This window comes from Azospirillum sp. BE72, from assembly GCF_031455875.1.
In the GTDB taxonomy this organism is placed as follows: domain Bacteria; phylum Pseudomonadota; class Alphaproteobacteria; order Azospirillales; family Azospirillaceae; genus Azospirillum.
The window spans coordinates 956,325-1,010,910 of record NZ_JAVDTO010000002.1 but is presented as its reverse complement, the minus strand read 5'-3'; the positions used below and the strand labels follow the sequence as shown (position 1 = coordinate 1,010,910).

Sequence of the window (54,586 nt, the reverse complement as noted above, 5' to 3'; positions counted from 1 at the left end):
CGTCAGGTCGCAGCCGAACTTGCGCGACAGCGGCCATTCGGCGCCCTCGCCCGAAGTCAGGATGCGGCAGAAGACGCGGGCGCCGGGGGCGGCACGCTCGATCTTCTCCAGTTCCGGCTCGCTGTCGAAGGCGAACAGGCGCACGCCCAGCTCATAGGCGCGGCGGATGTCGCTTTCCTTCTTGATGGTGTTGCCGAAGGAGATGCGCTCCGGGGTGGCGCCGGCGGCCAGCGCCATCTGGATTTCCGGGACCGAGGCGCAGTCGAAGGCGGAGCCGAGACGGGCCAGCAGGCTGAGGATTTCCGCGGCCGGGTTCGCCTTCACCGCATAGAAGATGCGGGCGTCGGGCAGGGCATCGTGCAGATCGTTGTAGTTCTGCTCGACGACATCCAGATCGATGACGAGGCAAGGGGTCTGCGGGCGCTGCTCTTCGAAAAAGCGCGCAATCTTCTGGGTCATCTCAGTCTCCTGGGACGCAAGATGATGGAACGGAAAGGGTGAAGTCGGGGGGAGGGAGCGGCCGGGCGGGCCGATCAGCAACTGAAAAAGCTGATCAGGCGCTCAGGCCGCCAATACTGGATTGCCCCGTACAGAACCCTGTTCTGTCCGTATGGTCCAGGAGCGGCAGATTTCGGAGACGGGTGAGCACGCGCCCACCCACAACAACATCAACCATCGTAACCTCCAAGTCGCCGCCTTGTTTAAGGGACGGTCGGGGATCACGCGTTACGTCGTTGCATAACCACATCTCGGAGACGCCGAGGGGCGGGCCAGCGGCACGTGCGCTTGCGAGTTCGCGTTACATAGATCCAACGCGATCGATTGCAAAGTGAAAAATGCCGCGTGCCCCAAAAAAGTGGCAGACCGTTTGAGGGGCCAAAAAACCGGAGTGATTTCATGGGCTTGACTACGGTTCTGACGGTAGAGGAGATCGGGTTGCGGCTGCTGGCTGCAGCCTTTTGCGGGGCGCTGCTTGGACTTGACCGGGAAATGCGCGGCAAGGCGGCGGGTTTGCGCACGCATACGCTGATATCCATCAGCTGCGCCCTGACGACTCTGGTGGCGCTGGAGTTCTATGTCGGGCTGCACGCCAGCGGCGACGAGCGGCCAAGCGATCCGGTGCGCGTCATCCAGGGCGTGGCCCAGGCGGTCGGCTTCATCAGCGCCGGGGTCATGTTCCGCTCCGGCGACAGCGTGCGCGGGGCGACCACCGCTGCGGTGATCTGGGTGGCGGGCGGGCTGGGCATCGCCTGCGGTGCCGGATACTACCTGCTGGCGGGGATGGCGCTGGGCCTGTGCCTGATGGTGACGATCCTGTTTACCGTCCTGATGGACCGCTTCCCGCAGTTCGGCAAGGAGGACGAAGGCGGCGGCAGGGCCGACGACGACCGCAAGACGCGGGAGCGGCGCCGTGCCGCCCGCCCGCCGGGCCGGATCAGGCGGATCGCCCGCCCTGCGTCGCGGGGATGACCAGCAGCCGGTGCGCCAGCAGCGCGCCCAGCCCCACCAGCCCGATCGCCCCCATCATCGGCAGGGCGCTGCCGTCGCTCATATGGCCGACGACGATGCCGATGGCGGCGGCGATGGTCATCTGCGCGAAGCCCAGCAGGGAGGAGGCGAGCCCGGCCATTGTGGCGTATGGGCCGACCGCGTTCGCGGTGGCGTTGGGCAGGGTCAGCCCGGTGCCCAGGATGAACAGGAAGACCGGCACGACGATGGCCAGCAGGTGCAGGACCCCGGCCAGCGCCAGCAGACCGCCCACGACTCCGCCGCCGAGCGACAGCAGCGTGCCGATGCGGATCATGCGGGCGCCGCCCAGCCGCGGCGTCAGCCGGCCGGCCAGGAAGGTGCCAAGCATATAGCCCAGCACCACCGCGCCGAAGCTGGCGCCATACTGCGCCGGGGTCAGGTGCAGCCGGTCGATCAGCACGAAGGACGAGCCCGAGATGAAGGAGAAGATGCCGCTGTAGGAAAAGGCGACCACCAGCACATAGCCGACGAAGCCGCGGTTGCGCAGCAGAAGCAGGTAGTTGGCGGCCAACCTGCTGGGCCGCAGCGCCTCCTCGTCGCGGTGGGCGTTGGTCTCGCCCAGCATCGACCACACCGCCGCCAGGATGCCGCAGGCGAAGACGGTCAGCAGAGCAAAGTTGGCGCGCCAGCCGAACCACTCCGTCAGCACGCCGCCCAGCATCGGCCCCACCGCCGGTGCCAGCGCCATCGCCATCGACATGTAGGCCAGCACCGTCGCCGCCCGGTCGCGGCCGAAGACGTCGCGCACCACCGCCCTTGCCACCACCGGCCCGCAGCAGGCCCCCAGCGCCTGGAAGAAACGGGCGGCGATCAGCCCCTCGATGCTGGTGGTCATGGCGCAGACGGCGCTGGCCACCAGATAGATCGTTACCCCGACCAGCAGGGTGGGGCGCCGCCCGAACCGGTCGGACATCGGGCCATAGACCAGCTGCGACACCGCGAAGCCGATCAGAAAGATCGACAGCGTCATCTGCACCGTGACGACATCGGTGTCGAACACCCGGACCAGCGTCGGCAGCGACGGCAGGTAGAGGTCGGTGGACAGCGGGCCGAAGGCGACCAGTGCGGTCAGCAGGACGCGGATCGACAGAGAATCTGGACGGGGCATGGCAGGGGCGGGCACCGCGGCGGGAAAGCGAGGACGGGGCCGCACTGTATCAGACGAAACCATCCCCGCCAGCGCCGATCGCAGCCCTGCAGACCTGCTCCCTCACTTCGCCGGCAGCACCATGCGGATGCAGCGCGACAGCACCGTGTTGCCGGTCATCTCGCGGTAGTTCTGGATGACGACCGGCTCGGCCGCCTTGCATTGCTCCATGCTGGCGAATTCCAGCGTGGTCGGGCCGCCCTGGTTCAGGATGAACAGCAGCATCAGAACCCGTTCCATGGCTTGCCCCTCCCGTCAGCCGGCGGCCAGCACCGCGCGGGCGGCGGCGGCATCCTGAACGATCTGGTCCTTCAGCGCGTCGAAGCTGGGGAACTTCATCTCCGGCCGCAGGAAATCGACCATCTGCACCCGCAGATGCAGGTCGTACAGGTCCAGGTCGACGTCGAACAGATGGGCCTCCAGCCGGGCAACCGTGCCGTCCACGGTGGGGCGGGCACCGAGATTGGCGACGCCGGGCAGCCAGACGGTCTCGCCGCCGCGGTCGATGCCGGCGCGCACCGCATAGACGCCGAAGGCCGGGCGCAGATACTCGCCCAGTTCGATGTTGGCGGTGGGGAAGCCGATGGTGCGGCCGCGCTGGTCGCCGTGGACGACGCGTCCCTCGATCTCCCAGGGATGGCCCAGCACATGGGTGGCCTCGCGGGGGCGGCCTGCGACCAGCGCGTCGCGCACGCGGGTGGAGGAATAGACCCCGCCCTCCGTGTCGGACACCGGACCGACCTCGGTCACGCCGAAGCCCTGGGCGCGGCCGGCGCGCAGCAGGAAGGCCGGGTCGCCGGACCGTTTGTGCCCGAACAGGAAATCATAGCCGCAGACGACATGCCGGACGCCCAGCCCGCCGATCAGGATTTCATCGACGAAGGCCTGCGCGGTCTTGTGGCGGAAGCTGTCGTCGAAATGGCAGACGATCAGCTGGTCGACTCCCAGCGCCTCGATATGCCGGGTCTTGACGCGGAAGGGCGTCAGGCGGAAGGGCGGGTCGTCGGGACGGAAGACGCTGCGCGGGTGCGGTTCGAAAGTGACCACGGCCGATGGCGCGCCCATCTCCGCCGCAAGGCGCTGGGCGGTGCCGATGACCGTCTGATGTCCGCGGTGCACGCCGTCGAAATTGCCGAGCGCCACGACGGCGCCCCGCTCTTCGGCCGGCAGGTCGGCGGTGTGTCTGTACAGTCGCATGCGCGCCCCGGTGCTGTGGGCGGACCCCGGCGGGCCCGCTTGCTCGGGCGTCTATATAGACCGACGCCGGCGCGGGGTAAACGCGCCGGCGGTGTCCTGGCGCCGGAAGGCAGCGGTCGGGCGTCGAAAAATCAGCCGCGCGACGGCACCATCAGCAACGCTTCGCCTTCCACCACCACGGTCTCGCCGACGGTGCAGACCGTCTTGATGACGCAGCGGCGCTTTTCCGGGATCAGCTCGGTGATGGTGGCGCGGGCGGTGACGGTGTCGCCGGCGCGGACCGGCGCCTTGAACTTCAGCGTCTGGCTCATGTAGATGCAACCCGGCCCCGGCAGCTTGGTGCCCAGCACGGCCGAGATGAAGCCGACCGTCAGCATGCCGTGGGCGATGCGGCCCTGGAACATGGTGGTGGCGGCGTATTCCTGGTTGATGTGGACCGGGTTGGTGTCGCCGGAGATGCCTGCGAACAGGACGATGTCGGCTTCCGTCACCGTCTTGGCGAAGCTTGCCGTCATGCCGACGGACAGGTCTTCGATGCAGTAGCCTTCGGTATCCTTGCGGACCTGACGCACGTCGTCCATCGCAGCAATTCCTCTTTCTCTCGGTGCCTGTTCCGGCGTCTGACGCACTGGCGCCGCGCCGTTCGCTGCGATGCGTCATGTGCACCGCAGCGATGGGAATGGCACCACGTCTCCTCCAAAAATGCAAAAAAATCTCTAACGTTCCGCACAAGACCGCGGCCAAAACGGCCGCTTTCCGTGGCAGGCTTCCCGGTAATGGAAGAGCGCCTTGTGCAGCCGGATTACTTCACAATTGAGGTAGAGCGGCAGAAGCGGTGTTCAATCAACAGCTTAACGAAAAATCCTACCGCCCATGGCGCTTTGCCGCGAGCATTGTCGGGACTGTTGGGCACCACCCCGCGCCGCAGTGGCAAAGTCCGTTTCCTTTCAACCCATTGACTGTTCGGTGACTGTTGGCTTGGCAGCGCAATAAAAGTCAGGGGGCCGGCGCGGCGAATCGGGAAGCGTCTTCGCCGCGCCGCAACATTACTTGCCCGAACCGGACTGCGACACTGTGTCGCTGCCGGTGCCGCCACTATTGCCGCTGCCTTCGCCGCGGCGGTTCTCGCGGTCCGCCACCTGCCGGTCGGGGGTGAGCTGGTCGACCTTTTCCTCCACCTTGTCGCGGGCGGTGTCGGTCGGCTGCTCGGAAGGCTTGACCTCCACCGTCACCGGGGCGGTCCCGTCCTCGATCATGTCCAGCTTCTTGGCGGCGGAGCGTGACAGGTCGATCACCCGGCCATCGACATAGGGGCCGCGGTCGTTGACGATGACGTCGACGCTCTTGCCGTTCTCCTCGTTCGTGACCGTGGCCTTGGAGCCGAGCGGCAGCGTGCGCGACGCCGCGGTCGACTTGTTCTGGTTCATCGGCTCGCCGCTGGCAGTGGTGCGGCCGTGGAACTTCTGGCTGTAGAAGGATGCTTCCCCCTTGTGGACGAGGACTTCCTCGCCATCCTCATGCTCGACATGCACGGGCGGAACCTTGGCCTTCTCGTTCGCCAGAACCGGGACGGCGGTCCCGCTCAGGGTCGTGGCGGCAAGCGCCAGGATGATGTTTCGCATTGTCTTCATCGGTACACCTCCAACGGCGCACCAACGCCCTGCAAGGAAAAGAGTTCCCTCACGGACCGCATGCAAGACATCGCTACTATTTCCGGTTTCGAATATCTTGGCGAATTCGGAGTGGGTGGTCCGCATGGGCGCTCTTCCGATAATCATCACAACGCTCAGGGGAGAAAGCATGGCCGACGATTCCGCTTGGACTGTAACCGGAGGAATGCCGGACCTGAGCCATGTGGAGATGCGGTCTGTCGCGACGACCGACGGGGCGCGGCTGCGCGTCGCCGTCTGGCCGAAGCCGGTGGGGGGCCGCGGCACGGCGCTGGTGCTGACCGGCCGCGCCGAGTTCATCGAGAAATATGCGGAGACCGCAAACGCATTGACGGCCCGCGGCTTTCGCGTGGTGGCGGTCGACTGGCGCAACCAGGGCCTGTCGGACCGGCCGCTGGCCAACCGGCAAATCCACCACCTGACGGATTTCGCGCTGCTGGTCGACGACCTCGACTGCGTGTACCGGCAGGTGGCGGCGCCCGTCGCCGCGGAGACCGGCGGGCCGCTGATCCTGCTGGCGCATTCCATGGGTGGCCTCGTGGCGACGCTGGCGCTGGCCCGCCATGCCGGCGACGATCCCGGCCGCTATGCCGCCGTGCTGCTGGCAGCGCCGATGTACGCCATCCACACCGGACCGCTGCCGCGCCGGCTGGCGCGGGCGCTGGCCTCCCTGGGGCTCGCCTGCGGATGCGGCGCCCGCTATGCGCTGTGGCAGGGCGATTACGACCCGGCGGAGGGCATCTTCCGGCCGGACAACAAGATCACCGCCGATCCGCGGCGCTACGCCGCCTTCCACACCCCCTATGCCGACCGGCCGGAGCTGCGCGTCGGCGGCGTCAGCTTCGCCTGGGTGGCGGCGGCGCTGGACGCGGAGGATGCGCTGCGCCATGGCGGCCTGCCGCTGGAACGGGTGCGCACGCCGGTCCTGCTGCTGAGCGCGCCCGACGACCGGGTGGTCCGGGCCGAGCTTCACCGCGAGGTGGCCGCCCGGCTCGGCAACGCCCATGTTGTCGAGTATCCCGGGGCGAAGCACGAGCTGCTGATGGAATGCGACGCCATCCGCGACCGGGTGTGGGCGGACATCGACGACTTCCTCGACAGGACCCTCGATCCGGCGACCGGCCACAAGACACTTGCGTCGTCCGGTGGCTCTGTCGTCGGATAGGCGCCTTCAGGACCAGAGGTGCCCCTCAGCATGACCGATTTCTGGACGGCGTCCGGCTTCCACCTGTTGACCCGCGACGCCGACAACCATCTGGCGGTGACGCCCGATTTCCTGCGCGCCTATCTGCTCCGGCCCGAGATGCGCCCGCCGGAGGAGGCTTGCGACGCCGAGCGCACGCTGCACGCCGCCTTGCTGGACGATCCGGCGCGGACGGTGCCGGCCCCGCTGCTCGACGCCATCGCCGATCCGGATGCGCGGGAGAACTTCCAGGTCTGGCTGGCCTTCCGCGACCGGCTGCTGGCCGCCGGGACGCTGGAGGGCTGCTACATCCGCCTGTTCCGCGAGGGCGCCCGCGGCGTGCCCGGCCTGTTCATCGACCAGCTGGTGCATGCCATCCTGCGCGGCATCCTGGACGAGACCCCGTCGGGCCTGCGCGCCCGTGCCGGCGAGCTGTTCTTCCGCGAACAGACGGTGTCGGTCGACGACGGCCGCGTCCGCGTCGCCGATGCCGAGACGGTGGAGACCATGGCGGCGTCCGGTGGCTTCGGTTCGCTGGGCCGGCTGGTGGTGGAGGCCGGAACCGCCCCGCGCAGCGTCGATCTCGACATCCTGGACGAGACCAACCACCCGCTCTACTGGGGCCGCGACGCCCGGCACGACACCGTGCTGGACATCACCTTCGCCGCCGCCGGTCTGGACGCGCTGGCCCGTGTGCTGGAGGCCTGGGTTGGGCATTTCCTCGGCGTGACGGTCAGCATTCAGCCGGTGCAGAACATCCGCGACGACCGCTGGGTCTGGCATGTCGGGCTCGACAGCGCCGCCACGGCGATCCTCAACGACCTCTACAACGGGGTGGAGGTGGAAGAGGACCGGCTGGCCCGCATCCTCGCCCTGTTCCGCCTAGACTTCGCCGACCCCGCCGCCATGCGCCCCGACCTCGCCGGCCGGCCGGTCTATCTGGGACTGGCGATGACGGAAGGGCGGCGGCTGAAGCTGAAGCCGCAGAACCTGCTGGTGAATTTGCCGCTGGCTTCGGTGGCGTGAGAGGCGAAGTTAGACCCCCACCTATCCTCCCCCGCTCTCAGCGGACCTGCGGTCCGCCTGTCGCGTCAGCACAAAGCAGAGCTTTGTGCGAGAGCTGGGTGGGGGAGGGACTGCCGCCGCTATGCGAATCCGCCCTCTCCCGCGAAGCGGGGGAGGGAGGGACCACGCAAAGCGGGAGGGTGGGGGCAATCGAAGCCGACACCCTCACCCCCCCAGCAAAGCCCCCACCGGCTTCAGCGGCTCGTGCGCGTCGAACAGGATCTTCAGGATCGCCAGGATCGGCACGGCCAGCAGCGCGCCGGGTATGCCCCACAGCCAGCCCCAGAACAGGATCGACACGAACACCGCGATGGGGTTCAGCGACAGCCGCCGACCGACGATCATCGGCGTCAGGAAGTTGCCCTCGATCGTGGTAAGCGCCACGAAGGACAAGGGCGGCAGCAGGATGGTGCCGAGACCGTCGAAGGTCAGGACCGACACCAGAAACAGGACTCCGGTCATCACCGCCGGGCCGATGAAGGGGATGTAGTTGGCCACCGCCACCAGCACCCCCCACAGGGCCGGGTTGGGCAGACCCCACAGCCACATCATCAGGCCGGTGGCGACGCCCAGCACCACGTTGATCAGGGTGATGGTCAGCAGATAGGCGGCGATGTTCTGCTGCAGCGTCGCCGCGACCATGGCGTAATGCACGCGGTCGTCGACATTGCGCATGGTGCCGATCAGCGCCTCCAGCGAATGGCGGCCTCTCGCCAGGAAGAAATACAGCAGGACCTGCAGGATCACGACATTGACGATCACCGCTTCGACCTGGCTGACGGCCTGTTCCATCAGCGACGGACCGCGCAGCACCACCTCGCGCACCGGACCGCCCTCGTTGCCGGACTCCTTGGCGATCTCCTCGATCTGGCGCGAGGCCTCGCGGGCCCGTTCGATGCCGGCGCGGATGTCGCCCAGCTTGAACTCCAACTCGTGCAGGACGCGCGGCATGCGGTTCACCCATTCCGCCGCCGGGGCCGACAGGGTGTAGACCCCCAGCAGCACGCTGCCGAACAGCGTGATCACCATGATGGCGGCGCCGATTCCTTCCGGAATGCCGATCCGGTAGAGCGCGCGGACCAGCGGCCGCAGCAGGAAGCTGAGGATCAGCGCCAGCATGATCGGCAGCAGGACTTCGCGTCCGAAATACAGCGCGAACAGCACGGCGATCACGAACAGGCCGACGGCGGCGATGGTCAGCGGGTCGCGGCGGTGGCCGGGCGGGGGCAGGGGCTCGGTCACCGGCTCCGGCGTGCCGGGAAGCGGGGCCTCGGGCGCGGGGGGAAATGCGGGGGAAGCCGAGGCGAGCGGGCTGCGGTCTGTCATCGCGGTGGCCGGACCTCCGAAGGACGGCGCTTGACGGTGGCGCCGGACCCTCCGATCTAGGGGAGTGTTTTTCCGGGCCGCGCTTCCTGCGGTCCCGCCCGTCCTTGCCGGAGACCCAGTCGCGATGCGCAGCCCGTTTCCCCTGATGAACGTTTCCGCCGGCCTTTTGGTTCTGGGCCTGCTGACAGCCGGGCTCACGCTCCGTTCCGCGGCGGCGGACGAGGTGGTCGGCCGCTTCTCCAACGACTGGACCGGCAACGGGCTTCAGGTGCAGGCGATCGAGGATCCCGGCGTGAAGGGAGTCACCTGCCATCTGGTCGATTTCGACCGCAGCCTGATCGACCGGCTGAGCAAGGGCAACTGGTTCGAGGACCCGTCCAACGCCTCCATCGCCTGCCGCCAGACCGGGCCGGTCACCGTCGGCGACATCGAATTGTCGCAGAAGGGGGAGGAGGTCTTCTCCGAACGGAAAAGCCTGATTTTCAAGTCGATCGCCATCCGTCGCATCTACGACCGGCCGAACGACACGCTGGTTTATGTGGTGTACAGCCGGCAGGTGAAGGACGCATCCGCCAAGATGTCGATCTCGACCGTGCCCCTGTTCAGCGCCAACGCCACCTGGACGAAAGGCAAGCCGCCGGCGAAGTGAGCGGGTCGGCCAAGCCTCGAAAGTCCGGCCTCACCCCACGATCCGGCCCAGACGCACCGCCGTCTGGCCGGATTTCACCCGGCGGGCCGGCATGATCAGGACGCAGTCGTCATAGGGGGTCAGGATGGCGCGGCCGTCGTCCCAGCCGATGACGGTGCCGGCGCGGCCGATCAGCTCCATGCCGACGAAGGGGGCGGTGAAGCGGAAGCGCTCGCTGGTGGCGGTGACGGCGTCGGTGACCTCGACCACCCGCTGCGGATCGGTGCGCGGGCGCAGGCGCGGGCCGTTTGCCGCCCGGCCGATCATGTCGGGATCGATCATCTCCAGGCCGAGCAGCAGGCGCAGGCAACTTTCCAGCGCGACCGTCGCGGTCTCCGTCCGCCAATGCTGGCCGCATTCGACCAGGATCGCGGTGCGCGACCCCTCCGCCTCGGCGAAGCTGCCGTAGTCGATCAGCCGCTTCCCCCCGGCATGGCCGCCGTCCGCCACCACCCAGGCCGGATAGCCGAGGCCGAGCGCCAAATCGCGCCCGCGCGTGGTGCGGCCGCACAGGGTCAGCGGCGCCGTGTCGGCGGTCATGGAATGGAGGTCGAGCAGCAGGTCCGCCGATTCGTAGACCGGGCGCAGCACGCGGGCGCGCCGCAGCTCCACGCTGTCGCGCCGGCCGTCGAGATGGTCGGGGGACCACAGCCGGTTGAAGTCCTCGTCCAGATAGCGCGAGGCATAGGGGTTCTGGCGGTCGAAGGTGGCGTAGGCCGCGGTGTTGGCGAAAACGAAGGTCAGCCGTCCGCGCCGTGGCCGCAGTCCCATCCGCAACAGCGCATCCAGCGCGATGGCGCCGCCCAGTTCGTTGCCGTGGACGAGCGCGTTCAGCACCACATGCGGCCCGGGCTCCTCCGCCGACAGGCTGGTGACGTGGTCGATGCCGGTGTTGCCGCGCCGGTAGGGCGCGATGTCCGGTGGCGAGAGTTCGACGGGAGCGAAGAGGGGGTCGGTCAAGCGGCAGGCTCGCCAGCGGTGGGGCGCTTCGCTCAGTATGGCGAACCATGCGACTCCGCGCCAGTCCGGGGCGGGCCGGCAGCGTGGTTTTTTCGGCTGATGCGGGTGGCGCGATGTTGCTGCGGCATGGCAGGATCGTGACAGATTGCCGTCGACTGTGGCTTGACGCTTGGGTTATAGGATCCGCCGGATCCGTTTCATCGGATTCTCCGGATCAATGAAATCGGCGGTCGAGCTTGCGGGTATCACTGTCTTGGCGTCTGGGCGGAGCCGGTCGATGAGCTTCGTTATCGATGACGTTCTTGTCCGCAACGACCCGGTGGGCTATCGCCTGCCGGTTCTGTTCGATTCGCCGCACAGCGGCAGCGTCTACCCCGCCGATTTCCGGGTGGTCTGCCCGCATCCCCTGCTGCGCCAGGGCGAGGACACCCATGTGGAGGAGCTGTTCGCCACGGCCCCCGACCATGGCGCCACCCTGCTGTGCGCCTTGTTCCCCCGCACCTGCATCGACGTGAACCGTGCGGTGGACGACATCGACCCGGCGCTGATCGACGGCGACTGGCCGGAGCCGCTCCGCCCGACCCAGCGCAGCACGCTGGGGATGGGGCTGATCCGCAGCATGCTGCGGCCGGGGGTGCCGCTCTATGACGGTAAACTGCCGGCCGCGGCGGTGGCCGACCGCATCGACCGCTATTACCGTCCCTACCACGCGCAGATGCGGCTGGCGCTGGACGGGCTGGCGGAGCGGTTCGGCGCGGTCTGGCACGTCAACTGCCATTCGATGCCGTCGTCGCTGCGTCCGGACGGGCGCGACCCGCTGGCGGCGGATTTCGTGATCGGCGACCGCGACGGCACCACCAGCGAGGCGGGGTTCGTCCATCTGGTGGCGCAGACCCTGCGCGGCTTCGGCTACCGCGTGGCGATCAACGATCCATACAAGGGCGTGGAACTGCTGGCGCGCTACGGCGATCCGTCACGCGGCCGCCATTCGATCCAGTTGGAGATCAACCGGCGCCTCTACATGAACGAGGAGACGTTGGAGCGCCACGACGGGTTCGCCCGGCTGAAGGGCGACATCGACCTGCTGATCGGCCGGATCGCCGATTATGCCGGCCAGCGCATCCTGCGCCGGGCAGCGGAATAGGTACCCCGCCGCCGTCCTTGGTCGGGCGGCGGGTCCGTGGGACGGGACGGTCCTTCCGATCAGGCCTGCGTCACCTGCTGGCGCGCGAGGTCCAGGAACTGGGCCATCTGCTTTTCCACGCGGTGGTCGGAGATGTCGACTCCGCGGGCGTGCAGGTCGGCGCACAGCTTGTCCCGGATGTCGTGCGGTCCGAGCGTGGCGATGTCGGTATCCACGATCTCGCGGGCGTAGGCTTCCGCCTCCGCCCCGGCCAGCCCCATCAGGTCGGCGGCCCATTCGCCGGCCAGCCGGTCGCGCCGCGCGCGGATGCGGAAGAGCAGGTCCTCGTCGTGTTGGAACTTGGTCTCGAAGGCCTTTTCGCGATCGTCGAAGGTCGTCATGATGACCTGCGCTCCTTTATTGGTTTCACTCCCATTTGCGAGGATTATATAGCCGGGAAACGGTCGCCGTCACCGTTCCCCCGCGTCGCAGCCCCGGATATTCTGCAGAGTTTCCTACAGGCGGCGGGATACCCCCGGCCTCCCACGACAAGACGCAACAGCAGACAGGGCAAGGCATGTGCAGCGTGATTCTCCTGCGGCGACCCGACGCAACCTGGCCGTTGGTCGTCGCCGGGAACCGTGACGAGATGGCGGGGCGGCCCTGGCTGCCTCCGGCCCGCCATTGGCCCGACCGGCCCAACGTGGTTGCCGGGCTGGACGAACTGGCCGGCGGCTCCTGGATGGGGCTGAACGACGAAGGCGTGGTGGCGGTCATCCTGAACCGCTTCGGCACGCTGGGGCCGGAGGCCGGCAAGCGGTCGCGCGGCGAACTGGTGCTGGATGCGCTCGACCATGCCGACGCGGCCGATGCGGCGCGCAGCTTCGCCCATCTCGACATCCGCGCCTACCGCCCGTTCAACCTGGTGATCGCCGACAACCGCGACGCCTTTCTGGTGGTCCACCGCGGCGCCAACCCGCGCCACCGGCCGGAGGTGTCGTCGATCCCCGCCGGCGTCCACATGCTGACCGCCTTCGAGCTGGACGATCCGCAGGACCCGCGCACCGCCTTCTATCGCCCGCTGTTCGAGCATGCCACGCCGCCGGCCATCGACGCCCCCGATGCGGAGTCCTTCGCCTGGGGCGGCTGGCCGGAACTGATGGGCAGCCGCATCTGGGAGGGCACGCCGGATGAGCGCGGCGCCATGGACTTCCTGCTGCCCAGCGGCTTCGGCACCTCGTCCAGTTCGCTGCTGGCGGTGCCGCGGGTGGAGCGGCCGGACCTGAACCCCATCTGGCACTTCGCCCCCGGCCGGCCCCATGCCGTGCCCTATGCGCCGGTGGAGCTGTGAGAGAGTGTTGATTGCCGGGTCAATTGCGTATTGGGGGGCAAGATTGACACGGATGTCACGGATTTAGGCACGGATTACACGGTTTTTTTGATCTTGCGGACGCTCCGGCTTTTCAGGCAGTCCACAGCTTCGGAACGCCACATCCGTGAAATCCGTGTTCAAATCCGTGACATCCGTGGAGATCTTGCCTCCGACGCCGCGCCTTTCGGGATCGGCGACCGCACAATCCTGCCCTCCCGCCCCCGTCGTTGTGTTCGTGCACCCGGCTTGCTATATCACTGGGGCACATTCCTGGGCCGGCAAGCTCGCTTGACCGGTCCTTACGTATTTGGACGAACACGCGATGACACGACGCCGGCGCATCTACGAAGGCAAGGCCAAGGTACTCTTCGAAGGGCCGGAGCCGGGCACCCTGGTGCAGTACTTCAAGGACGACGCCACCGCCTTCAACAACCAGAAGAAGGGCGTCATCACCGGCAAGGGGGTGCTGAACAACCGCATCTCCGAGTATCTGATGAGCCGGCTGTCCGAGATCGGCGTGCCCACGCATTTCATGCGCCGCTTGAACATGCGCGAGCAGCTGGTGCGCGAGGTCGAGATCATCCCGATCGAGGTCGTCGTCCGCAACGTCGCCGCCGGCAGCCTGTCGCGCCGCTTCGGTATTCCCGAAGGCACGCCGCTGCCGCGCTCGATCATCGAGTATTACTACAAGTCGGACGAACTGAACGACCCGATGGTCTCCGAGGAGCACATCACCGCCTTCGGCTGGGCGGCTCCGCAGGATCTCGACGACATGGTCGCGCTGTCCTTGCGCGTGAACGACTATCTGTCCGGCCTCTTCCTCGGCATTGGGCTCAAGCTGGTGGACTTCAAGCTGGAGTTCGGCCGCCTGTGGGAGAACGAGGAGATGCGGATCGTCCTGGCGGACGAGATCAGCCCCGACAACTGCCGCCTGTGGGACGTCAAGACCAACGAGAAGCTGGACAAGGACCGGTTCCGCCAGGATCTGGGCCGTGTCGAGGAAGCCTATCAGGAGGTCGCGCGGCGCCTCGGCATCCTGCCGGAAGGCGGGCCGAGCGACGTCAAGGGCCCCAAGACCATTCAGTAGTCAGCAACCACCCCTCCACCAACACCGTAAAGCGAGCGGACATCCGATGAAGGCCAAGGTTCACGTCACCCTCAAGCGCGGCGTTCTCGACCCCCAGGGCAAGGCCATTGCGCACGCGCTGCACACGCTGGGCTTCGACGGCGTCGAGGACGTCCGCGCCGGCAAGGTGATCGAGCTGCAGCTCAAGAGCACCGACGAGGCGACCGCCCGCAAAGAGGTCGAGGCGATGTGCAGCAAGCTGCTCGCCAACACCGTGATCGAGGACTTCGCCATCGAGCTGGTGGCCTGAGCCACGGCTTGCGGGATGTGGAGCGCGGCCGATGAGCGTCGAGCATGAACGCTGAGCATCTGGCCGCGCTCGACCCCATTTTCGCCGAATGCCTGCGCGTCGGCGGCCCGGCGATCCGAGACTTCAGCCGGCCGACCGGCTTCGTCGGCCTGCTGCGCATGGTGATGGAGCAGCAACTCTCCACCAAGGTCGCGCTGGCGCTCTGGGCCAAGCTGCAGGATCGGCTGGGCGGCGAGGTCACTCCCGACGCCATCCTGGCGCTGGACGACGAGACGTTGCGCGCCTGCGGATTTTCCCGCCAGAAGATCGGCTACGCCCGCGGCCTCGCCGAGGCGGTTGTGAGCGGCCGGCTCGATTTCGATATCATCCATGACCTGCCGGACGAGGAAGCCATTGCCCAACTCGTCGCGCTGAAGGGCATCGGCCGCTGGAGTGCCGAGGTCTATCTGATGACCACGCTCGACCGGCCGGACATCTGGCCCATCGGCGACTTGGCGATCCAGCTCGGCGTCCAGCGGCTGAAGGGCTGGGCGGACAAGCCGACGGCGAAGCAGCTGATCGAGGTGGCCGAGCCCTGGCGGCCCTACCGCTCGCTGGCGGCGCGGTTGGTCTGGCACCATTACGTGGCGTTGCAGGAGCAGGCGAGGGCGGCCAAAGTTGTGAAGCTATCGAGGTGATTGCCCCCACCCCAACCCTCCCCCGCCCAGCTCTCGCACAAAGCTATGCTTTGTGCTGACGCGGCAGGCGGACCGTAGGTCCGCTGAGAGCGGGGGAGGCTAGGTGGGGGCATCGTCAGCCGACATCTCCACAACCTCACCCCACCAGCACCGGCAACCGCCAGCCCGCCAGCGCGATCTCCACCGGCAGCCGTGCCAGCACGTCGCCATCGCCCTGCACCGCGTCGGCAAACAGCCCGTCGCCCGCCGGTCCCTCGATCCGCACGCGCTTCGCCGTCACCACGCGATACTCCGGAAAGCGCGCCAGCCGCCCGGCGGTGACGCCCCAGACATAGCGCAGCGCGTTCAGCCGCCCGCCGCGCGGGAACAGGCAGACATGCAGCTCCGGCTCGGTCAGCCGCGCGTCGGGCGCGCAGATGAAGCGGCCGCCGTAGAAATGCCCCTTGGCGACGATGACCGACGCCACCTCCTGCGGCTCGCCCCAGTTTTCACCGTCATCCAGCGTCACCCGATAGCGGTGGTCCGGCCGGGTCGCCAGTTGCACCAGTGTCTCCGCCACATAGGCGCCCTTGCCGATCAGCCGCTTCACCCGAGGATCGACCCGCTCCACCACCCGCGCATCCAGCCCGACCCCGGCCATCAGCGAGAACACCCGCCCGTTCGCCAGCGCCGGCCAGATCATCGTCCGCTGCCCGCCGGCAATCGCCGCGGCGATCCGTTCCGCATCCATGCCCAGGCCCAGTTCGGCGGCCAGCACATTGGCGGTGCCCATCGGCACGATGCCGAGCGGCAGCGGCAGGCCCGCCGCGGCATGGACCGCCAGCCCGTTGATGACCTCGTTGATGGTGCCGTCGCCGCCGGCCGCGATGACGGCATCGACGGCGGCCGGATCGGCCTCGCGGGCGAAGGCCTCGGCATCGCCGCGCTTGCCCGTCGGCCTGACGGTGACCGACAGGCCGCGCGCCTCCAGCCGGGACACCACCGCGCGCAGCCGCCGTGCCCGCCGTCCGCCGGCCATCGGGTTGTGGATCACCAGCAGCCGCCGCACCTCGATCGCCGCATCGCCGCCGCCGCCCGGGCTAACCGCCGGGCTCTCGTCCATCAGCACCGTGTCGCGCACCGATTCGCTCTCCCTGACCGGCGCACGGGGCGCCTTCTGTTGCAGAACCATGAAGGGCAGGCGGCGGTTCCGTTGCAGTAAAACTGCAGCACCGTGACGAAAGCCCAAATCACTGTGACGAATAGGTGCGGGTGTTCCAAATCGTTGTCAAGGTGATCTGCTTTGATTTATACGGCAGTTGTCTTGATGGCCGCCGGCCATGGCAAAGACGGAGCGGAAGATGGACGCCGTCCCAGCGGTCAAGCGCTACCGCAGCATTTGGATATCCGACGTTCATCTGGGAACGCGCGGCTGTCAGGCGGAGCTGCTTCTCGATTTCCTGAAGCATACCGAATCGGATCACCTGTTCCTGGTCGGCGACATCGTCGACGGCTGGCGGCTGAAGAAAAGCTGGTACTGGCCCCAGGCGCACAATGACGTGGTGCAGAAGATCATGCGCCGCGCCCGCAAGGGGGTGCAGGTCTACTACATCCCCGGCAACCATGACGAGGCGGCGCGCGATTATGTCGGGCTGCAGTTCGGCGGCGTGCATGTGGTCGATGAATGGGTCCACACCACCGCCGACGGCCGGCGCCTGCTGATCACCCACGGCGACAAGTTCGACGCCGTGGTCCGCTACGCCAAGTGGCTGGCCCTGCTGGGCGACCACGCCTACGTCACACTGCTGCACGTCAACACCCTGTTCAACTGGGTGCGCCGCAGGCTGGGCTTCAATTACTGGTCGCTGTCGGCCTACCTGAAGCACAAGGCCAAGACCGCGGTCGAGTTCATCGGCAAGTACGAAGAGGCGCTGGGCGACGAAGCCCGCCGCCGCAAGGTCGACGGCGTCGTCTGCGGCCACATCCACACCGCCGAGATGCGCGATATCGAAGGAATCCTCTATTGCAACGACGGCGATTGGGTCGAGTCCTGCACCGCCTTGGTGGAGCACGACAGCGGCGTGCTGGAGATCATCCACTGGGCGGAGGTCATGGCGCGGCGACTTCCCGCCCCTGGTCCCAGTGCGGGCAAGATCCCGGCGAAGGAACGGGAAGCGGCGTGAACATCCTGATCGTCAGCGACGCTTGGCACCCGCAGGTGAACGGCGTCGTGCGCACCATCGGCACCGTGCGTGACGAGTTGGAGGCGATGGGACACAGCGTCGAGGTGATCGGACCGGACCGCTTCCGCACCCTGCCGATGCCGACATACCCGGAAATCCGGCTGGCGCTTGGGGCGAAACGGCGGCTGTGGGCGATGATCGACGGCATGCGGCCCGACTGCATCCACATCGCCACCGAAGGGCCGCTGGGCTTTGCCGCCCGGTCCTATTGCCTGAAGCACGGCAAGCCCTTCACCACCGCCTACCACACGCGCTTTCCCGAATATGTGCGCGACCGCGCGCCGATCCCGCTGGCGCTGTCCTATGCGGTTGTTCGCCGCTTCCACAAGCCGTCCTCGGCGGTGATGGTGGCGACCCAGACCATCGAGGATGCGCTGAAGGGCCGGGGCTTCACCAACATCCGGCGCTGGACCCGCGGAGTCGACACCGAGCTGTTCCATCCCCGCGACAAGGGCTTCCTCGATCTGCCGCGCCCGGTGTCGATGTATGTCGGCCGCGTGGCGGTGGAAAAGAATCTGGAGGATTTCCTGCGCCTCGACCTGCCCGGCACCAAGGTGGTGGTCGGCGACGGCCCGGCGCGGGAGGAGTTGCAGCGCAAATACCCCGGCGTTCATTGGGTCGGCGCCAAGCATGGCGAGGAACTGGCGAAGCATTACGCCGCCGCCGACGTCTTCGTCTTCCCGTCGCGCACTGACACCTTCGGGCTGGTTCTGCTGGAGGCGCTGGCGTCCGGCGTGCCGGTGGCGGCCTATCCGGTGCCGGGACCGCTGGACGTGGTCGACGGCTCCGGCGCCGGCTGCCTGGACGTGGATCTGAAGCGGGCGGTGGAAGGCGCGCTCACGATCCCGGCGCAGACCTGCCGGGACTATGCGCTGGGCTATTCCTGGCGCCGTTCGGCCGAACAGTTCCTGTCCAACCTGCGGCCCTTCACGTAACGGTGTCAGGTCAGCGGGGGCGGCGCTTCCCGGTGCCGTCCCCCGCCGTTGGTCCTGACCCGTTGGCGCAGCAGCAGACGCGTCCGCGTCCGCGCGTCGTCCACCATGGGCACGATCGCCAGCAGCACCAGGAATGCGGCCAGCGGCACCGTCGTGACGTAGCCCACATATTTGAACCCGGCGGCCCCGGCCACGCCGCCCAGGCAGAAGGCGCCGAGCAGGGCCACCAGCAGCCCCAGCCGAGGCCAGTTGGTGCGCACCGGCTGGTAGCGCGCCGACTCGGTGCCGAGGTTGATGTAGACCAGCTTGCCCAGTTCGATGCCGATGTCGGTGACGATGCCGGTCATGTGGGTGGTGCGGATCTCCGCATTGGAGATCTTGGTGACGATGGCGTTCTGCAGCCCCATGATGAAGCACAGCAGCAGAACCGTCACCGGCACGAACAGCGCCCGATGCTCGTCCAGGCTGTGGCCCAGCAGCCCGAATCCCAGCAGCAGCAGTGCCTCCCAGAACAGCGGATAGGCATAGGCGCTGTGCATCCGGTTGTGCCGCCCCCAATTGACGAGAATGGTCGAATAGGCCGCCCCCGACACGAAGGCCGCCACCGATGCCATCCCCGCCGCCACCGCCACGAGGTTTCCCAGCACCAGATTGTCGGCGATGGACGAGACGATGCCGGTCATGTGCGAGGTGTATTGCAGCACTGCCAGCAGCCCGCCCGCATTGATCGCTCCGGCGACGAAGGCCAGCGACACGCCGAGATGGACGTTGGCCCGCCTGGTTCGCTTGCTTTCCGAAAGCGTGCGCAGATATGAGACCGGCATGCATCACCGCGAGGCGGGGGATTTGGATCAGGATAGCGGAGGGATGGGGCAGGGGACAATGCGACGGGATGGACTTTCCCGTCTTGCGAAACCATCCCTTGGCGACGATCCCGCGCCATGGTTCCATTCGGCTCTCCCACATTGGCGCGAGGTGTCCGCCCATGAGCCCCGAATTCCTCATCACCTCCCTGATCGTCGTCGCCTCGCCCGGCACCGGGGTGCTGCTCACGCTGGCGGCGGGGTTGTCGCAGGGCGCGCGGGCCAGTGCGATCACGGCGTTCGGCTGCACGCTGGGGATCGTGCCGCACATGGCGGCGGCCGTGCTGGGGTTGGCGGCATTGCTGCACACCAGCGCCGTGGCGTTCCAGGGGCTGAAGATCCTGGGCGTGCTCTATCTGCTCTACATGGCATGGGCGACGTTGAAGGAGCAGGGTGCGTTGAGCGTCCAGACTGAGACGGAGACGGCGCGGCTTCCGGCCGGGCGGATGATCCTGCGGGCGGTGCTGGTCAATGTGCTGAACCCCAAGCTGTCGATCTTCTTCCTGGCATTCCTGCCGCAATTCGTCAGCGACGCCGATCCGCAGCCGCTCGCCCGCATGCTGGAACTCGGCGGCGTGTTCATGGCGCTGACCTTCGCGGTCTTCGTCGTCTACGGCCTGTTCGCCGCCGCGGTGCGCGATCAGGTGGTCTCCCGCCCGCAGGTGATGGCCTGGATGCGCCGCAGCTTCGCCGCCGCCTTCGCCGCGCTGGGGGCCAAGCTGGCGCTGGCGGAGCGGTGAGGGAGAGCTTCCGGGCGGCGGTTCCGGAGCAAGCGGCTGTCCGTCGCACCGGCCCCTGTTACGGAACGGTTGCCGCGTGCTAAGGTGCCGCCGGGCGCGCTGCCGGTGTTCCGTATCACGGGGACCGGCAACGCGCCCGTTGTCGTCCGTCTCCTGTTCCGGGCCTTGATGCTGCAATCTCTTTATCGTGGCCTGACGACCGTCGCCGGGCCGGCGGTGCGCCTCTATCTCGACCGCCGCCGCGCCGCGGGCAAGGAAGACCCCGTGCGTCAGGCGGAGCGGTTCGGCACGCCCTCGCGCCCGCGGCCGGCCGGACCGCTGGTGTGGATCCATGCGGCCAGCGTGGGCGAGGCGAATTCGGTCCTGGTCCTGATCGGCCGGCTTCTGGACGACGCACCCGACCTGTCCGTGCTGATGACCACCGGCACCGTCACCTCGGCCGAACTGATGGGACGGCGGCTGCCGGAGCGGGCGATCCACCAATATGTGCCGGTCGATCTGCCGGGTGCCGTCGACCGTTTTCTCGACCACTGGCGTCCCGACGCGGTGCTGTGGACGGAATCGGAGATCTGGCCGAACCTGCTGGCCGGCATCCGCGCCCGCGCCATCCCCGCCGCCCTGGTCAACGCCCGCATGTCGGAGCGCAGCTTCGCCCGCTGGCGCAACGCGCCGGGCTTCGTCGGCGGGCTGCTGTCGACCTTCCAGATCACGCTGGCCCAGACCGAAGGTGATGCGGAGCGGCTGCGCCGGCTGGGCGCCGCGGGAGTCGCCAGCGTCGGCAACCTGAAATTCTCCGCCGAGCCGCCGCCCGCCGCCGCCGATGCGATGGAGCCGCTGCGCGCCGCACTGGATGGCCGGCCGGTCTGGCTGCTCGCCAGTTCCCATCCGGGGGAGGAGGAAATCGCCGCGGCGGTCCACGCGGCGCTGGCTCCCGCTCTGCCCGGCCTGCTGACCGTCATCGTCCCCCGCCATGCCCATCGCGGCGAGGCCGTTGCCGAGCTGATGCGGGCGCGCGGCTTGCCGGTGCTGCGGCGGACGGACCGCCATCTGCTGCCGGGGCCGGAGCATGCCGTCTATGTCGCCGACACGATGGGCGAGCTGGGGCTGTTCTACCGCGCGGCCCCGGTGGTGTGCATGGGCGGCTCCTTCATCCCCCATGGCGGACAGAATCCGGTGGAGCCGGCGCAGCTGGGCTGTGCGGTGCTCTATGGCCCGCACATGTTCAATTTCGGCGAGATCACCCACATGCTGGAGGCCGCCGGCGGCGCCCTGGCGGTCGCGGATGGCGAGGCGCTGACCCGCGAGATCCGGCGGCTGCTGACCGATGGCCATGCGCGCGACCGCATCGTCGCGGGCGCGGCGCGGGTGACGGCGGACAACCGGCGGATCATCGACCGCGCGCTGGCCGCGCTGTCCCCGGTGCTGGGCACCGCCGGCATCCCGACCGCCGCCTGAGGGATGAGCGTGAGGGGATGAGTGTGAGGGGATGACTGGCCCGTGAAGACCCCCGCCTTCTGGTACAGGCCGCCCGGCCTGGCATCTTCGCTGCTGGCGCCACTGGGCGCGCTCTATGGGCTGGCCGGACGGCGGCGCATCGCCGGAGCCGTTCCGCAGCGGGTCACGGCGCCGGTGGTCTGCGTCGGCAATCTGGTGGCGGGCGGTGCCGGGAAGACGCCGGTCGGGCTGGCGCTGATCGCCGCATTGCGCGCCCACGGCATTTCCACCCATGCGCTGACCCGCGGCCATGGCGGACGGGAGGCCGGGCCTCTGCAGGTCGATCCCGCCCGCCACACCGCGGCCGATGTCGGCGACGAGGCGCTGCTGCTGGCTGGTGCCGCACCGTGCTGGGTGGCGCGCGACCGGCTGGCGGGGGCGCAGCGCGCGGTCGCCGCCGGGGCGGGGGCCATCGTCATGGATGACGGGTTTCAGAACCCGGCCCTTTACAAGGATCTGGCGCTGATCGTCGCCGATGGCGCGGTCGGCTTCGGCAATGGGCGGCTTGTCCCGGCGGGGCCGCTGCGCGAACGGGTGGCCGACGGCCTCGCCCGTGCCGACGCGCTGGTGATCCTGGGGGAGGACCGCCATGGCCTCGCGGCGCTGGCCGGCCGGCGTCCCGTGCTGAAGGCATGGCTGGCGCCCGATCCCGATGCCGCCGCCCGGCTCGCCGGCCGTGACGTCCTGGCCTTCGCCGGCATCGGCCGCCCGGAGAAGTTCTTCGCCACGCTGGAGGCGCTCGGCGCCCACGTGGTGGAGCGTGCGCCCTTCGCCGACCACCATCCCTACCGCCCGGACGAGGTTGCGGCCCTGATTGACCGCGCCGCGGCGACGGGTGCCTTGCCCGTCACCACCGCCAAGGACGCCGTCCGCCTGCCGCCGGAGCTTCGGGGCAGGGTGGACATGCTGCCCGTCTCCGTCCGCTGGGAGGATGAGGGGGCGCTCGCCGCGCTGCTGTCCCCTATGCTGTTGAAAGGAAGCCCCGATGGCCAAGCCGCGTAGCCCCCTGCAGCAATGGCTGACGCGCAATGTCGGCTACAAGCTGGAGGCGGTGCTCGTCCATGGCGTCTGCGCACTGTTCCGGGCGCTGCCGCTCGACCGCGCGTCGGCGCTCGGCGGCTGGATCGGACGGACGGTCGGGCCGTTGCTGCCCAACAGCGCCCGTGCCCGCCGCAACCTGACCCGCGCCTTCCCCGAGAAGAGCAAGGGGGAGATCGACGCGATCCTGCGCGGGATGTGGGACAATCTGGGCCGCACCATCGCCGAATACCCGCATCTGGAGCAGATCGGCCGCGAACGGGTGGAACTGGTCGGCATCGAGCATGTCGACGCGCTACGCGAGGACGGCAAGGCCGGCATCGTGGTCTCCGGCCATCTGGCGAACTGGGAGGTGCAGTCGGTCGTCGCCCGCTTGCACGGGCTGGAGGTGGGCGTGGTCTATCGCGCGCCCAACAACCCGATCGTCGGCGCGCTGTTGGTGAAGTTGCGCGGGGCGGCGACCGGCATGCAGATCCCCAAGGGGCCGGACGGTGCCAGGATCCTGCTGCGTCACCTGACCAGGGGCGGCCATGTCGGCATGCTGATCGACCAGAAGATGAATGACGGCATCCCCGTCCCCTTCTTCGGCCGTGACGCCATGACCGCGCCGGCCGCCGCCTTGCTCGGCATGAAGATGCAGCTGCCGCTGTGTCCCACGCGGACCGAACGGCTGGAGGGCGCGCGGTTCCGCGTCACCGTCCTGCCGCCGGAGGAATACCCGACCAGCGGCGACCGCAATGCGGATGCGCGAATTCTGATGGAACGGTTGAACCGTCTGTTGGAGGATTGGATCCGCGACAGGCCGGCGCAATGGCTGTGGATCCACCGCCGCTGGCCGGATTGACCGCTCCCCTACCGCCCGAAGGCCCGCCGCCATGACCCTGCCGCTCGACCCCCATCTGCTGCAACTCTATATGATCGCCGTCTGTGTCCTGGTCCTGGCGCCGGGGCCGGATTCCCTGCTGGTGCTGACCCGCAGCATCGCCGACGGCCGGCAGGCCGGGGTGGTGGCGACGTTGGGCATCTGCGTCGGCAACATGGTGCATGCGCTGCTGGCCGCCGCCGGCATCTCCGCCCTGATCGCGGCCTCGACCACGCTGTTCGACCTGCTGCGCTATGCCGGCGGCGCCTATCTGGCGTGGATCGGCCTGCGGTCGCTGTGGAGCGTCTGGGCAAGCCGGGGCGCCGAACCCGCGCCGGCCATCGAGGCGCCGGCCTCGGCCCGCGCCGGCCGGGTGTTCGTCCAGGCACTGCTGACCAACCTTCTGAACCCGAAGGTCATCCTGTTCCAGCTGGCCTTCGTCCCGCAATTCATCGCCCCCGCCCTGGGCCATGTGGCGCTGCAGACCTTCATCCTCGGCAGCATCATCTCGGTGCTGGGCGGCATCTATCTGGCCGGCATCGCCGCACTCAGCGCCGGCGCCGCCCGCCGCGTGCTGTCCAGCCCGCGGGTGCGCACGGCGCTGGACGGCATCGCCGGGGTGCTGTTCCTGGGCTTCGCGGTGCGCCTGCTGCTGACGGACCGGAAGTTTGCTTGAGGGGCGGGGGTCTAGCTTCGCACCGCAACATCCCCTCACCAAAGATCGTCCTCGTCCTCCGCCGCGGTGTCGACGTCGAAGGTCGCCGTCTGGCGGACGACCGGGTGGCTGTCCTTCCACTCCTCGAAATCCGACACCAGCGCCGGGCGGATGCCCAACGCCAGCACCGGGCAGCCGCCGCCGCGGCCGGCATCCAGCCGGTAGAGCAGCTTCTTCATCCAGGTGGTGCTGGCGCCGTACTTGTTCTGGAAGTTCTTCATCTCCACCCGCCGCGCCACCTCGGTGAACAGCGGGATCAGTTCGGCGCTGCGGGTCAGCAGGACGCCGGCGTTGATGATGCCGCATTCGTAGAAGGTGCGGGCGGCGTAGAGATCGCGGTCGAAGGTCTGGTCCTTGCTGTTCCATTCCAGGTCGAAGGACACCCGCCCCTTCACGAAGTCGATCTTGTGGCCGTCGATGAAGCCGTTGACCTTGTACAGCTCCTCGCGCTGGCGCTGCTCGGTCACGGTCTGGCCGCGGTTCTTGCCGGCGACGCGGCGTTTTTCCTCGTGCGTCACGATCATCTTGGTGATGAACAGGTCGCCGCGGATGCGCGTCTCGTTCCAGCCCAGCGGGTTCAGCATCCGCTCCATCGTCTTGGCGATCTGCGACTTGTTGCCGCCGGACGCCACGATGTCCTCGGTGCGGATGCGGAACTCCATCAGCCGCTCGGTGATCTCGCGGAACTCGGGCGTGCAGGCATAGGCCAGGATGCGGGCCGCGTTGCGGTAACTGTGCACCTCGTACAGGTCGAGGAAGCCCGGCGGGAACAGGTCGCCCAGGTCGGGATCCCGCGCCTCGATCAGCGGGGCCTTGTCGTGGATGCAGGCAAGCAGGTTCATGACGGCACATGCGCGATGGAAAACGGCGCCACCATGGCGGCTGCCGCCCGGCAAATCCACCCTTTCCGCCTGATGGTTGCCGCCTCATGGCGCCGATCGGGGGCCGAACTGGCGGCCTTTCCCGCACCTATGATAAGGTCGCCCGCGCGCCGGGGTGGAAAAAGCGCGGCAAGTTCGCCGGGGGACCGTGATGAGCGACGAATTCCTGTTCGCGGAGGAGGAACCCGCCGTCGAGGTGGCGGCCGAGGCTGCCGAACCGGTCGAACCCTGGCTGATCCTGATCGTCGACGACGACCCCGCCATCCATGCCACCACCAAGATGGTGCTGCGCGGCTTCACATTCGAAGGACGCCCGGCACAGTTCCTGTCGGCCGCCACCGCGGCGGAAGCCCGCGGGGTGCTGCGCGACAACCCGGCCATCGCGGTGATCCTGCTGGACGTCGTGATGGAATCGGACGATGCCGGCCTGCGGCTGGTCCGCTACATCCGCAGCGAGTTGAGCAACCGCCGGGTCCGCATCATCCTGCGCACCGGCCAGCCGGGGCAGGCGCCGGAACGCGACGTCATCCTCAGCTACGACATCAACGATTACAAGTCGAAGACGGAGTTGACGGCGCAGAAGCTGTTCACCTCCGTCGTCGCCGCGCTCCGCGGCTATCAGGACATCACCGCGATCGAGGACCACCGCGAGGGGCTGGAGCGCATCCTCGACGCGTCATCCACGCTGCTGGGCAAGCGGACGATGGCGGAGTTCGTGCGCCATGCCGTGGCGCAGATCGTCGGCGTCTTTCCGCCGGCCAATGGAATGACTTTGGGCGGGGTGGCGCTGGTCAACCGCCTGTCCGATGGCCTGTCCGATGGGCCGCGGCCGGCGGAGCCGCTGGTGCTGGGCGGTGCCGGCCGCCATGCCGGGATGGAAGGGACGCCGCTGTTCCTGGCCCTGCCGGACGAGGCGGTGCAGGCGGTGACGGCGGCGCTGGCCGATGGCCGCAACCGGTTCGAGCGCGGGCACAGCGTCCTGGTCTTCCGCTCCGCCACCCGGCGGCACGACACGGCGATCTATCTCGGCCATGGGCGTGCGATGACCGCGGACGAACGGCGGCTTCTGGAGGTGTTCTGCGCCAAGGTCGCCATCGGCTTCGACAACGTCCACCTCTATGAGGAACTAACCGAGTTGAACCGCAGCCTGGAAGGCCAGGTGGCGGAACGCACGCGCGACCTCGTGGCGGCGCGCGAAGCGGCGGAGGCGGCACGGTCGGAGGCGGAGGCGGCCAACCAGGCGAAGTCGCTGTTCCTGGCCACCATGAGCCATGAGATCCGCACGCCGATGAACGGCATCCAGGGCATGCTGGAACTGCTGGAGCACACCAGCCTGACCGGGGATCAGCGCGAACTGGTCACCGTGGTGCGGGAATCGGCCGGTGCCCTGCTGACCATCATTAACGACATCCTGGACTTTTCGAAGATCGAGGCCGGGCGGCTGGACCTGGAACGGGTGCCGGTCGCACTGGCCGGCGTGGTGGAGGGGGTGGCCGACACGCTGGCCCCCGGCGCGCGGGCCAAGGGCCTGTCGCTGGTCACCTATGTCGATCCCGACCTGCCGGCGGCGGTGCTGGGCGATCCGGTGCGCATCCGGCAGGTGCTGTTCAACATCGCCGGCAATGCGGTGAAGTTCACCCAGTCCGGTTCGGTCACGGTGCGGGTGGAGCTGGCGCATTTCGACGGCGACCGCGTCATCATCCGGGTGGCGGTGACCGACACCGGCATCGGCATCTCGCCGGAAAACCAAGTCCGCCTGTTCCGCCCCTTCACCCAGGCGGAGGTGTCGACCACCCGCCGGTTCGGCGGCACCGGGCTCGGTCTGTCGATCTGCCGGCGTCTGACCGAACTGATGGGCGGCGACATCGGCGTCACCAGCGAACTGAATGTCGGCTCCACCTTCTGGTTCACCTTCGCGGCCGATCTGGTCCCGGCGGAGGATGAGGCCTGCCTTCAGCGGGCGCCGCTGCAGGGTGTGACGGTGCTGCTGCTGGCGGCGGATGCGGAGGAGCGCGGCTTCCTTGCCCGCTACCTGAACGCCGACGGCGCCCAGGTGGTGGAGGCCGCCGATGCCGACGCGGCGTTGCGCTCCTTGCTGCCCACTGCCGCCTGCGACGTGCTGGTCTCCACCTTGGGTACCGACGGCGCGGCGCTGGACAGTGACCCGCGTGGCCGGGTGCGCGGCCGCGTGCTGATCGGCGGCGACGCGCTGACCGCCGGCGATACGGCCGCGCTCGGCTCATCAGCGGTTGGGGCCGGCGCCGGAACCGTCGTCCTCGGCCGGCCGGTGCGGCGGACCGGCCTGATCCGCGCCGTCCTGGCCGCCGCCGGACGCATGCCGGCAGGGGAGGGCGGACGGGCCGACCTGCAACCGAAACCGGAGCCCGCCGCTCCCGCCGCCGGCCGGCGCCGGCTGCCTTCGGTGGAGGAGGCGCGGGCGCAGGGCCGCCTGATCCTGGTGGCGGAGGATCATCCGACCAACCGGCAGGTGATCCAGCGCCAGCTCGCCTTGCTGGGCCATGTCATGGAAACGGCGGAGGACGGCGCCCAGGCGCTCGCCCTGTGGCGGGCCGGCGGCCATAGCCTGCTGCTGACCGACTGCCAGATGCCGGAGTTGGACGGCATGGAGTTGGCACGCAGCATCCGTGCGGCGGAAGCGGCCGGGGGAACTCCCCGCCTGCCCATCGTCGCCATCACCGCCAACGCGACGGAAAACGAAGCCCAGCTTTGCCTGCTCGCGGGCATGGACGACACGCTGGCCAAACCGGTCAGCCTTGCCGACCTGCGCCGCGTGCTCGACCGTTTCCTGCCGCCGGACGGTCACGCGGAAGGCTGGGCGGAGGAGGAGCCCGACGAGCAGGCCGCCCTGCCGCCGGAGGCCGTCGAGGCTTCGCCGGAGGCCGTCGGGGCTCCACCGCCGGTGCCGCAGGCGGCCGACCTGCCGCCGCTCGACATGGATGCGCTGACCGCGCTGTTCGATGGTGACGCCGATTTCGTCCGCCATCTGCTGGGCGAGTTCGTCACCTCCAACCGCACCTCCCACCGTTGGCTCATCGATGCGTTGGCGGGCGAGATCTGGGACGAGGTGCGGCAGGCGGCCCATAAGCTGGCGGGATCCTCGCGCACCGTCGGCGCCCGCGATCTCGCCGCCGCCGCGGACGCGGTGGAGATGGCGGTGATCGACCGCCGGCTGGACGGCATCGCCGCCATGGTCGCCCGCGTCGGCATCGAGCTGGACCGCGTCGTCGGCCATATCGAAGCGGTCTGATCTCCTACCCGCGCGGGCTGTAACGAACCCGACATGGCAGCCCCCTTGTCGCCTTTGCGACAAGGTCGCGGTGCATCGCGCCTTCGAAAAACTCTGAACCTTTCCCGTGGCTTGGCCGGTCTCCGCCGGCTGGCACGCCGCTTGCTGTCCTGGGTGTATCCCGGCCCGGTGCCGGCCCCAAACCCACATGCGCGTCACAGCGAGAGCGGAAGCCAAGGAGAACGGGATGCACATCGTCGTCTGTATCAAGCAGGTGCCCGACAGCGCCCAGATCCGCATCCATCCCGTCACCAACACCATCATGCGGCAGGGCGTGCCCGCCATCATCAACCCCTTCGACCTGTTCTCGCTGGAAGAGGCGCTGCGGCTGAAGGACAAGGTCGGCGCCCGCGTCACCGTGCTGACCATGGGGCCGCCGATGGCGGAGACCTCATTGCGCAAGGCGCTATCGCTGGGGGCCGACGACGCGGTACTGCTGACCGACCGCAAGTTCGCCGGGTCCGACACGCTGGCGACCTCCTACGCCCTGACCTCCGCCATCCAGAAGTTGGCGGAGGAGGAGCCGGTCGACATCGTCTTCTGCGGCAAGCAGACGGTCGACGGCGATACCGCGCAGGTCGGCCCCGGCATCGCCACCCGCCTTGGCTTCGAGCAGCTGACCTACATCACCAAGATCGAGGATCTGGACATCGCCTCCAAGGAGATCGTGGTGCAGCGCCGCTCCGAAGGCGGCGTGCAGGTGCTGAAGACGAAGCTCCCCTGCATGATCACCATGCTGGAAGGCACCAACACCATCCGCTTCGGCAAGATGGACGACCTGTTCCGCGCCGCCCGCTACGAGCTGAAGACCTGGAGCCGCGACTTCACCGGGGCCGAAGAGGGCCGCGTCGGGCTGAAGGGTTCGCCGACCGTGGTGTCGAAGGTCTTCGTGCCGAAGCCGCGCGCCGAGAAGGCGAAGATGATCGTCGCCGACGCCGACACCCCTGATGCGCAGGCCGCCGCTGCCATCGACGCCATCTTCGCCGCCCAGCCCAAGCTGGCCGGCGACCTGCTCGCCCGCGCCGCGGCCGGGCTTTGACGATCCATCCGCGGGAGACCCGACGATGAGCGAACCGAGCAAGCCCCAGGGCCGCAAGTTCCAGCTTCCCGAACACCTGAAGGTTTACAAGAACGTCTGGGTGATCGTGGAGCAGGAGCGCGGCATCGTCCATTCCGTGTCGCTGGAACTGCTGGGCGAAGCCCGCAAGCTGGCCGACAAGCTGGGGGTGGAGGTGGGTGCGGTGGTCCTGGGCGCCGAGAGCCCCGACCTGAACCGCATCTGCGGCGACGCCATCAGCTATGGCGCCGACATCGTCTACAAGGTGACCGACCCGGCGCTGGCCGACTACCGCACCGATCCCTATTGCCGCGTCATGACCGACGTGGTGAACACCCACAAGCCGGAGATCGTGCTGCTGGGCGCCACCACGCTGGGCCGCGATCTGGCCGGCGCCATCGCCACCACCCTGGCGACCGGCCTGACCGCCGACTGCACCGAACTGGACATCTACGCCGACAACCGCTCGCTGGCCGCGACCCGGCCGACCTTCGGCGGCACGCTGCTCTGCACCATCCAGACGCTGGCCTACCGGCCGCAGATGGCGACGGTGCGCCCGCGCGTCATGGCGATGCCGGAGCGTGACGACAAGCGCACCGGCCGAGTCATCGAAATCCAGCCGGACCTGCGGGAAGAGGACATCGTCACCAAGGTTCTGAACTTCATCGCCGACCGCGAGCAGAACGAGGCGCAACTGGCCTTCGCCGACATCATCGTGTCGGCCGGCAAGGGGCTGGGCAAGGTCGAGAACATGAAGCTGGTCTTCGACCTCGCCAAGGTGCTGGGCGCCGAAGTCGGCGTGACCCGTCCGTTGGTCCAGGCCGGCTGGGCCACCAACGACCGTCAGGTCGGGCAGACCGGCAAGACGGTGCGGCCGAAGCTCTACATCGCCGCCGGCATTTCCGGCGCCATCCAGCATCGGGTCGGCATGGAGAAGTCGGACCTGATCCTGGCGATCAACACCGATCCGAATGCGACGATCTTCGACTTCGCCCATCTCGGGCTGGTCGGCGACGCGCTGAAGATCCTGCCGGCGCTGACCGACGCCTTCGGCCGCCGCCTCTCCGTCAACCGCATGGCCGGCTGACCGCCGGACGAGAAAGGAGCCTGTCGACATGGTCGAAAAGTTCGACGCCATCGTCATCGGTGCCGGCCCGTCCGGCAACGCCGCGACCTACACGCTGGCCAAGCAGGGGCTGAAGGTTCTCCAGCTTGAGCGCGGCGAATATCCCGGCGCCAAGAACGTCCAGGGCGGCATCATGTATTCGCATGAGCTGGAGAAGATCATTCCGGACTTCCGGGACGATTGCCCGACGGAACGCCACATCATCGAACAGCGCGTCTGGCTGCTGGGCGACGACAGCTATGTCGGCACCAACTACCGCTCTGAGTCCTTCAACAGCGACAAGCCGAACCGCTACACCATCATCCGCGCCAACATCGACAAATGGTGGGGCGAGCAGATCCGCAAGGTCGGCGGCCTGCAGATCTGCGAGACCACGGTGACGGAGCTGATCCGCGATCCTTCCGGCAAGGTGATCGGCGTGCGCACCGACCGCGAGGGCGGGGAGATCCACGCCGACGTCGTCATCATGGCCGACGGCGTCAACGCCCTGCTGGCCAAGCGCGCCGGCCTTCAGGGCGAAGCGGCGCCGGAGAATGTGGCGCTGGCCGTCAAGGAAATCCTCTTCATCGATCCCGAGCTGATCCAGCAGCGCTTCGGCATCAAGGAGGATGAAGGCGTCGTCATCGAGATCATGGGCAAGGTGACCAAGGGGATGGTCGGCACCGCCTTCCTCTACACCAACAAGGAATCGCTGACGATCGGCATCGGCTGCCTGATCTCCGACTTCAAGAACGGCGATTGCCCGCCCTACAAGATGCTGGAGGATCTGAAGAACCACCCCGTCATCAAGCCGCTGATCGAAGGGGCGGAGATGAAGGAATACGCCGCCCACATGATCCCGGAAGGCGGCTACAAGGCGGTTCCGCAGCTTTACGGCGACGGCTGGATGGTGGTCGGCGACGCCGCCCACTTCAACAACGCCGCCCATCGCGAGGGCTCCAACCTCGCCATGGCCTCGGGCCGGATGGCGGCGGAGACGGTGATCGAGCTGAAGGCCGCCGGCAAGGGCTATACCGCGTCGAACCTGGCAGCCTACAAGAAGAAGCTGGACGACAGCTTCATCATGAAGGACCTGAAGAAGTATCGCGAGCTGCCGGGCATCATGCATGGCAACAAGCAGTTCTTCGGCGCCTATCCCGACGAGATCACCTCCGCGGTCCACAACTGGTTCACCGTGGACAGCGTCGACAAGAAGACCAAGGAAAAGCAGATCATGAAGTCCTTCATCAAGCGCCGCTCGGTGATGGGACTGGTCGGTGACGCAATCAAGCTGGTGAGGGCCGTGCGATGAGCATCATGGTGAAGGTCGAAGAGAAGCTCTATCAGAACCGCTATATCGTCGACGAGAGCCGGCCGCACATCCAGATCAAGAGTGCGGAGGCCTGCCAGAGCTGCGAGAAACAGGCCTGTACCTTCTGTTGCCCGGCCGCCTGCTACAGCAAGAACGAGACCGGCGGCGTAACGTTGGTGACCGATGGTTGCCTGGAATGTGGCACCTGCCGCGTCGTCTGCCAGGACAAGGGCAACATCGCCTGGGACTATCCGCGCGGCGGTTACGGCATCAGCTACAAGTTTGGCTGATCGGTTCGCGTCTGTTGTCTTGCTCCGGAACTGGATGGCCTCCGCGCGGCGACGCGCGGGGGCCGATTTGTTTGGTGGGGAGTGGTTGTCCGATGCCCCCACCCTAACCCTCCCCCGCTGGGCGGGGGAGGGGACAAGTGCTGAGAAGGGAGAGCAGCGGCAGTCCCTCCCCCGCCCAGCGGGGGAGGTTAGGTGGGGGCAATCAGTTCCCCTTCAACACTCTCGCCGCATGGTCCAGCGCCCGCTGCAGTTCCGCCGGGAAATAGGGCTTGCGGACGAAGCCGAAGGGCTCGCAGTCGGCGGCGCGGTGCCGGGTCTCGGCATCGGCGAAGGCGGAGGTGAAGATGCAGCGGATGCCGGTGCGGGCGCGAATGGCCGCGGCGGCTTCGATCCCGTCGCGGGGACCGAGCAGTCGGATGTCCATCATCACGATGTCGGGGCGCAGCCGCTCGGCCGCCCCGATCGCGGCGTCGGCATTGTCCTCGATGCCGATGACGGCGAAGCCCAGCATGCCCAGGACCTCTTCCAAAGCCATGGCGGCGAGACTTTCGTCCTCGACGATGAGGATGCGCAGGGGATGGTCGGAGGCAGGCGTTAGGTCTGTCATCGTACTCGCGCAGGTACTGTCACAAGAATTCTACAGGAGCCACGCAGTCGGCGAACCCAAAAAGCGCAGGATTATGACCAATGGAGCGGTCTGCGCCCGATGCATGGCGCAACGAGCCGGCATGGCCGCAGGTCGGCGCGGTTGCGTGAGGAGAGATCGCACGCCCTTGTTTTTCACCCCGTCGGCGTACCATCTCTATCGCATGGCTGTTTTCAGGACCAAACATCGCGGACCTGCGCGCGTCCCTTGCGGACCATTGGCGGGGCCGCGCCCCATTCCATGAGGAGGACGGCGATGGACCTGCGTGTCTGTTTCGAGAATATGGAGAACGTCAACGTCAACGACGCGGCGATGATGAAGCACTACGCCCGGAGCTATCTGGCGGATTTCGACCCCGAATGGGCCGGATTCATCATGCTGCCCCACGACGAGACCATGCGCGCGACGATGGAGCCCGCCTGGCAGGTTCTGATCCGCGATGCCACGCCGCGGACGGAGCAGGAGCTGCTGCGTTACATCGACGAGAATCCGATGGCCGCCTACCATGTCCATGTCTATCGGCGCGATGACGGCCCCAACGAGAGCAAGATCCACTGATGGCAAAGGGGGCGCGGCCGGCGCCCCCCTCCCGTCAATGTCAGGGGTGCGGGCGGCTCAGCCGACCGGCGACCCCAGCAGGCTATCCAGCGGGACGAAGCGGTCGGCCATCTTGCGCGCCTCTTCCTTGTGGACCTTGAAGGTCTTCTCCGCGATGGCGTTGGACACCATGAAATCCTGGTAGGCGCGTTCGAGATGGAAGCGGTAGCGCGCCGACATGCCTTCGTCGTCCAGCCCCTCCATCCCATGGTCCGCCGACAAATAGTCGTGAAAGCGCTGCAGGATGTGCAGGCGGTTCACATTGACCACACGCTGGTCGTAGGTGACGTGGAAGAAGCGCAGGAAGTCTTCCGCGGTTTCCAGATCGTCGAGGTCGTCGGTGAAATCGCTCATCGTCGAAGGCTCCTCACGCGTGCTGCTGGGTGGAAGGGGAGGGGCCGCACCCCTCCTGGTCGCAGATGTTGCCACAAGAGCTGCAGGCCACACCGTCCAAACGTATATCGCGGTGCATATCGTTCAGGCGAAATTCCGACAGGCGGATGTTCTTAGCAGGAAACTGTGACGGTTCGGTTGCGGTGTGGGCTTCCAGCCGGGCTTCGATGCGGTTGATGTGGTCGATCAGGCAGGCGATGGCCTTGCCGACCGGGTCGGGCATCAAATGATGTTCCAGATCGATACCGTGATCCGACAACTGGCGGCCGGACGGATGGCGTTGAGTCTCCGGCCGCACCACCCGGCCGGGGATGCCGACCACAGTCATGCCCGGCGGCACCGGCTTGGTCACCACCGAATTGGCGCCGACCCGCGCGTTGGTGCCGACGGTGATCGGCCCCAGGATCTTGGCGCCGGCACCAACCAGCACGCCGTCCATCAGCGTCGGGTGCCGCTTGCCCTTGGTCCAGGAGGTGCCGCCCAGCGTCACGCCATGATAGAGCGTCACGTCGTCGCCGATCTCCGCGGTCTCGCCGATCACCACGCCGGCGCCATGATCGATGAAGAAACGGCGGCCGATGCCGGCGCCGGGATGGATGTCGATGTTGGTCACCGCGCGTGCGACATAGGACACGAAGCGCGCCGGCCATCGCAGCCCCCGCCGCCAGGCCGCGTTGGCGAAGCGGTACATCACCAGCGCATGGATGCCGGGATAGCAGGTCAGCACGTCGAAGACGTTGCGCGCCGCCGGATCGCGGTCGAACACGCAGGCGACGTCCTCGCGCAGCAGGGCCAGAATGCCCGGAGAGCTTTTGGGCTTGGTCATGTCGCCGCCTCCAGGAAGGCGTGCAGCTCCTCGGGCGTCGGCGGCCGCTTGGCGCGGGTGGCCAGCGCGCGGACGCGCGGCAGCACCGCCTGCGCCGTGGCGTCGTCGCAGGCGATGCCGAGCCGCTCATAGGCCAGCTTCACCGCCGCGGTGCCGGAATGCTTGCCCAGCACGATGCGGTGTTCGCGCCCGACTTCGGCCGGGTCGAAATTCTGGTAGGTGGCGCGGTCGCGCAGCAGCCCGTCGACATGGATGCCGGCCTCATGCGTGAAGACGGCGGCGCCGACGATCGACTTGTTGACGGCGACCGGCCGGTTGGACGCCCGTTCCACCAGATCACTGATGGTGCCGAGCGACCGCGTCTCGACGCCGGTATCGATGTGGTAGAGGTGCTTCAGCGACACCACCACCTCCTCCAGCGGGGCGTTGCCGGCGCGCTCGCCCAGGCCGTTCACCGTGGTGTTGACGTGGGTGGCGCCGCCCAGCACCGCGGCCAGCGAGTTGGCGTTGGCTAGGCCCAGGTCGTCATGGGCGTGGATCTCGATCTCCAGGTCGGTGGCCCGGCGCAGCCGTTCGATGCAGGCGCGCGTCTGGAAAGGGTCGAGCACGCCCAGCGTGTCGGCGAAGCGGAAGCGTCGGGCGCCGGCCGCTTGCGCCACGGTGGCGGCGGCGATCAGGAAATCCATGTCGGCGCGCGACGAATCCTCGCCGCCGACGCTGACCTCCAGCCCATGGTCGCGCGCCTGTTTTACCCGGCGCTCGATCTCCGCCAGCGCCCAGGCGCGGCTGCGCTTCAGCTTCTTCGTGATGTGGATGTCCGACACCGGCATGGAGAGGTTGACGAAGCCGACGTTGCAAGACAGCGCAGCCTTCAAATCGGCGTCGTGCATGCGGCACCACACCATCAGCCGGCCCTTCAGCCCCAGCGCGGCCACGGCGCGGATGCCCTCGCGCTCCTCCTCGCCCATGGCGGGGATGCCGATCTCCTGTTCCGGCACGCCTGCCGCGTCGAGCGCGCGGGCGATGGCGATCTTCTCGTCGAGCGTGAAGGCGACGCCGGCGGTCTGCTCGCCATCGCGCAGCGTGGTGTCGTTGATGGTGGCGAAGGTGGTGGGCATGGGGGCACCTTCTGGGAGTTGTTGCCGCGGGTTGCCCCCACCCCGACCCTCCCCCGCTCTCGGCCGGCCGAAGGCCGGTCCGATCGCGGGGGAGGGGGATTGAGCGCCTGTTCAGGAGGGCGGCGGCAGTTGCCTCCCCCGCCCAGCGGGGGAGGGTTAGGGAGGGGGCATAGAACTTCGCCCCCATCAGAAGTGTCGCAGGCCGGGCCGGGGACCCGCCCCGACGGGGTGTCGTCGGGCGGGGTGCCGGGACGGGCCATCGACCCGGCCTGCGATTCCGGTGTTACGAATAAACGGGTGCGAATTCCTTGGGCTTGCCGGCTTCCTGCTGCCAGTAGGGCGACAGGCTGCGCAGCTTGGCGATGATGCCCGGCACCACGGCGATGACCCGGTCGATCTCCTCCTCCGTCGTTTCGCGCGACAGCGAGAAGCGGGTGGCGCCATGGGCGGCGGTGTAGGGCACGCCCATGGCGCGCATGACGTGGCTGGGCTCCAGCGACCCCGAGGTGCAGGCGGAGCCGGAGGACGCGGCGATGCCGGCCTCGTTCAGCAGCAGGAGGATCGCCTCGCCCTCGATATACTCGAAGGCGATGTTGCAGGTGTTGGGCAGGCGGTTGTCCGGATTGCCGGTGACGAAGCAGCTCGGCACCGCCGCCAGGATCGCCTGTTCCAGCTTGTCGCGCAGCGCCTTCACCCGCGTGTTCTCGTCGCCCATATGGACCAGCGCCAGTTGGGCGGCGGCGCCCAGCCCGACGATGCCGGGCGCGTTCTCGGTGCCGGCGCGGCGCGAGCGTTCCTGATGGCCGCCGCGCAGCATCGGGCGGTAGCGCAGGCCGCGCTTGACGTAGAGCGCGCCGATGCCCTTGGGGGCGTGCAGCTTGTGGCCGGACAGCGACAGCATGTCGATGGCGCTGTCGGCCAGCTTCACCGGGATCTTGCCGACCGACTGCACCGCGTCGGTGTGGAAGAGGGCGCCGACCTCCTTCGCCATGCGCGCCAGTTCCTCCACCGGGAAGATCGTCCCGGTTTCGTTGTTGGCCCACATGATGGAGACGATGGCGACCTGGTCGGACAGCGCCGCGCGGTAGGCCTCCATGTCGAGGTTGCCCTTGTTGTCCACGGGAATGCGGTGGACCTTGTAGCCGCGCTTCTTCTCCAGATACTCGCAGAGCGCCAGCACGCCGGGGTGTTCGACCACGCTGGTGACGATCTCGCGCTTCTTCGGATAGGCCTCCAGCGCCGACAGGATGGCGGTGTTGTCGCTCTCCGTCCCGCCGGAGGTGAAGACGATCTCGCTGTCATGGGCGGCACCCAGCAGGGCCTGGACTTGGCAGCGCGCCCATTCGATCTTGCCGCCCACCGCGGCGCCGAAGCCGTGCATGGAGGAGGCGTTGCCGAAATGCTCGGTGAAGAGCGGCAGCATCTCCTGCAGCACGTCCGGATCGACGCGGGTGGTGGCGTTGTTGTCGAGGTAAATTCCCTGGCTCATGGCTTGGCGCTCCCCTTAGCCCGCATGGGCCGGCATGAGGGACGCGGGCTTGACCCGCACGAACTCGCCGAGCTTCTCGACCAGCTTCATCTGCACGCCCATCATCGTGCCGGCCGACTGCGAACAGCCGGAACAGGCGCCGGTCAGCCGGACGTAGATGTCCTTGCCGTCGATGTCGACCAACTCCACGTCGCCGCCGTCGCGCTGAATCTGCGGGCGCATCTCCTCGATGGCGCTCATGATCACCTGCATGCGCTGGACATTGGTCAGCTTGGGCGCCGCGGCCGGTTCGGCCTTGGGTTCCAACGGCTTGATGGCGTCGAGGCCAACGGTGCCGGGGGCGTGCTTCTTGGCGGGCTTCAGGGCGCCGGTCTTCGCCAGCACCTCCTCCAGCACCTCCTCGATCTTCTCGTGGCAGGTCTGGCAGGAGCCGCCGGCCTTGGTGTAGTGGGTGACTTCCTCCAGCGTGGTCAGGCCGTTGACGCTCACCGCGCGCTCGATCATGGCGGCGTCGATGCCGAAGCATTTGCAAACCAGCTCGCCTTCCTCATGGTCGTCTTCCCACGCCTCGCCCTTGTAGTTGGCGATGGCGGCGCGCAGCGCCTCCGCACCCATGACGGAGCAGTGCATCTTCTCCGGCGGCAGGCCGCCCAGATACTCGGCGATGTCGCGGTTGGTCAGGGTCAGCGCCTCGTCCACCGTCTTGCCGATGATCATCTCGGTCAGCGCCGAGGAGGAGGCGATGGCTGAGCCGCAGCCGAAGGTCTGGAACTTCGCATCCAGGATGATCTGGGTGTCGGGATCGACCTTCAGCATCAGACGCAGCGCGTCGCCGCAGGTGATGGAGCCGACCTCGCCGACCGCGTTGGCGCTGTCCAGGACACCGGAGTTCTTCGGGTTGAAGAAGTGTTCCTTGACCTTGTCGGTGTAGTTCCACATGTCGCTGCTGCCTTTCCGTGGGGTGCGCGCCTAGGGGAAGAGTGTCCGGGAAGATCCGTCCGGGGGCGAATTCAGTGAGTCGAGTAGGGGGCCGACGACCCGCAGCCTGACGAGGTGGTGGAGCAGGAGCCGCCACCCTCACCGCCGGCCGAGAAGGACTTGCCGCAGCCGCAGCTGCTGGTCGCGTTCGGGTTGTCGAACTTGAAGCCGGAGCCCTCGATGCCCTCGACGAAATCGACCACCACGCCGCTGAGGAAGGGCTGGCTGTTGGCGTCGACGAAGATGGTGACGGGGCCGAAGCTGAGCACCGCGTCGTCGTCGCCGGCCGCCGCCTCCAGCCCCATCTGGTATTTCAGGCCGGCGCAGCCGCCGTCGGTCACGGCGATCCGCAAGCCGGCCGCCGCACCGCCCGACTTCGCCAGGACCTGTTCCAGGGTGGAAACCGCCGCATCCGTCAGAGTCACCATGTCCCGCCTCCTCAAGCCGCGTTGCCGGGGGTGCCGGCCGATCTGACGAGACGTAGAGCAAGGGGTGTGCCAAACGGGCAAAGCGTTGATTTTCAACGATTGTCTGGTCGGGACGGCATGGCAACAGTCCGACAAAGTTCCGCACACGAACCATTTTGTCGGGTTTGGCGCGTGTCGCCTTTGCGACAGCCGCGACACTTCGCCGCACAAAAATATTGTGGTCTTTTGCCGTGCCCGCGCGCGTACCATGGGACGTCGTCGGTGCGCCGGATGGTTGATTTTCTCAACAGAAAATCCAGGCAGCGGAAAGGCGAGGGAAGCGATGAGCGACGAACCGATCGAACTCAGGATGTCGAACGGCCGCATGGCCTTCGGCGACGTGCCCGAACAGATCGACGAACTGTTGCAGGAGGCGGTGAAGGCCCGCGACGTGCCGGAGATCTGCGAGTCGCTGCTGTGGGAGGCGCATCGCAAGGGGCCGCGGGTGCTGCCGGTCTTCTATGCGCTCTACAAATTCTACTTCAACCGCAAGAAGCTGGCGGAAGCGGAGCGGGTGGCCCGCATCGGGCTGGATGCGGCAGCCCTGCAGGGCGGCTTTCAGGCGGACTGGTCGCAGCTGACCGCGGGCTCCACCGACTGGACGGCGGCCGGGCCGGCGCGCTTCTTCCTGTTCACCATGAAGGCGCTGGCCTTCATCGAACTGCGCCGCCACAACCGCGACAAGGCGCTGGCGATCCTCGCCAAGATGGCGGAAATCGACCCGGCCGATCAGGTCGGTTACGGCACCATCGCCGCCTTGGCCCGCGGACTGGACGGAGAGGGCGGGGCGGCGTAGAGGCCGGCTCCACAAAAAAAGCCCCCCGGCCCAGGGGGGAGCCGGGCCGGGGGCAGCGGGGATTTGCGTCTCACGACGCTCTCACGACGCGCTCTCACGTCGAGAGCAATTGCGGCCCCGCCGGGGCAGGGAGGCCGCAATCCGGTCAGGCGGCGACGGATTCCAGGGCCGGATAGTCGGTATAGCCCTTGGCGTCGCCGCCGTAATAGGTGGTGCGGTCCGGCTCGGCCAGCGGCGCATCGGCACGGAAGCGCACGGGCAGGTCCGGGTTGGAAATGAAGGCCTCGCCGAAGCTGACCGCGTCGGCCTCACCCTTGGCAAGTGTGGCGTCGGCATCGCCGCGGCTGTAGCCGCCATTCAGGATGAACGGACCCTTGAAGGCGGCGCGCAGGGCGGACGCCACATGCGGCGCCCCTTCCGGCGGAGCCATGTGGTGGCCGGGCCGTCCCTCGATCACATGCAGATAGGCGAGGTTGAAGGGGTTCAGCGCCTTGGTGATTGCCAGGAAATGCGGCAGCGGGTCACTGTCCTTCATGTCGTTGAACACACCGGTCGGCGACAGGCGGACGCCGATGCGGTCAGCGCCGACGGCATGGGCCGTGGCCTCCAGGATCTCCAGCAGGAAGCGGCAGCGGTTCTCCACCGTCCCGCCATACTGGTCGTTGCGGGTGTTGGTGCTGTCGCGCAGGAACTGGTCGATCAGATAGCCGTTGGCCGCGTGGATCTCGACGCCGTCCAGGCCGGCATCGAACACCGCGCGCTTGGCGGCATCGGCGAAATGGCGGACCAGACCAGGGATCTCGGCGGTTTCCAGGGCGCGCGGCACGGGGAAGGGCTCCATGCCGGCACCGGTGTAGAGTTGGCCCTTCGCCGCGATGGCCGAGGGGGCGACCGGGGCGGCGCCGTTCGGCTGGAAGCGCGGGTGGGAAATGCGGCCGACATGCCAGAGCTGGGTGACGATCCGCCCACCGGCATCGTGCACGGCGTCGGCCACCGCGCGCCAGGCCAGCGTCTGGGCGTCGGTGTGGATGCCCGGCGTGTTGGGATAGCCCTGGGCGGTGTCGCAGACCTGCGTCGCCTCGGTGATGATCAGCCCGGCCGAGGCGCGCTGCGCATAATATTCGGCGGTGAGCGCGGTCGGGCAGTTGCCTTCACCGGCGCGGCTGCGGGTCATCGGCGCCATGACGACGCGGTTCGGCAGCTCGATCGCGCCGAGGCGCAGTGGGGTGAACAGATCCGGAGCGGCGGTGCTGTGCGTGTCGATGCTCTGCGGCATGGCGGGACTACCCCCTGTTGGGCAAATCGGCTTGTATGTATGTGAGTACATACTTGAACCGGAGCCTGCCGCTTGTCAAGTATGTATCTGCATACTTATTATCGAACCGGCGGCATCACGGGAGAGGAACGGGTTTTGGACGCAAGCAAGGATGCGGACGGCTGTTGCCCCGGCAACGGCGCCAGTGACGGAGCCTGCGAGGGCGGGGCGCGCAAGCGCGACCGGGCCGCGACCGAGGGCGCATTGCTCGACGCCGCCAAGCTGGTGTTCGCCGAGCGCGGCTTCGACGCGGCGACGACGCGCGAGATCGCCGGGCGGGCCGGGGTCAACGAACAGCTGATCCAGCGCTATTTTTCAGGGAAGAGCGGGCTGCTGCTGGCAGTGGTGGAGCGTTATTGGCGGGAGGAGTCGGGTGGCTGCCACCTGCCGCCGCCGGACGAGGATCTGGAGACCGACCTTGCCCGCTTCCTGCACGCGCAGTTGAAGCACAGCTGGGAATGCCGCGACTTCACCCGCGTGGTTCTGGCTCGGGCCCTGGTCGATCAGGCGGTTGCCGACGAGATGGCCCGCACCCTGTCGCAGAGCCGCATTCCCTGCCTGCTCAAGCGGCTGGAGGGGTTCCGCGACCGCGGTGCCATCGCCGCCGACGCCGACCTCGCCAATGTGGCGGCCGGCATCGCGACCCTCAGCTTCGGATTGGGATTCCTCGATCAGGTGGTGTTCGGCCGCGACGACGCCGGCATCTGCGCCATGGTCGGCACGCTGGCCCACACCATCGCCCATGGCCTGACGCCGCGGTAATGGTTACTCCGCGGCGGCGGCGCGGGCGGCGGCGCGGTGGCTGTGCACCGCGTCCGCGGTGAAGACGGCCAGCGCCACCCAGATGCAGGCGAAGGTGATGGCGTGGCTGCGGGTGAAGGCCTCGCCATAAACCAGCACGCCCAGCAGAAGCTGTCCGGTCGGCCCGACATATTGCAGCAGACCCAGCGTGGTCATGGTCAGCCGGGTCGCGCCGATCATGAACAGCACCAGCGGCACCGCGGTCATCGGCCCGGCCAGAACCAGCAGGATGCTCTCGCCCCATTCATGGCCGAAGGCCCCGCTGCCGCCCAGCCACAGCAGATAGCCCAGCGCCGCCGGCAGCAGCAGCGCGGTTTCCACCAGCAGACCGACCACCGGATCGACCGCCGCCTTCTTGCGCACAAGTGCGTAGAAACCGAAGGACAGCGCCAGCGACAGGGCAACCCAGGGCACGGCGCCATAGCTGACGACGAGGCTGCCGACGCCGGCCGCGGCGATGGCGACCGCGAGGATCCGCCCGCGGCTGAGCTTTTCGTTCAGGAACAGCACGCCCAGCAGCACATTGACCAGCGGGTTGATGAAGTATCCCAGGCTGGCCTCGACCAGCCGGCTGTTGACCACCGCCCAGATGAAGACGGTCCAGTTGGTGGTGACCAGCAGCGTGGTCACCAGGAACACGCCGAGCCGGCGCCAGCTTCCCACCGCCGCCACGATCGCCGCCGGCCCGCGGGTGGCCAGTACGCCGATGCCGACCAGCACCACCGTCCAGACCACGCGGTGCGCCACGATCTCCACCGCGCCGACGTCGCCCAGCGATTTGAAGAAGACCGGGTTGACCAACCCCCAGATCAGGTAGGAGGCCAGCGCCGCGACGAACGCCGCGGTTGTGGAGGTCGGGGCCTTGGCGGGCGGCGGAGTCTGAACCATACCGTCCGTTTAGCACATTGTTTGTGCAATCCGGCAGCGGGCGGCCGGACATGGCCGGGCTGCGCAACCGGCATCACTCCCGCCTCGCGCCCTGTTCACTCAACAAAAAACCCCGCCGAAGCGGGGCTTTTCGCACTGGTCCCTGAAGATACCGGCCGCGTCATGCGGTGGCGCCGGTGGCGACACCCTTGTCGGCCAGCAGGGTCTGCAGCTCGCCCGACTCATACATCTCGCGGACGATGTCGCAGCCGCCGACCAACTCGCCCTTGACGTAGAGCTGCGGGAAGGTCGGCCAGTTCGAGTATTCCTTCAGACCCTGGCGCAGGCCCGGATCCTCCAGGATGTTGACGCCCTTGAACTTGACGCCGGTGTGGCTCAGCACCTGGACGACGGCGGCGGAGAAGCCGCACTGCGGGAACACCGGGGTCCCCTTCATGTACAGCACGACATCGTTGCCCTCGATGTCCTGCTTGATGCGCTCGACGACGTTCTGATCGACCATGACTCGATAACCCTTCCGATTCGGCCCGGCCGTGCCGGGACCATGTCCGTTGCGACTTGTATTCAGGCGCCTTCCGGCATCCGTCTTCAGGCGCCCTCGGGCATCCGTACTCAGGCGCCTTCCGGCACCGCGGTGGTCAGCGCCAGGGCGTGCAGTTCGCCGCCCATCTTGCCCTGCAGGGACGCGTAGACCATCTGGTGCTGCTGCACCCGGCTCTTGCCCTTGAAGGCGGCGGAGGTGACGAGCGCGGCATAGTGGTCGCCATCGCCCCGCAGATCCGCGATCTCGACGACCGCGTCCGGGATGCCCTCCTTGATGAGCTTTTCGATCGTGGCGGCTTCCATCGCCATGGGTCCAATCCTCGTTCTGTTCAGGGCTCTGTTCAGGATTGCCCCGCCCGGGCACATGCTTCTCAGGATAGAGTAGGTGCGGGCGGGCCGTTTGTCATCCACCGGCAAATATTTGCCGATCTGCGGAAGACGCCATGACGGCCCGCGCCATCAGAAGGTCACTCGCCGAAAACGCGCTTGAACACGGTGTCGACATGCTTGGTGTGGTAGGTCATGTCGAACATCGGCTCCAGCTTGTCGCGGCCGATATGCTTGGCGATGTCGGGGTCGTTCGACAGCAGGTCCAGGTAGTTGCCGCCCTTTTCCCACACCTGCATGGCGTTGCGCTGCACCGCCTTGTAGCTGTCCTCGCGGCTCATGCCGGCCTGGGTCAGCGCCAGCAGCACGCGCTGCGAGAAGACCAGCCCGCCCAAATCGTCCAGGTTCTTCTGCATGCGCTCCGGATAGACCACCAGCTTTTCCATCATGCCGGTTAGGCGCACCAGGGCGAAGTCGAGCGTGACGGTGGCGTCGGGGCCGATCATGCGCTCGACCGAGCTGTGTGAGATGTCGCGCTCGTGCCAGAGCGCCACGTTCTCAAGCGCCGGGACGACGGCGGAACGCACGATGCGGGCCAGACCGGTCAGGTTCTCCGACAGGACCGGGTTGCGCTTGTGCGGCATCGCCGACGAGCCCTTCTGGCCGGGGTGGAAGTATTCCTCCGCCTCGCGCACTTCGGTGCGCTGCAGATGGCGGATTTCCGTCGCCAGATTCTCGATGCTCGACGCGATCACGCCCAGGACCGAGAAGTAGAAGGCATGGCGGTCGCGCGGGATGACCTGGGTCGACACCGGCTCCACCGACAGGCCCAGCTTGGCGGCGACATGCTCCTCGACCCGCGGGTCGATGTTGGCGAAGGTGCCGACGGCGCCGGAGATGGCGCAGGTGGCGATGTCGGCGCGCGCCTGGACCAGGCGCTCGCGCCCGCGGGCGAAGGCGGCGTAATGGCCGGCCAGCTTCAGGCCGAAGGTCGTTGGCTCGGCATGGATGCCGTGGCTGCGGCCGATGGTGACGGTGTCCTTGTGCTCGTACGCCCGGCGCTTCAGCGCGGCCAGCAGGGCGTCCATGTCGGCCAGCAGCAGGTCGGCGGCCTGGGTCATCTGGACGGCGAGGCAGGTGTCCAGCACATCCGACGAGGTCATGCCCTGGTGGACGAAGCGGGCCTCGGGGCCGACATATTCGGCGAGGTTGGTCAGGAAGGCGATGACGTCGTGACGGGTTTCCCGCTCGATCTCGTCGATGCGGTCGATCTCCCACTTGCCGCGCTCCCACACCGCCTTGGCGGCCTCCTTCGGGATGACGCCCAGCTCGGCCTGCGCGTCGCAGGCGTGCGCCTCGATCTCGAACCAGATGCGGAAGCGGTTTTCCGGCTCCCAGATGCGGGCCATTTCGGGGCGGGTATAGCGGGGGATCATCGGCACTCTCCGGAGGATGCGGGCGCTGGATTGAGGGTGGCTTGCGGGTCTCATAGCACGCGCGCGCGACCATAGCGGCGTGGACTTGCGTTTTAAAGCCTCGCGATGCTCCGGTTCGCCCGTCCGGACCGGGCTGTCCGCGGCCGCATTAATCTTCGCGGTCGAATCGTTGCCCGCCGAAGGGAATCCGCGCCTAATGCTCGACAGGCGGAGTTTCCGCGGTTTCCCTGTGCACTTGCGGTCACGCCGCGTGTCGGCCATCATGGGGCGAGGAAAACAGTCAAAGAGTCGCGCCCTGGTGGATTTGATTCGCTTGCAGTTGAATCCGCGCGAGCATTAAGCAACACTTGCACAGTGCATAGGGGCCGGCCTCCAGCCGGTTTCCGCGAGTTCGATTCTGATCAGGCCATCCGAAGGGAGCCCTTCTTGTCCGACCCCGTCGCCGAGCTGGTCCGTGCGCCGTCGCGCTCGTCAGACGAGGCCCGGCTCTACCGTCTGCAGTTCCTGGCGTCGATGGCGCTGGTGTCGGCGCTCGTCCTCGGGCTCGGCTTCTATTTCGTCTGGCAGCATTGGGCCGACCTGGAGCACGACCTGAAGCAGAGCGAGGCGCGCTATGTCCAGGAGCAGCATCAGGCCCTGGTGCAGGAGGTCGAGAACGCGCAGTCCTACCTCGCCTACATGCGGTCGCGCGTCGAACCGCTTCTGAAGGAGCATCTGCGCGCCCAGGTGGACGAGGCCTATGCCATCGCCCGCAGCGTCCATGACCGGGAAAAGGACATCCTGCCCGAAGCGGCGGTGAAGGAATCCATCAAGGAAACGCTGCGGCCGCTCCGCTTCTCCGGCGGGCGCGGCTACTATTTCATTCACGACCTGAACGGCGAGTCGGTGCTGATGCCGGTCGATCCGTTGCGGGAAGGGACATCGCCCTTCGCGGCCCCCGATCCGCAGGGTGCCGCGGTGACGCGCGAACTGATGCGGGCGGTCCAGGACCCCAGCCTGCGCGGCTTCGCCCGCTACCGCTGGCGCATGCCCGACGACCCGGCGCAGATGGTGGACAAGCTGGCCTTCGTCCGCCGGTTCGAACCCTTCGACTGGCTGATCGGCGCCGGCGATTCGCTGGGCGCGGCAGAGGCGCAGCTTCAGCGCGAATCGCTGGAACGGCTGCGCGCCTTCCGCTTCGGAGAGACCGGCTATATCGGCGTTCTGCGGCAGGACGGGCAGGTCCTGTTGTCGCCCACCGCGCCCGCGTCGGAGGGGATGAACGCGCGCGACCTGCCGTGGAAGACCGAACGCGACCTCGTCACCCGCCTGCTGGAGCAGGGGCGCCAGGGCGGCGGGGAGGTGCGCTACGACTGGATCCATCCGGTCACCGCGCGGCCGACGCCGAAGATGGCCTATGTCTCCGCCCCCACCGTGTGGGGCTGGATCCTCGTTGCCGGCTTCTACATCGACGATGTCGGCAAGGAGATGGAGGCCCGACGGGCGGAGATCAGCCGCGGCGTCAACCTGCGCGTCTGGACCACGGTCGCGGTGCTGGGCGTGGCGCTGGCCGCATCCGTCGGCGTGTCGTGGCTGGTCACCGGCTGGATCCGGCGCATCGTCGGCAGCTACCAGCTGCGGGTCCGGCACAGCGACAGCATGCTGCGCGAACGGGCGCGGCAGCTCTACCTCGCCAACTTCTTCATCGACCATGTGTCGGAGATCGTCGTCCTGGCCGATGCGAACCTGCACATCGCCTACATCAACCCCTTCGGCTGCAAGGCGCTGGGCGGGACGCTGGAGGATATGGTGATGGGGCAGGCCGACCTGCTGAAACGCTTCGCGGCGGAAGGAGAGGACGCGGCCAGCCATTACGAGACCGTCTACCACACCCCGGACGGCCGCACGCTGGAACTGGAAGTCACGGCCAGCCGCATCACCTACGAGGGTGAGGTCTACTACTCCGCCATCGCCCGCGACATCAGCGAGCGCAAGCGGGCGGAATGGCAGCTGCGGCTGTCGGCCAAGGTGTTCGACAACGCGGCCGAAGGCATGTTCGTCGCCAACGAACACCGCCGGATCGTTGCCGCAAACGACGCCTTCGCCCGCATCACCGGCTACGGCCGGGAGGAGGTGCTGGGCCGCGGTCCGGAATTCCTGCGCTCCGACCGCAATCCGCCGGGCTTCTATGAGGATCTGTGGGCGCAGCTGCGCGAAAGCGGCCATTGGGCCGGCGAGATCTGGAGCACCCGCAAGAACGGCGAAGTATTCCCGGAATGGCTTAGCATCAAGGTGGTGCGGAACGAAGATGGAGCGGTCGCCAACTACATCGCCGCCTTCACCGACATCACCGAGACCCGCGCGCAGGAGGAACGCATCCGCCACTTGGCGCAGTTCGATTTCCTGACCGACCTGCCCAACCGTTTCCTGCTGCGCGACCGGCTGGAGCGCGCCATGCTGGCCGCCGGACGCCACGGCACCAAGGTGGGGCTGCTGTTCGTCGACCTCGACCGCTTCAAGACCATCAACGACAGCCTGGGCCATCAGGTCGGCGACGGGCTGCTGCGCGAGGTGGCGGAGCGGCTGCTCGGCACCGTGCGGGCCAGCGACACGGTCAGCCGCCAGGGCGGCGACGAGTTCATCATCCTCATCAGCGACATGGACAGCCCCGACGCGGCCGGCATCGTGGCGCGCAAGGTGCTGCATGCCCTGTCGGAGCCCTATGTGATCGACGGGCACGAGTTGCAGGTCACGCCTTCCATCGGCATCGCCGTCTACCCGGACGACGGCACCGGCATCGACGCGCTGCTGAAGAGCGCCGACATGGCGATGTACGCTGCCAAGGAGGCCGGGCGCGCCACCTACCAGTTCTTCACGCCGGAGCTGAACCGCCGCGCCTCGGACCGGATGTGGACGGAGAACAACCTGCGCCGCGCCCTGGCCAACAACGAGCTGGAGCTGCATTTCCAGCCGCAGTTCTCGCTGGATGGCCGCCGGCTGATCGGGGCGGAGGCGCTGGTGCGCTGGCGCCAGCCCGACGGCACGCTGATCATGCCCGGCCAGTTCATTCCGGTGGCCGAGGATACCGGCCTGATCCTGCCGCTGGGCGATTGGGTGCTGGGGGAGGCCTGCCGCCGCACGGCGGAACTGCTGCGGCACCAGGACCTGCTGATCGCCATCAACCTGTCGGCCGTGCAGGTGCGCCGCCCCGGACTGGCGGAGCGGGTGGCCGGCTGGCTGTCGGCCTACGGCATCCCGCCCTCGGCGCTGGAATTGGAGGTGACGGAAAGCGTCCTGATGGACGATTCCGACGTGGTGTCGGAAACCTTCTCGCAGCTGCGCGAGATGGGGGTGCCGCTCGCCATCGACGATTTCGGCACCGGCTATTCCTCGCTGGCCTATCTGAAGCGCTTCCGGGTCGACAAGCTGAAGATCGACCGCAGCTTCGTCAGCGGTCTGCGTGCCGGCAACCCGGACAGCGGCGCCATCGCCGAGGCGATCATCGGCATGGCGCGCAGCTTGCGCATGCAGACGCTGGCCGAGGGGGTGGAGACGGAAGAGCAGTATCACTGTCTCGCCGCCATGGGCTGCGACCAGTGCCAGGGCTATCTGCTGGGCCGCCCGATGCCGTACGAGGACTTCCTGGCCTTCGTCCAGCGCGATGCCGGCACGGCTCCAGCGCAGTTGGCGGAGACGGTGGAGTAGAGGCTGGACTATGCCCCGGCCGCTTCCGCGTCACCCGTACCGCAGCAGCCGCGTGCCGTTGGCCTTCAGCCAGGCCCGCGGCAGCTCGACATTCCGCCCGGCGGTCAGGCTGGCGCACAGCGCCCAGAAACGCGGAGAGTGGTTCATCTCGCGCAGGTGCGCCACCTCGTGGCCGACGACATAGTCCAGCACCGGTTCCGGCGTCAGGATCAGGCGCCAGGAGAAGGACAGCCGGCCGGTGGACGAACAGCTGCCCCAGCGGCTCTTGGTGTCGCGGATGGTGACGGCGGCGACGCGGGCGCCGATGGACGCGGCCTTGACGCGGGCGCGGGTCGACAGCTCGCGCTTCGCCTCGGCCGCCAGGAAGTCGCGCACGCGGCGTGCCACATGCTCCGGCTGGCCGCCGACCAGCAGGGCGCCCTCCTCGATCCGGGTCGGGCCGCGCAGGGCAGGGTCATGGCGGATGACATGTTCGACGCCCAAATAAGGCACGCTGGCCCCGTCGGCGAAGGGCAGGGAGGGCGGCATCGCCGCCAGACGCGCCCGCAGCCAGCCGTCATGCCGGCCGACGAACTGGCGGGCGTCGGTCTCCGACACGCCGACCGGAACGACAACCTGCACCAACCCCCGCCCGGCATCGACGCGCAGGGTCATGCGGGTGGCGCGCGCACTCTCCCGCAACTCCAGCGGAATCGGCAGGCCGGAAATCTCCAGAGCCCGCGGCGGCTGGGGCGGCCGGGCGGCGGATCGCTTGCGTTTGCGCAAGAGGGCGGGGAGGGAAGGGCGGCGCTGCACCATGCCGTCTTATAGCGCGGCTTCGGCCGCATGCGAAAGCGTCCTCCCACCTTGGCGATAAAGGAGTTACGGCGCAGCCTCGGCTTAAAGCATTAGGGCCTTTGAACGAACCATAGGCTATGGGATCGACTGAGGTCACATTTGACACGATCGATCGGAGCACAAGATAAAGCAGAGGTAACGCGGTGGTCCCGCGATCCCCGTTTTCCCACAGTTCGGAACGCCTTTTCCTCTATCTTCGGACTTCCCCGCAGTTTTGCCGAGTACATGCCAATGCCTCTCATCCAAGGACAGACGCCGAGCCGCGCGGACTGGTTCGACGCGCTGCTGTCGGCCAACGACGCTCCACATGCGTTGCTTGGCGAAGACGGGCGCGTGCTCGCGGCGAACCGCGCCTTCGCCGAAGCTCTTGGACGTGTCCAGGATGCGGTCGAAGGGCGAACCCTGGCGGAGGGCGGGCTGCCGGCGGGGGCGGCGGACGCGATCGACGTGCTGCGGCGCCAGGTGCTGGCGACGGGCACGCCGGCGAGCGGTGCCGGACCGTTCCCCGGCCTTGGGCAGGCCGTGGCGCTGAACCCGGTGCGGGATGCCGGCGGCGCCATCCGCGCGGTGGCGCTGATCGCCGACGCGGGGGCGGCGGCCCTGGCGGAGGCGCGGGCGGAGGCTGCGCAGGCGCGTGCCGACGCGGAGCGCGCCCGCACCGCCAAGGGCAAGTTCCTGTCGGCGGCGAGCCACGATCTGCGCCAGCCCTTCCAGGCGATGCATCTGTTCCACCATCTGCTGATCGGCCGGTTGACCGATCCGGCCTCCATCGAGCTGGCGAACAAGCTGGAGCAGGCGATCGTCGGCGGCGAGACCCTGCTGCGGGCCCTGCTGGAGGTGTCGGCGCTGGAAGCCGGGCTGGTCACGGCCAAGCCGCAGACCTTCCCGGTCGACGAACTGCTCGCCAAGATGCTGGAGGAGTTCGGGCCGGAGGCGGAGGCCAAGGGACTGCGCTTCAACGTCCGTCCGCTCGATGCCCAGGTGGCCAGCGATCCCGTGCTGATGGAACGGCTGCTGCGGCCGATCCTGGCGAATGCCCTGCGCTACACCTTGAAGGGCGGCATCCTGCTTGCGGCGCGGCGGCGCGGCGACGCCCTGCGCATCGAGGTGTGGGACACCGGCGTCGGCATCGACCCGGCCAACCATGCCGTGATCTTCGAGGACTTCCATCAGCTCGGCAACCCCGGCCGCGACCGCAAGCAGGGGCTGGGGCTGGGGCTGGCCATCGTGCGCCGGCTGGCGCAGGTGCTGGGACATCCAGTGACGGTGCGCTCGAAGCCTGGCAAGGGCTCGGTCTTCGCGGTGGAGGTGCCGCTGTCCGGTTCCGACGGCGACCGGTCGGGCGACGATTCCGCCGACAGCGAACCGGAACCGGCCGTCGGAACGTCGGCTTCCGCCGCTCCGGCGAAGGCCGGCACGGTGCTGGTGATCGAGGATGACGCCATGCAGCTGGAAGGGATCGGCATGCTGCTGCGCGGCTGGGGCTATGCCGTCATCCCCGCCCGCGGCATCGTCGAGGCCTGCGCCGAACTGGACAGCGCCGCCGCCGCTCCCGATCTCGTGCTGTCCGACCTGCGCCTGTCGGGGCCGGAGACCGGCATCGACGCCATCCAGGCGGTGCGCGCCCGTTGCGGCCGGCGCGTGCCAGGCGTGATCGTGACCGGAGATACCGATCCCGACCGCCTGCGCAGCGTCGACCGCAGCGGCCTGCCGCTGGTCCACAAGCCTTGCGACCCCGCGGCTCTGCGCCGCCTGCTCAGCCGCAGTCTGCAGGCGGGGGCGGGTGCCGTTCCGGCGGGCGCATGGCGACCGGACGTCATCTGTTCGCGTTAGCCTTTCCGCGCCCACGCATTTTCGCTCCGCAACATTCCGGTTGGCCGGATTTTCACGTCGCAAAACCGTAATGCGGCGTCTTGACAGACCCGGTCATGCGTGGGCAGTGTGACGCTTAGAGCAACCAAACAATTTCGAAAGCGATCATCGGGTTATCAGTGCTTTTCGCAAGCGCAAACAAATGGCCGAACATATGGCCGCATGCGTCTGCCACCAAAACTTCACGAAAACGTCGCGGGAAGGCAACCCAATGCCCTCATGACAACCGCGCACCATACCGGGACAGGGAGACCCACCGCATGTTGACCCGCCGCAAGCTTGCCCTCCTGACGGGCGCCGCCACCACCACCGCGCTGCTGTTCGCCGCCCTTCCGGGGTCCGCGCTGGCGCAATCCAAGACGGTGATCGATTTCTGGCACGGCCTGCCGCAGCCGCTGGGCGGCCAGTTGGAGCAGGTCGTCAAGGGCTTCAACGACAGCCAGCAGGCGGTCCAGGTCAACGCCTCCTACAAGGGGGCGTATCCCGAGACGATGCAGGCGGCCATCGCCGCCTTCCGGGCCGGCAACGCGCCGCACGTCGTCCAGATGTTCGAGGTCGGGACCGCCACCATGATGGCGGCCGGCCCGGCGGTGAAGCCGGTCTACCAGTTGATGCAGGAGACGGGTGCGGCCTTCGACGCCGACGCCTACATCCCGGCGGTGAAGGGCTACTACTCGTCCAAGGACGGCAAGATGATGGCGCTGCCGTTCAACAGCTCCAGCACCATCATGTTCTACAACAAGGACGCTTTCCAGAAGGCCGGCCTCGACCCGAACAAGCCGCCGGCGACCTGGCCGGAGATGATCGAGGCGACGAAGAAGCTGAAGGCGTCCGGCTCGACCTGTCCCTTCACCACCTCCTGGCCGGTGTGGGCGCAGTTCGAACAGCTCGGCGCCATCCACAACACCCCGTTCGCCAGTCAGGCCAATGGCTTCGATGGCCTGAACGCCGAGCTGAAGGTCGACGCCCCGCTCTTCGTCAAGCATGTGCAGACGCTGATCGACATGCAGAAGGAGGGGCTGTTCAAGTATGGCGGCCGCGACAACAAGCCGGACGCCCTGTTCCCGTCGGGCGAATGCGCGATGATCCACGGCTCGTCCGGCCTGCGCAGCCGCACCACCAAGGAGGCGACCTTCGCCTGGGGCGCCGCCCCGCTGCCCTACTGGCCGGAATTCGCCAAGGACGGTCCGAAGAACAGCATCATCGGCGGCGCCGCCTTCTGGGTGATGACCTCGCCCAAGCGCACGCCGGCCGAATACAAGGCCGTGTCGCAGTTCTTCAGCTATCTTGCCAAGCCCGAGGTGGATGCCAAGTGGCACATGGACACCGGCTATGTCCCGGTGACGATGAAGGGCTTCGAACTGGCCAAGGCCCAGGGCTATTACGAGAAGAACCCCGGCGCCGACGTGCCGGCCGCCCAGCTGACCCGCACGCCCACCACCGAGAACAGCATGGGCCTGCGGCTGGGCAACCTGCCGGAAATCCGCAACATCATCCAGGAAGAGCTTGAAAAGGCCTTCCAGGGCCAGCAGGACGCCAAGCAGGCGCTGGACTCCGCGGTCAAGCGCGGCAACGCCGTGCTCCGCAACTTCGAGCGCGCCAACAAGGGCTGAGTTCGGACGTAATCTCCTGGGGATCCCCTCTCCCCCCGGGGAGAGGGTTTAGGGTGAGGGGGATGCGCGGCGAGGCTTTTTCGACAAGCGACGTCGTAGCTCCTCGCTCAATCCACCCCATGCATCCCCCCTCACCCCGACCCTCTCCCCGGGGGGAGAGGGGGAATTGGGGGGAGAGGGGGAACCCCCAAATGCGCGCCATCTAACCGACGAAAGACCATCCTTTGCAGCGTCGCGTGACATTCGACAGCCGGCTGCTGCCCTACCTGCTGCTCGCGCCGCAGGTGGCGGTGACGCTGGTGTTCTTCATCTGGCCGGCGGCCCAGGCGGTCTGGCAGTCGGTGCATCTGCAGGACGCCTTCGGCATCCGCAGCGAATTCGTCTGGTTCGAGAATTTCGAACATGTGCTGACCGACCCGAACTACCTCGACACGCTGAAGGTCACCATGGTCTTCAGCGTCGCGGTCACCGTGATGTCGATGGGCACGGCGCTGCTGCTGGCGGTGCTGGCCGACTCCAAGATCAAGGGCGCGCGCGCCTACAAGACGCTGCTGATCTGGCCCTATGCCCTGGCCCCGGCCGTCGCGGCGGTGTTGTGGATGTTCATCTTCAACCCCGACATCGGGTCCTTCGGCCGGGCGCTGAGGGCGCTCGGCTATGATTGGGACTACCGGCTGAACGGCGGGCAGGCGCTGTGGATGGTCATCATGGCCGCCAGTTGGAAGCAGGTGGCCTACAACTTCATCTTCTTCCTGGCCGGCCTGCAGGCGATCCCGCGCTCGGTGATGGAGGCGGCCGCCATCGACGGCGCCGGTCCGGTGCGGCGGTTCTGGACCATCACCTTCCCGCTGCTGTCGCCGACCACCTTCTTCCTGCTGGTGGTCGACATGGTCTACGCCTTCTTCGAGACCTTCGGCACCATCCATGCCCTGACCCAGGGCGGGCCGGGCAAGGCGACGGAGACGCTGATCTTCCGCGTCTACCATGACGGCGTGGTCAACAACGACCTCGGCGGATCGTCGGCCCAGTCGGTGATCCTGATGGTGATCGTCATCGCTCTGACCGCGGTGCAGTTCCGCTTCATCGAGCGCAAGGTCCATTACGCATGAAGCAGACCCGTTTGATCGACTTCGTGCCGCACATCGTCCTGATCGTCGGCGTGCTGGTCTTCGCCTATCCGATCTATGTGACGCTGATCGGCTCCACCTGGGATTCCGGCACCATCGGCCGCGGCGGTCTGCCGCTGTGGCCGGGCGGGGAGGGGGCGGCCAACTATGCCCAGGCCTGGGCGGGCGAGGCGGGCGCGCGCGCCAAATACACGCCCGTGCGCACCATGATGCTGAACAGCCTGATCATGGCGCTGGCCATCGCGTTGGGGAAGATCGCCATCTCGATCCTGTCGGCCTATGCGGTGGCCTTCTTCCGCTTTCCGCTGCGCATGGCCTTCTTCTGGCTGATCTTCATCACGCTGATGCTGCCGGTGGAGGTGCGCATCATTCCGACCTACAAGGTCGTCGCCGACCTAGGCCTGATCAACACCTATGCCGGGCTGGCGATTCCACTGATCGCGTCGGCCACCGCGACGCTGCTGTTCCGCCAGTTCTTCCTGACCATTCCGGACGAGTTGCTGGAAGCGGCCAAGATCGACGGGGCCGGGCCGGTGCGCTTCTTCATCGACGTGGTCCTGCCGCTGTCGCGCACCAACATCGCCGCGCTCTTCGTCATCCTCTTCATCTATGGGTGGAATCAGTATCTCTGGCCGCTTCTGGTCACCAGCAGCGGCGACATGGAAACCATCGTGACCGGCATCACCAAGATGATCGGC

Annotated in this window: 54 protein-coding genes (2 of these 54 only partly in view); 29 read left to right on the top strand and 25 right to left on the bottom strand. The window is 67.7% G+C overall.

Annotated features, from left to right (window positions below; genetic code table 11):
- Positions 1 to 459, bottom strand: the 5' portion of a protein-coding gene (locus tag J2Y49_RS10825; protein WP_310114863.1) for a type III PLP-dependent enzyme. The gene continues 678 nt to the left of window position 1, outside the view; the window shows 459 of its 1,137 coding nt (coding positions 1–459); its start codon is at positions 457 to 459; its stop codon lies beyond the left edge, outside the window.
- Between the two features lie 438 nt (positions 460 to 897).
- On the opposite strand from J2Y49_RS10825, the gene J2Y49_RS10820 reads away from it, so the two are divergent.
- Positions 898 to 1,470: an MgtC/SapB family protein gene (locus tag J2Y49_RS10820; protein WP_310114862.1), complete on the top strand. Its 573-nt coding sequence runs from the start codon at positions 898 to 900 to the stop codon at positions 1,468 to 1,470.
- Here the strand turns inward: J2Y49_RS10820 and J2Y49_RS10815 are convergent.
- The 5 genes from J2Y49_RS10815 to J2Y49_RS10795 all read right to left on the bottom strand — a co-directional run bounded on the left by J2Y49_RS10815 (position 1,436) and on the right by J2Y49_RS10795 (position 5,505).
- The gene (locus J2Y49_RS10815) at positions 1,436 to 2,638 is read right to left on the bottom strand and encodes a multidrug effflux MFS transporter (RefSeq protein WP_310114861.1); all 1,203 of its coding nucleotides are present in this window, start codon (positions 2,636 to 2,638) and stop codon (positions 1,436 to 1,438) included. The two genes, J2Y49_RS10820 and J2Y49_RS10815, sit on opposite strands and share 35 nt — an antisense overlap.
- 102 nt (positions 2,639 to 2,740) lie before the next feature.
- Positions 2,741 to 2,917 (bottom strand): hypothetical protein, encoded by a 177-nt coding sequence (locus J2Y49_RS10810; RefSeq protein ID WP_167562457.1) that lies wholly within the window; start codon positions 2,915 to 2,917, stop codon positions 2,741 to 2,743.
- A gap of 15 nt (positions 2,918 to 2,932) precedes the next feature.
- Positions 2,933 to 3,874, bottom strand: coding sequence for a bifunctional riboflavin kinase/FAD synthetase (locus J2Y49_RS10805; RefSeq protein ID WP_310114857.1), 942 nt, complete (start codon positions 3,872 to 3,874; stop codon positions 2,933 to 2,935).
- Positions 3,875 to 4,005: 131 nt separating this feature from the next.
- Positions 4,006 to 4,455, bottom strand: a complete 450-nt coding sequence (locus J2Y49_RS10800; protein WP_012973248.1) for a MaoC family dehydratase — start codon at positions 4,453 to 4,455, stop codon at positions 4,006 to 4,008.
- Between the two features lie 465 nt (positions 4,456 to 4,920).
- Positions 4,921 to 5,505, bottom strand: a complete 585-nt coding sequence (locus J2Y49_RS10795; protein WP_310114853.1) for a septal ring lytic transglycosylase RlpA family protein — start codon at positions 5,503 to 5,505, stop codon at positions 4,921 to 4,923.
- A gap of 169 nt (positions 5,506 to 5,674) precedes the next feature.
- Between J2Y49_RS10795 and J2Y49_RS10790 the strand changes: the two genes are divergently transcribed.
- Together J2Y49_RS10790 and J2Y49_RS10785 are read left to right on the top strand one after the other, a co-directional pair.
- The gene (locus J2Y49_RS10790) at positions 5,675 to 6,709 is read left to right on the top strand and encodes an alpha/beta hydrolase (protein ID WP_310114851.1); all 1,035 of its coding nucleotides are present in this window, start codon (positions 5,675 to 5,677) and stop codon (positions 6,707 to 6,709) included.
- Positions 6,710 to 6,739: 30 nt separating this feature from the next.
- On the top strand, positions 6,740 to 7,753 hold the full coding sequence (locus J2Y49_RS10785) for a DUF6352 family protein (protein WP_310114850.1): 1,014 nt from the start codon (positions 6,740 to 6,742) through the stop codon (positions 7,751 to 7,753).
- A gap of 204 nt (positions 7,754 to 7,957) precedes the next feature.
- Here J2Y49_RS10785 and J2Y49_RS10780 read toward each other — a convergent pair whose 3' ends face one another.
- Positions 7,958 to 9,034 (bottom strand): AI-2E family transporter, encoded by a 1,077-nt coding sequence (locus J2Y49_RS10780; RefSeq protein WP_310114849.1) that lies wholly within the window; start codon positions 9,032 to 9,034, stop codon positions 7,958 to 7,960.
- A 208-nt stretch (positions 9,035 to 9,242) separates the two neighbouring features.
- On the opposite strand from J2Y49_RS10780, the gene J2Y49_RS10775 reads away from it, so the two are divergent.
- Complete coding sequence (locus J2Y49_RS10775; RefSeq protein ID WP_014246935.1) at positions 9,243 to 9,767, top strand: CreA family protein; 525 nt, start codon at positions 9,243 to 9,245, stop codon at positions 9,765 to 9,767.
- A 30-nt stretch (positions 9,768 to 9,797) separates the two neighbouring features.
- Here J2Y49_RS10775 and J2Y49_RS10770 read toward each other — a convergent pair whose 3' ends face one another.
- Positions 9,798 to 10,766: a succinylglutamate desuccinylase/aspartoacylase family protein gene (locus J2Y49_RS10770; protein WP_310114848.1), complete on the bottom strand. Its 969-nt coding sequence runs from the start codon at positions 10,764 to 10,766 to the stop codon at positions 9,798 to 9,800.
- 277 nt (positions 10,767 to 11,043) lie between these two features.
- On the opposite strand from J2Y49_RS10770, the gene J2Y49_RS10765 reads away from it, so the two are divergent.
- Positions 11,044 to 11,910 carry an N-formylglutamate amidohydrolase gene (locus tag J2Y49_RS10765; RefSeq protein WP_310114847.1) on the top strand — a complete coding sequence of 289 codons (867 nt, stop codon included), beginning with the start codon at positions 11,044 to 11,046 and terminating at the stop codon, positions 11,908 to 11,910.
- 59 nt (positions 11,911 to 11,969) lie between these two features.
- On the opposite strand, the gene J2Y49_RS10760 is transcribed toward J2Y49_RS10765, so the two are convergent.
- Positions 11,970 to 12,290 carry a DUF1476 domain-containing protein gene (locus J2Y49_RS10760; RefSeq protein WP_310114846.1) on the bottom strand — a complete coding sequence of 107 codons (321 nt, stop codon included), beginning with the start codon at positions 12,288 to 12,290 and terminating at the stop codon, positions 11,970 to 11,972.
- Positions 12,291 to 12,466: 176 nt separating this feature from the next.
- Here J2Y49_RS10760 and J2Y49_RS10755 point away from each other — a divergent pair, with 176 nt between their 5' ends.
- The 4 genes from J2Y49_RS10755 to J2Y49_RS10740 all read left to right on the top strand — a co-directional run bounded on the left by J2Y49_RS10755 (position 12,467) and on the right by J2Y49_RS10740 (position 15,314).
- Positions 12,467 to 13,240: an NRDE family protein gene (locus J2Y49_RS10755; protein ID WP_310114845.1), complete on the top strand. Its 774-nt coding sequence runs from the start codon at positions 12,467 to 12,469 to the stop codon at positions 13,238 to 13,240.
- A gap of 343 nt (positions 13,241 to 13,583) precedes the next feature.
- A complete protein-coding gene (purC, locus tag J2Y49_RS10750; RefSeq protein WP_042697247.1) occupies positions 13,584 to 14,348 on the top strand; it encodes a phosphoribosylaminoimidazolesuccinocarboxamide synthase in 765 nt (254 codons plus the stop codon).
- Between the two features lie 46 nt (positions 14,349 to 14,394).
- Positions 14,395 to 14,637: a phosphoribosylformylglycinamidine synthase subunit PurS gene (gene purS / locus J2Y49_RS10745; protein ID WP_310114843.1), complete on the top strand. Its 243-nt coding sequence runs from the start codon at positions 14,395 to 14,397 to the stop codon at positions 14,635 to 14,637.
- A gap of 44 nt (positions 14,638 to 14,681) precedes the next feature.
- Positions 14,682 to 15,314, top strand: coding sequence for a DNA-3-methyladenine glycosylase 2 family protein (locus J2Y49_RS10740; protein ID WP_310114841.1), 633 nt, complete (start codon positions 14,682 to 14,684; stop codon positions 15,312 to 15,314).
- A gap of 136 nt (positions 15,315 to 15,450) precedes the next feature.
- Here J2Y49_RS10740 and J2Y49_RS10735 read toward each other — a convergent pair whose 3' ends face one another.
- On the bottom strand, positions 15,451 to 16,434 hold the full coding sequence (locus J2Y49_RS10735) for a diacylglycerol kinase family protein (RefSeq protein ID WP_310114839.1): 984 nt from the start codon (positions 16,432 to 16,434) through the stop codon (positions 15,451 to 15,453).
- 220 nt (positions 16,435 to 16,654) lie between these two features.
- Here J2Y49_RS10735 and J2Y49_RS10730 point away from each other — a divergent pair, with 220 nt between their 5' ends.
- Both J2Y49_RS10730 and J2Y49_RS10725 read left to right on the top strand, forming a co-directional pair.
- Positions 16,655 to 17,476 carry a UDP-2,3-diacylglucosamine diphosphatase gene (locus tag J2Y49_RS10730; RefSeq protein WP_310114838.1) on the top strand — a complete coding sequence of 274 codons (822 nt, stop codon included), beginning with the start codon at positions 16,655 to 16,657 and terminating at the stop codon, positions 17,474 to 17,476.
- On the top strand, positions 17,473 to 18,471 hold the full coding sequence (locus J2Y49_RS10725) for a glycosyltransferase family 1 protein (protein WP_310114836.1): 999 nt from the start codon (positions 17,473 to 17,475) through the stop codon (positions 18,469 to 18,471). The genes J2Y49_RS10730 and J2Y49_RS10725 overlap by 4 nt, the downstream gene beginning before the upstream one ends.
- A gap of 5 nt (positions 18,472 to 18,476) precedes the next feature.
- Here J2Y49_RS10725 and J2Y49_RS10720 read toward each other — a convergent pair whose 3' ends face one another.
- The gene (locus J2Y49_RS10720; RefSeq protein ID WP_310114834.1) at positions 18,477 to 19,295 is read right to left on the bottom strand and encodes a YoaK family protein; all 819 of its coding nucleotides are present in this window, start codon (positions 19,293 to 19,295) and stop codon (positions 18,477 to 18,479) included.
- A 161-nt stretch (positions 19,296 to 19,456) separates the two neighbouring features.
- On the opposite strand from J2Y49_RS10720, the gene J2Y49_RS10715 reads away from it, so the two are divergent.
- The 5 genes from J2Y49_RS10715 to J2Y49_RS10695 all read left to right on the top strand — a co-directional run bounded on the left by J2Y49_RS10715 (position 19,457) and on the right by J2Y49_RS10695 (position 24,144).
- Positions 19,457 to 20,074, top strand: coding sequence for a LysE family translocator (locus J2Y49_RS10715; RefSeq protein WP_310114832.1), 618 nt, complete (start codon positions 19,457 to 19,459; stop codon positions 20,072 to 20,074).
- Positions 20,075 to 20,242: 168 nt separating this feature from the next.
- A complete protein-coding gene (locus J2Y49_RS10710; protein WP_409017831.1) occupies positions 20,243 to 21,529 on the top strand; it encodes a 3-deoxy-D-manno-octulosonic acid transferase in 1,287 nt (428 codons plus the stop codon).
- A gap of 42 nt (positions 21,530 to 21,571) precedes the next feature.
- Entirely contained in the window at positions 21,572 to 22,570 is a 999-nt protein-coding gene (gene lpxK / locus J2Y49_RS10705) for a tetraacyldisaccharide 4'-kinase (protein WP_310114829.1), read from the top strand.
- Complete coding sequence (locus J2Y49_RS10700; RefSeq protein WP_310114827.1) at positions 22,554 to 23,450, top strand: lauroyl acyltransferase; 897 nt, start codon at positions 22,554 to 22,556, stop codon at positions 23,448 to 23,450. Before lpxK ends, J2Y49_RS10700 begins: the two co-directional genes overlap by 17 nt.
- Before the next feature lie 31 nt (positions 23,451 to 23,481).
- Positions 23,482 to 24,144: a LysE family translocator gene (locus J2Y49_RS10695; RefSeq protein WP_310114825.1), complete on the top strand. Its 663-nt coding sequence runs from the start codon at positions 23,482 to 23,484 to the stop codon at positions 24,142 to 24,144.
- Positions 24,145 to 24,179: 35 nt separating this feature from the next.
- On the opposite strand, the gene J2Y49_RS10690 is transcribed toward J2Y49_RS10695, so the two are convergent.
- Entirely contained in the window at positions 24,180 to 25,025 is an 846-nt protein-coding gene (locus J2Y49_RS10690; protein ID WP_310114823.1) for a BglII/BstYI family type II restriction endonuclease, read from the bottom strand.
- 190 nt (positions 25,026 to 25,215) lie between these two features.
- Here J2Y49_RS10690 and J2Y49_RS10685 point away from each other — a divergent pair, with 190 nt between their 5' ends.
- The 5 genes from J2Y49_RS10685 (at position 25,216) to J2Y49_RS10665 (ending at position 32,135) form a co-directional block, all read left to right on the top strand.
- Positions 25,216 to 28,332 (top strand): response regulator, encoded by a 3,117-nt coding sequence (locus J2Y49_RS10685; protein WP_310114821.1) that lies wholly within the window; start codon positions 25,216 to 25,218, stop codon positions 28,330 to 28,332.
- A 226-nt stretch (positions 28,333 to 28,558) separates the two neighbouring features.
- The gene (locus tag J2Y49_RS10680) at positions 28,559 to 29,410 is read left to right on the top strand and encodes an electron transfer flavoprotein subunit beta/FixA family protein (protein WP_310114819.1); all 852 of its coding nucleotides are present in this window, start codon (positions 28,559 to 28,561) and stop codon (positions 29,408 to 29,410) included.
- Positions 29,411 to 29,435: 25 nt separating this feature from the next.
- The gene (locus J2Y49_RS10675; protein WP_310114817.1) at positions 29,436 to 30,515 is read left to right on the top strand and encodes an electron transfer flavoprotein subunit alpha/FixB family protein; all 1,080 of its coding nucleotides are present in this window, start codon (positions 29,436 to 29,438) and stop codon (positions 30,513 to 30,515) included.
- Positions 30,516 to 30,543: 28 nt separating this feature from the next.
- Positions 30,544 to 31,845, top strand: a complete 1,302-nt coding sequence (locus tag J2Y49_RS10670) for an FAD-dependent monooxygenase (RefSeq protein ID WP_310114815.1) — start codon at positions 30,544 to 30,546, stop codon at positions 31,843 to 31,845.
- Positions 31,842 to 32,135, top strand: a complete 294-nt coding sequence (locus tag J2Y49_RS10665; protein ID WP_310114813.1) for a ferredoxin family protein — start codon at positions 31,842 to 31,844, stop codon at positions 32,133 to 32,135. Before J2Y49_RS10670 ends, J2Y49_RS10665 begins: the two co-directional genes overlap by 4 nt.
- A 202-nt stretch (positions 32,136 to 32,337) precedes the next feature.
- On the opposite strand, the gene J2Y49_RS10660 is transcribed toward J2Y49_RS10665, so the two are convergent.
- Positions 32,338 to 32,742, bottom strand: coding sequence for a response regulator (locus J2Y49_RS10660; protein ID WP_310114811.1), 405 nt, complete (start codon positions 32,740 to 32,742; stop codon positions 32,338 to 32,340).
- Between the two features lie 294 nt (positions 32,743 to 33,036).
- On the opposite strand from J2Y49_RS10660, the gene J2Y49_RS10655 reads away from it, so the two are divergent.
- A complete protein-coding gene (locus J2Y49_RS10655) occupies positions 33,037 to 33,339 on the top strand; it encodes a hypothetical protein (RefSeq protein ID WP_310114809.1) in 303 nt (100 codons plus the stop codon).
- Between the two features lie 57 nt (positions 33,340 to 33,396).
- On the opposite strand, the gene nifW is transcribed toward J2Y49_RS10655, so the two are convergent.
- From nifW to J2Y49_RS10625, 6 genes are all read right to left on the bottom strand, one after another.
- Complete coding sequence (nifW, locus tag J2Y49_RS10650; protein ID WP_310114807.1) at positions 33,397 to 33,732, bottom strand: nitrogenase-stabilizing/protective protein NifW; 336 nt, start codon at positions 33,730 to 33,732, stop codon at positions 33,397 to 33,399.
- Positions 33,733 to 33,745: 13 nt separating this feature from the next.
- Positions 33,746 to 34,570 (bottom strand): serine O-acetyltransferase, encoded by an 825-nt coding sequence (gene cysE, locus J2Y49_RS10645; RefSeq protein WP_409017830.1) that lies wholly within the window; start codon positions 34,568 to 34,570, stop codon positions 33,746 to 33,748.
- Positions 34,571 to 34,593: 23 nt separating this feature from the next.
- Complete coding sequence (nifV, locus tag J2Y49_RS10640) at positions 34,594 to 35,715, bottom strand: homocitrate synthase (protein WP_310114803.1); 1,122 nt, start codon at positions 35,713 to 35,715, stop codon at positions 34,594 to 34,596.
- Between the two features lie 283 nt (positions 35,716 to 35,998).
- Positions 35,999 to 37,204, bottom strand: coding sequence for a cysteine desulfurase NifS (gene nifS / locus J2Y49_RS10635; protein ID WP_310114801.1), 1,206 nt, complete (start codon positions 37,202 to 37,204; stop codon positions 35,999 to 36,001).
- Between the two features lie 15 nt (positions 37,205 to 37,219).
- Positions 37,220 to 38,143 (bottom strand): Fe-S cluster assembly protein NifU, encoded by a 924-nt coding sequence (gene nifU / locus J2Y49_RS10630; protein ID WP_310114799.1) that lies wholly within the window; start codon positions 38,141 to 38,143, stop codon positions 37,220 to 37,222.
- A 71-nt stretch (positions 38,144 to 38,214) separates the two neighbouring features.
- Positions 38,215 to 38,610: an iron-sulfur cluster assembly accessory protein gene (locus J2Y49_RS10625; RefSeq protein ID WP_310114797.1), complete on the bottom strand. Its 396-nt coding sequence runs from the start codon at positions 38,608 to 38,610 to the stop codon at positions 38,215 to 38,217.
- 322 nt (positions 38,611 to 38,932) lie between these two features.
- Between J2Y49_RS10625 and J2Y49_RS10620 the strand changes: the two genes are divergently transcribed.
- The gene (locus J2Y49_RS10620) at positions 38,933 to 39,445 is read left to right on the top strand and encodes a hypothetical protein (protein ID WP_310114795.1); all 513 of its coding nucleotides are present in this window, start codon (positions 38,933 to 38,935) and stop codon (positions 39,443 to 39,445) included.
- 145 nt (positions 39,446 to 39,590) lie between these two features.
- On the opposite strand, the gene J2Y49_RS10615 is transcribed toward J2Y49_RS10620, so the two are convergent.
- Positions 39,591 to 40,721 (bottom strand): alkene reductase, encoded by a 1,131-nt coding sequence (locus J2Y49_RS10615; RefSeq protein WP_310114792.1) that lies wholly within the window; start codon positions 40,719 to 40,721, stop codon positions 39,591 to 39,593.
- Positions 40,722 to 40,856: 135 nt separating this feature from the next.
- On the opposite strand from J2Y49_RS10615, the gene J2Y49_RS10610 reads away from it, so the two are divergent.
- Entirely contained in the window at positions 40,857 to 41,522 is a 666-nt protein-coding gene (locus tag J2Y49_RS10610) for a TetR/AcrR family transcriptional regulator (protein ID WP_310114790.1), read from the top strand.
- 3 nt (positions 41,523 to 41,525) lie between these two features.
- On the opposite strand, the gene rarD is transcribed toward J2Y49_RS10610, so the two are convergent.
- The 4 genes from rarD to purB form a co-directional block, all read right to left on the bottom strand.
- Positions 41,526 to 42,449 carry an EamA family transporter RarD gene (rarD, locus tag J2Y49_RS10605; RefSeq protein WP_310114788.1) on the bottom strand — a complete coding sequence of 308 codons (924 nt, stop codon included), beginning with the start codon at positions 42,447 to 42,449 and terminating at the stop codon, positions 41,526 to 41,528.
- Between the two features lie 160 nt (positions 42,450 to 42,609).
- The gene (gene grxD / locus J2Y49_RS10600) at positions 42,610 to 42,951 is read right to left on the bottom strand and encodes a Grx4 family monothiol glutaredoxin (protein ID WP_149225436.1); all 342 of its coding nucleotides are present in this window, start codon (positions 42,949 to 42,951) and stop codon (positions 42,610 to 42,612) included.
- Between the two features lie 110 nt (positions 42,952 to 43,061).
- Entirely contained in the window at positions 43,062 to 43,301 is a 240-nt protein-coding gene (locus J2Y49_RS10595; RefSeq protein ID WP_012973287.1) for a BolA family protein, read from the bottom strand.
- 158 nt (positions 43,302 to 43,459) lie between these two features.
- Entirely contained in the window at positions 43,460 to 44,755 is a 1,296-nt protein-coding gene (gene purB / locus J2Y49_RS10590) for an adenylosuccinate lyase (RefSeq protein WP_310114780.1), read from the bottom strand.
- A gap of 426 nt (positions 44,756 to 45,181) precedes the next feature.
- On the opposite strand from purB, the gene J2Y49_RS10585 reads away from it, so the two are divergent.
- Positions 45,182 to 48,439 carry an EAL domain-containing protein gene (locus tag J2Y49_RS10585; protein ID WP_310114778.1) on the top strand — a complete coding sequence of 1,086 codons (3,258 nt, stop codon included), beginning with the start codon at positions 45,182 to 45,184 and terminating at the stop codon, positions 48,437 to 48,439.
- A 30-nt stretch (positions 48,440 to 48,469) separates the two neighbouring features.
- On the opposite strand, the gene J2Y49_RS10580 is transcribed toward J2Y49_RS10585, so the two are convergent.
- Positions 48,470 to 49,237 (bottom strand): SprT family zinc-dependent metalloprotease, encoded by a 768-nt coding sequence (locus J2Y49_RS10580; RefSeq protein ID WP_310114776.1) that lies wholly within the window; start codon positions 49,235 to 49,237, stop codon positions 48,470 to 48,472.
- Between the two features lie 270 nt (positions 49,238 to 49,507).
- On the opposite strand from J2Y49_RS10580, the gene J2Y49_RS10575 reads away from it, so the two are divergent.
- The 4 genes from J2Y49_RS10575 to ugpE form a co-directional block, all read left to right on the top strand.
- A complete protein-coding gene (locus J2Y49_RS10575) occupies positions 49,508 to 51,109 on the top strand; it encodes an ATP-binding protein (protein ID WP_310114774.1) in 1,602 nt (533 codons plus the stop codon).
- A gap of 299 nt (positions 51,110 to 51,408) precedes the next feature.
- Positions 51,409 to 52,761: a sn-glycerol-3-phosphate ABC transporter substrate-binding protein UgpB gene (gene ugpB / locus J2Y49_RS10570; protein WP_310114771.1), complete on the top strand. Its 1,353-nt coding sequence runs from the start codon at positions 51,409 to 51,411 to the stop codon at positions 52,759 to 52,761.
- A gap of 224 nt (positions 52,762 to 52,985) precedes the next feature.
- A complete protein-coding gene (gene ugpA / locus J2Y49_RS10565; RefSeq protein WP_310114770.1) occupies positions 52,986 to 53,870 on the top strand; it encodes a sn-glycerol-3-phosphate ABC transporter permease UgpA in 885 nt (294 codons plus the stop codon).
- Positions 53,867 to 54,586, top strand: partial view of a sn-glycerol-3-phosphate ABC transporter permease UgpE gene (ugpE, locus tag J2Y49_RS10560; RefSeq protein WP_310114769.1) — the 5' portion only. 129 nt of this gene lie beyond the right edge of the window; only the first 720 of its 849 coding nucleotides appear in the window; it begins with the start codon at positions 53,867 to 53,869; its stop codon lies off the right edge, out of view. Before ugpA ends, ugpE begins: the two co-directional genes overlap by 4 nt.

Excerpts from the sequence above, each read along its gene's own strand:
- J2Y49_RS10820 (WP_310114862.1), top strand. The coding sequence starts at position 898 with ATGGGCTTGACTACGGTTCTGACGGTAGAGGAGATCGGGTTGCGGCTG.
- J2Y49_RS10815 (WP_310114861.1), bottom strand. The coding sequence starts at position 2,638 with ATGCCCCGTCCAGATTCTCTGTCGATCCGCGTCCTGCTGACCGCACTG.
- J2Y49_RS10810 (WP_167562457.1), bottom strand. The coding sequence starts at position 2,917 with ATGGAACGGGTTCTGATGCTGCTGTTCATCCTGAACCAGGGCGGCCCG.
- J2Y49_RS10805 (WP_310114857.1), bottom strand. The coding sequence starts at position 3,874 with ATGCGACTGTACAGACACACCGCCGACCTGCCGGCCGAAGAGCGGGGC.
- J2Y49_RS10800 (WP_012973248.1), bottom strand. The coding sequence starts at position 4,455 with ATGGACGACGTGCGTCAGGTCCGCAAGGATACCGAAGGCTACTGCATC.
- J2Y49_RS10795 (WP_310114853.1), bottom strand. The coding sequence starts at position 5,505 with ATGAAGACAATGCGAAACATCATCCTGGCGCTTGCCGCCACGACCCTG.
- J2Y49_RS10790 (WP_310114851.1), top strand. The coding sequence starts at position 5,675 with ATGGCCGACGATTCCGCTTGGACTGTAACCGGAGGAATGCCGGACCTG.
- J2Y49_RS10785 (WP_310114850.1), top strand. The coding sequence starts at position 6,740 with ATGACCGATTTCTGGACGGCGTCCGGCTTCCACCTGTTGACCCGCGAC.
- J2Y49_RS10775 (WP_014246935.1), top strand. The coding sequence starts at position 9,243 with ATGCGCAGCCCGTTTCCCCTGATGAACGTTTCCGCCGGCCTTTTGGTT.
- J2Y49_RS10765 (WP_310114847.1), top strand. The coding sequence starts at position 11,044 with ATGAGCTTCGTTATCGATGACGTTCTTGTCCGCAACGACCCGGTGGGC.
- J2Y49_RS10760 (WP_310114846.1), bottom strand. The coding sequence starts at position 12,290 with ATGACGACCTTCGACGATCGCGAAAAGGCCTTCGAGACCAAGTTCCAA.
- J2Y49_RS10755 (WP_310114845.1), top strand. The coding sequence starts at position 12,467 with ATGTGCAGCGTGATTCTCCTGCGGCGACCCGACGCAACCTGGCCGTTG.
- purC (WP_042697247.1), top strand. The coding sequence starts at position 13,584 with ATGACACGACGCCGGCGCATCTACGAAGGCAAGGCCAAGGTACTCTTC.
- purS (WP_310114843.1), top strand. The coding sequence starts at position 14,395 with ATGAAGGCCAAGGTTCACGTCACCCTCAAGCGCGGCGTTCTCGACCCC.
- J2Y49_RS10740 (WP_310114841.1), top strand. The coding sequence starts at position 14,682 with ATGAACGCTGAGCATCTGGCCGCGCTCGACCCCATTTTCGCCGAATGC.
- J2Y49_RS10730 (WP_310114838.1), top strand. The coding sequence starts at position 16,655 with ATGGACGCCGTCCCAGCGGTCAAGCGCTACCGCAGCATTTGGATATCC.
- J2Y49_RS10720 (WP_310114834.1), bottom strand. The coding sequence starts at position 19,295 with ATGCCGGTCTCATATCTGCGCACGCTTTCGGAAAGCAAGCGAACCAGG.
- J2Y49_RS10715 (WP_310114832.1), top strand. The coding sequence starts at position 19,457 with ATGAGCCCCGAATTCCTCATCACCTCCCTGATCGTCGTCGCCTCGCCC.
- J2Y49_RS10710 (WP_409017831.1), top strand. The coding sequence starts at position 20,243 with ATGCTGCAATCTCTTTATCGTGGCCTGACGACCGTCGCCGGGCCGGCG.
- J2Y49_RS10700 (WP_310114827.1), top strand. The coding sequence starts at position 22,554 with ATGGCCAAGCCGCGTAGCCCCCTGCAGCAATGGCTGACGCGCAATGTC.
- J2Y49_RS10695 (WP_310114825.1), top strand. The coding sequence starts at position 23,482 with ATGACCCTGCCGCTCGACCCCCATCTGCTGCAACTCTATATGATCGCC.
- J2Y49_RS10690 (WP_310114823.1), bottom strand. The coding sequence starts at position 25,025 with ATGAACCTGCTTGCCTGCATCCACGACAAGGCCCCGCTGATCGAGGCG.
- J2Y49_RS10685 (WP_310114821.1), top strand. The coding sequence starts at position 25,216 with ATGAGCGACGAATTCCTGTTCGCGGAGGAGGAACCCGCCGTCGAGGTG.
- J2Y49_RS10680 (WP_310114819.1), top strand. The coding sequence starts at position 28,559 with ATGCACATCGTCGTCTGTATCAAGCAGGTGCCCGACAGCGCCCAGATC.
- J2Y49_RS10675 (WP_310114817.1), top strand. The coding sequence starts at position 29,436 with ATGAGCGAACCGAGCAAGCCCCAGGGCCGCAAGTTCCAGCTTCCCGAA.
- J2Y49_RS10670 (WP_310114815.1), top strand. The coding sequence starts at position 30,544 with ATGGTCGAAAAGTTCGACGCCATCGTCATCGGTGCCGGCCCGTCCGGC.
- J2Y49_RS10665 (WP_310114813.1), top strand. The coding sequence starts at position 31,842 with ATGAGCATCATGGTGAAGGTCGAAGAGAAGCTCTATCAGAACCGCTAT.
- J2Y49_RS10660 (WP_310114811.1), bottom strand. The coding sequence starts at position 32,742 with ATGACAGACCTAACGCCTGCCTCCGACCATCCCCTGCGCATCCTCATC.
- J2Y49_RS10655 (WP_310114809.1), top strand. The coding sequence starts at position 33,037 with ATGGACCTGCGTGTCTGTTTCGAGAATATGGAGAACGTCAACGTCAAC.
- nifW (WP_310114807.1), bottom strand. The coding sequence starts at position 33,732 with ATGAGCGATTTCACCGACGACCTCGACGATCTGGAAACCGCGGAAGAC.
- nifV (WP_310114803.1), bottom strand. The coding sequence starts at position 35,715 with ATGCCCACCACCTTCGCCACCATCAACGACACCACGCTGCGCGATGGC.
- nifS (WP_310114801.1), bottom strand. The coding sequence starts at position 37,204 with ATGAGCCAGGGAATTTACCTCGACAACAACGCCACCACCCGCGTCGAT.
- nifU (WP_310114799.1), bottom strand. The coding sequence starts at position 38,143 with ATGTGGAACTACACCGACAAGGTCAAGGAACACTTCTTCAACCCGAAG.
- J2Y49_RS10625 (WP_310114797.1), bottom strand. The coding sequence starts at position 38,610 with ATGGTGACTCTGACGGATGCGGCGGTTTCCACCCTGGAACAGGTCCTG.
- J2Y49_RS10620 (WP_310114795.1), top strand. The coding sequence starts at position 38,933 with ATGAGCGACGAACCGATCGAACTCAGGATGTCGAACGGCCGCATGGCC.
- J2Y49_RS10615 (WP_310114792.1), bottom strand. The coding sequence starts at position 40,721 with ATGCCGCAGAGCATCGACACGCACAGCACCGCCGCTCCGGATCTGTTC.
- rarD (WP_310114788.1), bottom strand. The coding sequence starts at position 42,449 with ATGGTTCAGACTCCGCCGCCCGCCAAGGCCCCGACCTCCACAACCGCG.
- grxD (WP_149225436.1), bottom strand. The coding sequence starts at position 42,951 with ATGGTCGATCAGAACGTCGTCGAGCGCATCAAGCAGGACATCGAGGGC.
- J2Y49_RS10595 (WP_012973287.1), bottom strand. The coding sequence starts at position 43,301 with ATGGCGATGGAAGCCGCCACGATCGAAAAGCTCATCAAGGAGGGCATC.
- purB (WP_310114780.1), bottom strand. The coding sequence starts at position 44,755 with ATGATCCCCCGCTATACCCGCCCCGAAATGGCCCGCATCTGGGAGCCG.
- J2Y49_RS10580 (WP_310114776.1), bottom strand. The coding sequence starts at position 49,237 with ATGGTGCAGCGCCGCCCTTCCCTCCCCGCCCTCTTGCGCAAACGCAAG.
- J2Y49_RS10575 (WP_310114774.1), top strand. The coding sequence starts at position 49,508 with ATGCCTCTCATCCAAGGACAGACGCCGAGCCGCGCGGACTGGTTCGAC.
- ugpB (WP_310114771.1), top strand. The coding sequence starts at position 51,409 with ATGTTGACCCGCCGCAAGCTTGCCCTCCTGACGGGCGCCGCCACCACC.